Source organism: Streptomyces sp. AA1529 (assembly GCF_000280905.1).
Lineage (GTDB): Bacteria > Actinomycetota > Actinomycetes > Streptomycetales > Streptomycetaceae > Streptomyces.
Window position 1 is genome coordinate 1 of record NZ_ALAP01000077.1, and the last position, 52,682, is coordinate 52,682.

A 52,682-nucleotide genomic window follows, 5' to 3' on the forward strand; every position below is an offset into this window, starting at 1 on the left:
CCGGCGGGGCACCGAGTCGGCCGCCGCGCGGTGCTCTCCCGGCTCCGGCCGCGGGCCGTCGGTGGACAGCGGCCGGAGCCCGGAGGCGGCGCCGATGCCGTGTGCGCGGCCCTCGGCCGGGGCGGTGGTGATGAGGCTCTGCGGCACGGTCAGCACCGCGCGGACGCCCCCGTAGGCGGAGGGCGGCAGCGAGACCTGGAAGTCGTAGGCCTGCGCCAGCCGGCCGACCACGGCCAGGCCCAGTCGCGGCGACTCGCCCAGGTCGTTCAGGTCGATGCCGGCCCGAGCTTCCTTCAGCATCCGCTCGGCGCGGGCGCGGGCCTCCTCGCTCAGGCCGACCCCGCCGTCCTCGATCTCGACCGCGATGCCCATGTGCACCTCGACGGCGGTGAGATGGACGCGGGTCTTGGGGGGAGAGTAGCGGGTGGCGTTGTCGAGCAGTTCGGCCAGCGCGTGGATGAGCGGCTCGACGGCCGGGCCGACGACGGCCACCTCGGCGACGGAGTGCAGTTCCACCCGCTGGTACTCCAGGATCCGGGACATCGCGCCGCGCAGCACGCTGTACAGCGGGACGGCCCGGTTCCACTGGCGGCCGGGCCGGGCCCCGCCGAGGACGGCGATGCTGTCGGCGAGGCGGCCGATGAGGGCGGTGCCGTGGTCCAGCCGGAGAAGGTCGGTGAAGAACTTGGGCTCGTTGCCGTGCCGGTCCTCCATGGTGCGCAGGTCGGTCGCCTGCTGGTGCACGATGGCCTGGACCCGGCGGGCGACGTTGACGACGCCGCGCTGCGCCGAGTCGCGCATGGTCTCCTCGGACTGCACGGCTTCCACGACGGAGCGCAGCAGGGCCTCGTGGGCCGCCCGGAACCGGGGGCCGAGACCGCCGTCGACGGGGTAGGAGCGCAGTACGTCCTGGGAGAACTCGCCCTCCTCCAGCCTCGCCACCGCGCGCGGCAGCACCTCCTCGGCCAGCCGTACGGTGGCGGCCTCCTGCTCCTCCAGGTGCCTGCGCAGATCCGCCTCGCGCGCTGCGGCCTCGGCGCGGAAACGTTCCGACTCGGCCCCGCGGCGCACGAGTTCAGCCGTGACACCCGCGAGGACGGCGGCTGCCACGGCGCCGCACACCAGGACCGCGACGCGGGAGGCGGGCGGGACGAGTGCCGCGGCGAGCACGGTGGCCAGGACCACGAGGACGGTGGGGACCCACCACACCGTTCTGGAAGCGGGCCTTCGACTTCCGGACGACACTTCGCGACGGACCATCAGCACCCTCTCAACAGCATAAGATCGACATCCCGACCAGCGATGCGTGGCACCAGGCGGCACGACTGCCGACCCGCCGTACGCGGAACCCCGTTGCGGGGAAAGGACTCTGGCCGCGGCCTGGTCGTTGTGGCGTCAACTCGCAGGACCGGTCGCAGGATAGCCCTTTCCGATCTTCGTACGCACATGCCGTTCGCATAGTCGGACGAACGTCTCTCCGTTTCGCTGTCCGGAGCGCGCTCCCCCCTCCGGCGGTGGACCGGCGGGCCCGGGCCCGCCGCGGCCCGGCGCCGCCCCCGGTCCGGCGTTCCGCGCGCTTGGCCGGTCGGGAGTGCCTCGCAGGTGTTGCGGTGCGCACGACCGGGTTGCGCATCCGCGCAATTCGTGGCAAAGGGCGGTAGACCATGCTGCATGACTCACAAGCGTCCTGGCGGCGGCGAGCGGGGTTCCCGGCTCGTGGTGCGGAGTGTTGCCGGGCAGGTTTTCGTACTGCAACTGACCATCGTGCTGCTGCTGGTGCTCGCCGCCGCCGCGGGTCTGGCCTGGCAGGCCCGGCTGGCCGACGTCCGTAGTGCCCGCGAGCGCTCCCGGGCGTGTGCGGCCACGCTGGCTCTCTCCCCCTCGACGGCCGCCGCCCTGCGCTCGTCCCGTCCGACCGGGAAGCTGCAGCCGGTGAGCGTGCGGGCCGGCCGGGAATGCGGGATCGACTTCGTCGCGGTCCTCGACCGGGCGGGCGTCCGGCTCAGCGACCCCCTCCCGAAACTGATCGGCAAGCGGGCCTCGGGTGACTTCGGCCGGGCGCTGGCCGGCCGGTCCTACACCGAGCAGTTCGAGGGCCGGCCCAAGGACTCGGTCCGCGCGGTCGCACCCGTGCAGGACCCGGACGGCACGGTGATCGGGCTGGTCACGGCGGGCGTCGACCTGACGACCGTGTCGGCCAGGCTGGACCGCGAACTGCCGTGGGTGGGAGCCGGCGCTGCGGGCGCACTCCTGCTGGCGACCCTGGGCGCCGGTCTGGTCAGCAGGCGGCTCAACCGCCAGACCCGCGGCCTGGGCCCGGCGGAGGTGACCCGCATGTACGAGCACCACGACGCCGTGCTGCACGCCGTACGGGAGGGTGTGCTCGTGCTGGACGGCGGCGGGCGGCTGGTGCTCGCCAACGACGAGGCGCACCGGCTCCTGCGACTGCCGGACCACGCACAGGGGCAGCAGATCGGCGACCTGCGGCTGGAACCGGGCATCGCGGGGCTGCTGACCTCCGGGCGCTCCGCCAGCGACGAGGTGTATGCCGTCGGCGACCGGATGCTCGCGGTCAACCAGCGCCCCACCGGGTCCGACGGCGGTCCGGCCGGGAGCGTGGCCACCCTGCGGGACACCACCGAACTGCAGGAGGTCGCCGGACAGGCCCAGGTCGCCGCGCAGCGCCTGGAACTGCTCTACACCGCGGGCCTGCGGATCGGGACCACGCTCGATGTGGTGCGCACCGCCGAGGAACTGACCGAGGTCGCGGTCCCCCGGTTCGCGGACGCGGCCACCGTCGATGTGCTCGAACCGGTCATCGGCGGGCAGGAGCCGCTGCCCGGTCCGTCCGCCCCAGCCGTCCGCCGGGTCGCGCTGCGCTTCGAGGGCGGCGCCGTCCCGCCGCTGCAACCGGTGGACAGCAGCCCCTCGGGCCCGCCCCTCCCGCTACCGCAAGCGGCCGGCGGACGCGGTGCGGGCGACGGGGACGGCGGGGACGCCGGCGACGGTGGTGGCGGCAGGGGCGCCGGAGCCGCGGAAGACCTGGCCGAGTCGGTCCTGGAACCGGACCTGGCCGCCGCCACCGACTGGCGCGCCGCCGATCCCGAGCGCGCCGAGCGCATGCTCCGCGAGGGCTTCCACTCGTTGATCATGGTGCCGCTGCGGGCCCGCGGCACCGTGCTGGGCCGGGCCTGCTTCTGGCGCCGGGGCCGGCGCGCCTTCCAGGCCGAGGACCTGGCCTCGGCCGAGGAACTGGTCACCCGTACCGCGGTCTGCGTCGACAACGCCCGGCGCTACGCACGCGAGCACGGTCTCGCCGTCACACTCCAGCGCAGCCTGCTGCCCGGCGGACTGCCCGAGCAGAACGCCGTCTCCGCCGCCTACCGCTATCTGCCGGCGCGGGCCGGGGTGGGCGGGGACTGGTTCGACGTCATCCCGCTGCCGGGTGCGCGGGTCGCGCTGGTGGTGGGGGACGTGGTGGGCCACGGGCTGCACGCGGCCGCCACCATGGGGCGGCTGCGCACCGCGGTGCACAACTTCTCCTCCCTGGATCTCCCCCCGGAAGAACTGCTCGCCCATCTGGACGAGTTGGTCACGCGCATCGACCAGGACCCCACGCTCGGCCCGGACACCGCGGCGGTCACCGGAGCGACCGTGCTGTACGCCGTCTACGATCCCGCCTCCGGCCGCTGCCAGTTCTCGGGGGCGGGCCATCCGCCACCCGCGCTGGCCTACCCGGACGGCACCACCGCCGTCCTGGAAGCCCCCGAGAACCTGCCGCTCGGCCTGGGCACCTCGCCGTTCGAGACCCGCACCCTGACACTGCCCGAGGGCAGCCGACTGGTGCTGTACACCAACGGACTGGTCCAGGTCCGCAGCCGCGATCTCGACGAGCGGCTGGAGATGCTGCGCGCCGCGCTCTCCGGCACCGGCCAGGGACCCGAGGAGACCTGCGGTGCCGTGCTGGAGGCCATGCTGCCGGACCGGACCGGCGAGGACCGCGACGACATCGCGCTGCTCGTCGCCGAGACCCGGCTGCTGCCGTCCTCCCGCATCGCCCGCTGGGAGGTCCCCAGCGACCCGGAGGCCGTCGCCCCGGTGCGCGCCGACTGCGCGGCCCGGCTGGTCGAGTGGGGCCTGGAGGAGACGGCCTTCACCGCGGAGCTCATCCTCAGCGAGCTGATCACCAACGCCATCCGCTACGGCGCGCCTCCCGTCACCGTGCGGCTCCTCTGCGACCGCTATCTGACCTGCGAGGTCTCGGACAGCAGCAGTACCGCACCACACCTTCGGCGCGCCACCACCGTGGACGAGGGCGGCCGGGGACTGTTCCTGATCGCGCAGCTCGCCCAGCACTGGGGGACCCGCTACACCGCGGAGGGGAAGACCATCTGGGCCGAACTGTCCCTGGACGGCGCGCCGTCGGAGGTGCCGCTGGTGTGACGCCGCGGCAGGCGGCGGCTACTTGCCGCCGCCCAGCTCGAAGAGGAGGAACAGGAACCCCGCCAGCAGATGACCGGCCACCACGTACACGAACAGCCGCAGCGCCAGACCGCGCGGGAAGCGGCCGTCGCCGCGCTCCTCGCCCGGTTCGTAGCGGCGCTCGCGCCGGGGAGGGGGCTGCCGGGAGGCCGGCGTGGACGAGGGGGACTGCGGTTCCGGTGCCTGCTGGTGGGAGGTCATGGCGGGCCCTTCTGTGCGCACGCGGGGAAAGGGGGGGCTGCGGTGGGACGGGGTGGCCGGCGCGCCGGCGCCATCGGTGGCGCCGGCGCACGGTCCGCGGCTCAGTGCCGCGGGGTGCCGCCGGGCGCGGCGGCACCGGCTGAGCCGGTCACGCACAGTTCGGCGGTGGGGGACTGCAGGAGAGTGTGGACGAAGAGCAGGTCCGCGCCGTCCGCCGAGACGGCCTCCAGCCGGTGCGGAGTGAGCGAGTCGAAGTGCGCCGAGTCCCCGGCCGCCAGCGTCTCGGTGACCTGGCCGAGCGTCAGCCGCAGTGCGCCGCGGCGTACATGGATCCACTCCTCGCCCGGATGGACGCGGACGAGGTCCCGCTGCGGGCCGCGCGGCACGTGGACCTGGAGGGCCTGCATCGCGCGTCCGGCCTGTCCCGCCTGCCGGTAGTGCCATCCCCCGGCGTCGACGGTCGGTATCTCGTCGCCCCGGACGATCGCGTCGGCGGCCGTGGTCGTCTCGCCCAGCAGCTCACCGACGGTCGTGCCGTAGACGCGGGCGAGGGTGAGCAGGAGCGGCAGCGACGGTTGCCGCTTGCCGGTCTCCAGCCGGGAGAGGTGCGCGGGGGAGAGGCCCGCCCTGCGCGCCGATGCCTCCAGGCTCAGCCCGCTGCGCCGCCTCAGCAGGCGCATACGGGGCGCGAACGCGGGCGCTTCTCCCGCCTCCGGCCCGGGTGCCCCATCATGGGGAGGGTTCGGACTCATACCCTGATTAAAGACACCCTTCGCCTGTGGGGCAAAAGTTTTGCCCCACAGGCAAAGTCCCGTCCGGCTCCGCCGTGAACCGGGCTCCCGCTCCTCCCGTGATGACCTGTGAGGACGTCACATCCGCTCGGCACGCCGGGTGGTGACCGCCGCACGCCTGTGGAGCGACCGGTTTCCACGAGCCCTTGACGAAGGTCCATACCTTCGGCACCGTTCTCTGCCGTGACGTGAGAGCGCTCACCCACCCCCACACTGAAGGAGCGCATCATGAGTCCGTCGATCACGCCTGTGCGGAACCGCTCCGCACGAAGCAGCCGTCGGCGAAACCCCTCTCCCGCCGGCGCCCCGGCCGCGCCGACGAGTGCCGCGCACGGCGCCGCACCGCTGGCCGACAACGATGTCGGTCTCCCCGTTCCCCCCACCGCCGCCGTCAACGGAGGTTCTGTCCGATGAGTCCCGTCAGCCGCCGCGCGCTGTTCCGCGGCGCCGCAGCCGCCGCCGTCACCGTCCCCGCCGCCGGACTCGTCGCACAGCAGGCGACCGCGGGCAGCCTCTTCCGGCCGACCGCCGCCGCCGGACTGTCGTTGAAGATCGTCAACAACAGCGGCGCCTACGACAACGGGTCGATCCACCTCTACATCGTGGGCAACGACGGCACGAACCAGTGCCACGTCACCCCCGAAGGCGAACTCAAGCCGGTGCAACTGTCCGACAACGGCCCGGACGGCTACACCGACTACGCCATCCCCCTCACCGGCACCGAGACCACGGTCTCGCTGCCCGAGATGTCCGGCCGCATCTACGTCGCCTGCGGCGAGAAACTCAAGTTCAAGGCCGTCGAGGCCGACACCGGCGCCGCCCTCGCCTACCCCGCCGCCTGGGTCGAGTCCGACCCCAACTACCCGGTCGTGCACGACTGTGCGGAATTCACGTACAAGGGCGGCGCGATGTACTGCAACACCACCATGGTCGACATGTTCAGCGTGCCGCTGGCCATCGGGCTCAAGGGCGCCAAGCAGCAGACCACCGGCACGCTCAAGCCCGGTGCCCGCGACCGGATCTTCGACTCGGTGCGTTCCGTCGAGGCGTTCTCGCAGCTCGTCGTCGACGACAAGCGCGTCATAGCCCCGGGCCACGGACTGGGTGCCGGCCGCTTCGCGGAGGACTACTTCGCGCCGTACATCGACCAGGTCTGGGCCGCGTACCAGAGCAAGGACCTGAAGGTCACCACCAACGCCGGAACCTTCACCGGCCGGGTCGCCGGCGACCGGCTGTCCTTCTCCGGCCCGGCCGAGGTGTCCTTCGGCAAGCCCTCCACCAAGGACGTCCTCTTCTGCGACGGTGCGCTCGCCGCGCCCAACGACGGCACCACCGGGCCCGTCGCGGCCATCCTCGGTGCCGCCTTCAACCGCACCACCCTGCTCTCCGCCGCCGACCAGCCCACCACCGACCCCGCCGCCTTCTATCAGGGCGACCTCACGCACCACTACGCCAAGGCCATGCACGCCGCCACGGAGGACGGCAAGGCGTACGGCTTCGCCTTCGACGACGTGGGCGGCTTCGCCTCGTACATCGAGGACGGCGCCGCGAGCGAGCTGACGCTCACGCTGACGCCCTTCGGGTGACGCCCTTCGGGTGACGGCCGCGGTGGCCGCCCGTCGTCCGCCGCCGGTCCGGGGACGGGCGACGGATCCGGGGCCGGCGCGGATCGTCTGACCGTCCGGGGCACCCGCCCGATCCGGGCGGCGCCGAGGCGCGGGAGAGCCGCGCCTCGGCGCGGTGCTCCGCCGCCGTCCGCACCGGGAATGCCGGACGGTGGCGGCGGCCCGTTCTGGACGGGTGCCGGTGAGCTCGCCGTCACCAGCCGCAAACGGTGGTGACCTTCGTCATCGGGACCCGCAGCCGATGCCGCGTACTCGACCGGCCGCCGGCTCCGGAACGGCGGGAGCCGGACCTCATCAGCGATCAGATCGAAGCCTCGTCGGTCAGCGACGGCGCGGCGCACGGGCGCAGGATCATGAGCGAGTCCTCCAAGGTCGCCACCATGGCAAAGGGGAACCGGTCGAGCTCGAGACAGAGCGCGACGTCATCAGGATGGACTCCTGCACGCACACCCTCCGCCAGCTCGGCGGCGGCTCGCGATCCGGCGGCGCGGCGGAGGAATTCGGCTGCGTGCGTCGCAGTCCCGGCTGCCCTCCGAGCGATGTATTGAGCGCACGCCAGATCTTCATCGGCCCACCCGCCCTCGCCGGTGACCACGAACGTGACACTGTCACTCTTGCGCGTCCGCAGGAGCCGGGCCGTCGCCTCCGCCACCACGAAGCCGGCGCACAGCACCAGCGACGCCTCCTTGACCGCAAGGGCGCCGACCGTCCCCGCTGTGGTCTTCTGCACGACGGTCCGTCCGCCGAGGTCGATGGACCGCAACAGGCCCGGCGAGTTGACGGTGTCGACCCCGGGTGTCGGTGGACCGTCTTTGAGCGCCACCCAATCCGGGTGGCGGGCCTTGAGGGCCAGGGCTTCGTCCGCCGACCCGGCGAGAACGATCTTTTCCGCCCCCTGCTCAAAGGCCCGGGCAGCCACCGTGAAAGCACGCATGACGTCGACTACGACGGCTACGGACGGGACTTCGACCAGCTCGGCGATGCCGAGGAAACGAGCGTCCATCCGGTCATGATCGCCTATGCCCGGCCCGAAGCATTCGGACGGTGATGCGCAGCACATCGATGGTCCCGGTGCGACACCTCCGGCTGCCTGCGTCGCGAAAGCAGTGCGCAACCGACGCGACCCCACCGCACGTCACCGGACGTGACCCTCGCCGTCTGCGGCCGGTGACAGCGCTCCTGCGGGCACCCTGGATGCGCCGCCGGCCCCGCCGGGCCTCCCGGTCGGGCACACCTGGCGCTGCACCTGGCGTTTCGGAACGCCGACTTGCGGAACCGCGGGCTCAGCGCCGCTCGGCGCAGACGAGGAAGATCCTGCGGACGCCGGGGACGCCCCGCGGGGACACCGGGTCCCGCCAGCGGCCGTAGTGGGCGCTCTCGTCACCGGGCTGGACGACCTCGGCGGTGAAGCGGTGCCGCTCGAAGAGGGCCTCCGGATCGTCGGTGCCGAACCGCCAGGGGCAGCCCCACCGGGCGAAGACTTCCAGCTGGCCGCGCGCGTGGGCCGAGGTCAGCGCCTCGGCGTTGACCAGGTCCCCCGCGACCAGACTGCCGGTGGCGGTGACGGTGCGGAGGCGTTGCAGCAGCCGGTGCACCTCGTTCTCGTGCAGGTAGGGAAGCACGCCCTCGAGGAGCCACACGGAGGGCGCCGTCGCGTCGTATCCGGCCTCTTCCAGACGGCGCTCCCAGCCGGGAGCGGTCAGATCGGCCGCGATCATCCGATGCGCCACCCGGGGGCGCGCTCCGGCGAGCCGGCGCCGCTTGTGGTCCAGCACGGAGGGGCGGTCGATCTCGAAGTAGCGCACCGTCCGTGCCCACTCCAGCCGGTAGGGGCGGGAGTCGACCCCGGATGCGGCGGACACGATCTGGGTGTGCCGGCCTTGGGAGACGCGTTGCAGGAGGTCGTCGAAGAAGCGGGTGCGGATGGCGTTGACGTCGAGGCTGTCGGGCATCGCGCGCCGCCGGTGCGGTGGGAAGGTCGCGCCCCACACCTCGTCCAGCAGCTTCGGCCCCTCGTCGCCGCACAGTTCCTGCGCGTACGGGTCCGTGTAGAGCCGGTCCGGCCGTTGGCTCTCCAGCGCACGCATGGCGGCGGTCAGCAGCGCTGTGCGTCCCACCGCGTCCATCGTCTCGGTCATGACGTCCTTTCCGGCGGCCGCCCCTCGGCTGCTGACTTCCGGTGTCGGTCGGCCGACGGCCCGGTCAACAGCCGTCGGCCACGGCCTCGATGATCGACGCGTGCGCGGAGAGGGTGTCCACCCGGCGCACGGTCAGTCCTGCCCGCGCCAGGAGCTGCTCGTACTCCCGGCGCGTGCGCCCCTTCCCGTTGAGTACGGTCATCATCAGCATGTCGTGGGTCTTGCCGGGATGCGGCTCGTTCCCTTCCGGGATCAGACCGTTGACGACCAGCAGCCGGCCGCCGGCCGGAGCCGCGCGGCCGCATGCGCGCAGGATCCGCACGCATTCCTCGTCCGGCCAGCTGGCCAGCACGTGCTTCAGCAGATAGACGTCGGCGCCGGGCGGGACCGCGGCGAAGAAGTCGCCGGCCTCCGCCTGCCACCGCCCGGCCAGTTCGGGGATGTCGAGCACGTGCGAGGCGATGACCGGCTCCCGGTCGAACAGGACACCCGTCACCGCGGGGTGGCGCAGCAGGATCGCCCTCAGCAGCCCGCCGCTGCCGCCGCCCACGTCGACCACGCGCCGCACGGAGGAGAAGTCGAAGGCGCCCGCGACATCGTCGCTCAGCGTCTGCGAGAACGCCGCCATGCCGGCGTGGAAGGCCGCCCCCACCTCGGGGTGCGCGGCGAGGTGGTCGTAGAAGGGGAGGCCGTAGACCTGCTCGAAGCCGGTGCCACCGGTGCGTACCGCGTCCGGCAGCCGGGCCGCCGGGAGCCAGAAGATGTCGTCTCCGCGCATCATGACGTAGTCGCGCAGCGACCCGTCCACGCCGGTGCGCAGCGGTTCGGCGAGCGGGGTGAGATGGAAGCGGCCGGTCCCGTCCTGGCGGAAGACGCCCTTCGTCGCGAGGAAACGCAACAGCCGCCCCAGGTGCGGGCCGTGCGCCTGTGCCGCCTGCGCGAGCTGCTCCGCGGTGCGCGGGCCGTCGGCCAGGTGGTCGGCGATGCCCAGGCGGGCCGCCGTGTGGAGGGCGGCCGAGTAGAGGTAGCCGAAGGACAGCTCCAGCAACTGGCCGGCCGGGTCCGCCGGGGCCGCCGGGGCGTGCTGGGGATCCGGGCGGGCGGCACTGGTCATCAGCGGGGTCCTCTCTCGCCGCGCGGCTCGCGCGGCGGCTCGTGCCCGCGCGATGCCGGCTCGGCGGCTCGCCCTCCCGGGAGTGCCGCGACCGCTGTACGCGGAGTGGCCGTACGCCGGGTGCTGCCCTGCCGTGGTGCGGCGTGCGGGATGCGACGTGGCGTGCGGTGCCTCGGATGTGGTGCGGCCGGTTGGCGCACGGTTCGGGCCAGTGTGCGGAGGGTGGGTCGTGCGGTGGTCGAGGGGCGCAGGAAGGCGGGCGTGGCGGAGCGGGCGTGAGCGCCGTCGACTGCTCGTCATGCCTGCGTCAAGCGGCGGCCGAGTCCGTTCGCGGACGATCGGCCGCTCCGTACCCGCACCACCCCCCACCGGTTCCGCAAGGAGGCATTCCATGGCCGACGCATCCGCCCGTACCGCGGCACAGGGCTTCGCCGACGCGGCCGCGCAGCGCCGCGCCAATCGCGCCACGGTCGAGAAGTATCTGGAACACACCAAGGGCCGGAAGCGGCTGCGCCGCCACGAACTGTTCGCCGAGGAAGGCAGCGGGGGACTGTGGACCAACGACACCGGCGCCCCCATCGAGATCACCGGGCGTGCCCGCCTGGCCGAGCACGCCGTCTGGTCGCTGAAGTGCTTCCCGGACTGGGAGTGGTACAACATCCAGGTCTTCGAGACGCAGGACCCGCGCTTCTTCTGGGTCGAGTGCGACGGGCACGGGAAGATCAACTTTCCGGGCTATCCGGAGGGGTACTACGAGAACCACTTCCTCCACTCGTTCCGCTTCGACGACCGGGGGCAGATCCTGCAGAACCGGGAGTTCATGAACCCGTTCGAGCAACTGCGCGCGCTCGGCATCCCGGTGCCGACGGTGCGGCGGGACGGCATCCCCACCTGACCTCCCGCCCGCTGCCGACCCCGTGGACCCGCCGGGAGCCCCCCCCGCGGCGCCTCCGCCCGTACCGACGGCCCGCGCGCACCCCCACCCCGCACCCCCGGCGCCGCCCGAGCGGCACAGCGCACCGAGGGCACCGCCGTCCGGCGCCCCGGCCCGGCAGCCGCGCGGAGTTCCACCGCACGACAGAAAGGCACCGCTCCCATGCCAGGCATCCCGCCCATCGCGTCCTACCCGCTTCCCTCCGCCCACGAGCTGCCGGCCAACACGGCCGACTGGAGCGTGGACCCGGACCGGGCAGTGCTGCTCGTCCACGACATGCAGCGGTACTTCCTGGCGCCGTTCCCCGGCACCGTGCGCGCGGAACTCCTCGGCAACGCCGGGCGGTTACGCACCAGCTGCGCGGCCCGCGGCGTGCCCGTCGCCTACTCCACCCAACCCGGCGCGATGAGCCCCCGGGACCGCGGTCTGCTGAAGGACTTCTGGGGCCCTGGGATGCGCGCCTCGGCCGACGACCGTCAGGTGGCCGAGGAACTGGCCCCCGCCGCGGGCGACTGGGTGCTCACCAAGTGGCGCTACAGCGCGTTCTTCCGCTCGCCTCTGCTGCGGCGGATGCGCGCGGCCGGGCGCGATCAGCTCATCCTGTGCGGCGTGTACGCGCACGTGGGCGTGCTGGCGACCGCGCTGGACGCCTACGCGAACGACATCCGGACGTTCCTGGTCGGCGATGCCGTCGCCGACTTCTCGCAGGACCGGCACCGGATGGCCCTCACCTACGCGGCGGAGCGCTGCGCCATGGTCGTCCCGGGCGATCGGCTGCTCGCGCAGGTCGCGCCATGAGCGGCGTGCTGTTCGAGCGGGTGCTCGACGACCCGTCCGCACCGTTCGCTCTCCTCCACCGCCCCCACAGCGTGCCCGGGCACGGCGCAGACCGCCTGGAGGTCCTCGTCGGTCCGGTCTCCACGCCCCCGACGCTGGCGCGGATACCACTGCCGGAGCACCCGCTCCAGGAGCGCCCCGACAGCACGGGGCGGTCCGCCGACACCGCGGCCGGCACGGCTCCCGGGGACGGCGGACACCGCCACGAGACGCTCGTGCTCATCCCGTACCGCCAGCTGACCGAACGCGGCTACGCCTGCGTCGACGACGCCACCCCGCTCGTCGCGCTGACCGTCACCGGCCAGGAGTCGCTTCCCCTCGCCGAGGCGCTGCCCCGGCTGCCGCGCACGGCGACGACCCTGGTCGACCAGCGCTTCGTGCCCGGAGACCCGGAGTACGCGGAGACCGTGCGCCGCGTCGTCACCGAGGTGATCGGGCGGGGAGCAGGGGCCAACTTCGTCATCAGGCGCGACTTCGTCGCCGACCTCACCGACTACTCCGTCGAACTCGCCCTGGCCTCCTTCCGCCGGCTCCTGGAGAGCGAGTCGGGTGCCTACTGGACCTTCCTGGTGCACACCGGGGAGCGCACGCTGGTGGGGTCGAGTCCGGAGCGGCACATCAGCCTGCGCGACGGCACCGCCGTGATGAACCCGATCAGCGGCACCTACCGCTATCCGCCCGGCGGCCCGGAACTCTCCGGAGTCCTGGACTTCCTCGCCGACCGCAAGGAGGCCGAGGAACTGTACATGGTCGTCGACGAAGAGCTGAAGATGATGGCGCGGGTCTGCGAAGGGGGCGGTCGCCTCGCCGGACCGTACCTGAAGGAGATGGCCCGGCTGGCTCATACCGAGTACTTCATCGAGGGCCGCACGGCGCGGGGCGTGCGCGAGATCCTGCGCGAGACGCTGTTCGCGCCGACCGTGACCGGGAGTCCCCTGGAGAGCGCGGCCCGGGTCATCTCCCAGTACGAGCGGCAGGGCCGCGGCTACTACAGCGGCGTCGCGGCCCTGATCGGCCGGGACGCGCACGGCGGCAGGACGCTGGACTCCGCGATCCTCATCCGGACCGCCGACATCGACGCCACCGGGGAGGTCCGCATCGGCGTCGGTGCCACGCTCGTCCGCCACTCGGATCCGGCGTCCGAGGCGGCCGAGACCCGAGCCAAGGCGGCAGGACTCATCGCGGCCCTGGAGCCGGGCTCCTCCCGCTCCTTCGCGGCCCATCCGAGCGTGCACGGTGCCCTGGCCCGGCGGAACGAGCCGCTCGCGGACTTCTGGCTGGACCGGACCGCAGCCGGCCGGACACCGGCGCCCGGGCCGCACCCGCCGGGGCCGGGCGACCCTCCCCCCGCGGGCGTTCCCGGATCGCCCGGGTTCCCCGGAGCCGCCGGCCTCGCCGACGCCCACGGCTTCGACGGTGCTGCCGACCTGGCCGGCCGCAGCGTCCTGGTCGTCGACATGGAGGACACCTTCACGGCGATGATCGCCCTTCAGCTGCGGGCTCTCGGCCTGCGGGTGCGGGTGCGCCGCTACGACGAGGAGATCGCGTTCGACGCCTGCGACCTGGTGGTGATGGGACCGGGCCCCGGCGACCCGCGGGATCTCGCGTGCCCCAGGATGGCCCGGCTGCATGCGGCGATCGGCGGCCTGCTCGAGCGGCAGCGTCCGTTCGTCGCCGTCTGCCTCAGCCACCAGGCCCTCTGCCGCCGGCTCGGCTTCCCGCTCCTCCGCCGGGACGTCCCCGACCAGGGGGTGCAGCGGGAGATCGACCTGTTCGGGGTCCGCGAACGGGTCGGCTTCTACAACACGTTCGCCGCCCACGCCCGGCACGACAAGACCGAAGTCGAGGGGATGGGTGTGGTGGAGGCGGCGCGGGATCCCCGGACGCAGGAGATCCACGCGCTGCGCGGGCCGCGGTTCGCGTCGATGCAGTTCCACGCCGAGTCGGTGCTCACCCGGAACGGCCCGCGCATCGTGGGCCGTGCCCTCCAGGCCGCACTCGGGCGGTGATCCGGCACCACGGCGCCCGGCCGGGATCCGGCACTCGGCCGCCGGCCACCCCGGAGCCGGGGCGACGCGGCCGGCTCCGCTCCTCTTCGCCCACCACTCGGAGGCCCCCGATGCACACCTACGTCGTCGTGGACGCGTTCGCCCGCCGGCCGCTGTTCGGCAACCCCGTGGCCGTCTTCTTCGGCAGCGACGATCTCTCCCCCCGCACGATGCAGCGCATCGCGCGGGAGATGAACCTGTCGGAGACCACCTTCGTGCTCCGGCCCCGGCACGGCGGTGACGCCCGGATCCGGATCTTCACCCCGGTCAACGAGCTGCCGTTCGCCGGGCACCCGCTGCTGGGCACGGCCATCGCCCTGGGCACCCGCAATCCGGGTGACCGGCTGCGGCTGGAGACGGCCATGGGCATCGTCCCGTTCGACCTCACACGGGAGCGGGGCAGGGTGGTCGCCGCCCGGATGCGGCAACCGGTTCCCACCTGGCGCCCCTTCGCGCGGGCCGGGGAACTGCTGACCGCGCTCGGCGTGGAGAAGTCCACACTGCCCGTGGAGATCTACCACAACGGGCCCCGGCACGTCTTCGTCGGCCTGGCGAGCGTCGCCGCGCTGTCCGCCCTCCGCCCCGACCACCGCGCCCTGGCCGGGTTCGAGGATCTGGCCGCCAACTGCTTCGCCCCCGGCCCGGACGCGGAGGAAGGACACCCGGCGCCGGGCGAGGAGGGCGCGAGCTGCTGGCGCACCCGGATGTTCTCGCCCGCCTACGGCGTCACCGAGGACGCCGCCACCGGCTCCGCCGCCGGCCCGTTGGCCGTCCATCTGGCCCGGCACGGCATGGCCCCGTACGGCCGGACGATCCGGATCACCCAGGGCGTCGAGATGGGCCGCCCCTCGCTGATGCTGGCCCGGGCCGAGGGGACCGCGGAGTCCGGCTCCCCCGAGTCGGTGGAAGTGGGCGGCTCCGGGGTGCTGGTGGCGGAGGGCCGCCTCCATGTCTGACCGCGACGCGGAGCCGGCCCGCCCCGATGACATCCGCGCGACGACCGCGCGGCGGACACGGAAGCGGGACCGCATGGACACCGACAGGTCGGAGACCCTGACCGCGGGGATCGACGTCACCTTTCCCGAGTATCTCTCGCCGCCCGCCGAGCCGCTGGGGCTCCTGCGCGGCTGGCTGGAGTCCGCGGAGGCGCGCGGCGTACGCGAACCGCGCGCCCTCGCGCTGGCCACCGCCGACGCCCGGGGCCGCTCCTCGCTGCGGACCGTCGTCCTGAACCGGGTGACCGCCACCGGCATCGTCTTCGCCACTCACGACGGCAGCCGCAAGGGCCGCGAACTCCGGGCCAACCCCTGGGCATCCGGGCTGCTGTACTGGCGCGAGACCGGTCAGCAGATCAGCCTGGCGGGCCCCGTCCGCAGGCTCCCCGACTCCGAGTGCGACGCCCTGTGGGCCGCCCGCCCCGTGTTCACCCACGCCATGACCGTCTCCTCCCGGCAGAGCGAGCCGCTCGGTGACCCGGCGGACGTGGCCCGGCTGCGGGCCCGCGCCGAGACGGTCGGCAGCCAGGGCCCCCAACCGCGCCCCGCCGCCTACGTCGGGTTCGAGATCGCCTGCGAGTCCGTCGAGTTCTGGGCCGACGGCACCCGGCGCCTGCACGAACGGCTGCGCTACGACCGCACCGCGGAAGGCTGGAGCGCGGTCCGCCTACAGCCGTGACGGCGCGGGGCCGCGCCGGGGACGGTGCGCGGCCCCCGGCGGCGTCCCGCGGGGGCAGCCGAGGGCCGCGCCACCCGGCGCGAGTCCGGAGGCGTACGCCGGCGGCCAGGGCGGCGGCAGCGGCCGCCACCCGTGTGCGGCCGGCCGGGTGCCGGGGCAGTCGCCGTCGAACAGCACGCGCGTGGCGTCGGTCACCCGCACCCCCGCGAGGTTCACGCCCCGGCCGCCGGAGACCCCGGTGGTGGTGTAACGCCAACGCAGTCGCAGGCCCGCCGGGTACGGACCGGCCGGCAGCCGGGCGCGCACCCGCTGCCAGCGGCGCCCGTGGTACCCGGACCGTGCCGTGCCCGGTACGGCGCGCCAGGTCCGGCCGCCGTCCGTGCTGTACTCCATGCCGAACCGGTCGGTTCGGTCGAGGTCCACGAAGGCGTCGTACCGGACGCGCAGCGGGCCGCGCCTGCCGTGCGGCCGGGCGCCCCGGTGCGCGGGAGGGAGCCGCAGCGGACCGGTCGTCAGGGTGCTGTCCGTCTCCGGGAAGCCGCTCCGGTCACCGGCCTCCCGGCCGCCGAGTCGCAGGCCGTCCGGGGGCCCGGCGAACCACGAGGGGCCGCCGCCCGGTGCCCGTACCGGAATCGACCGGGCCAGCGCCCTGGCGAGGGCCCGGCGCGCCGGGTTGGTCGACGGGCTCTCGTCGCGAGGGTGCACCCGGTTGGTGAGCAGAATCGCGAAGGAGCGCGAGACGGGGTCGATCACCAGCGACGTGCCGGTGAACCCGGTGTGCCCCAGCGTCCGCGGCGAGGACAGGGCGCCCATGTACCACGTCTGGTCGAGTTCGAAGCCCAGGCCGTGGGCGTCCCCGGGGAAGCGGCTCGTGTAGTTCCTGCCCAGCAGTGTGACGGCGGACGGGGCGAGGATCCGCCGCCCCCGGTACGTCCCGCCGTTGAGCAGCGTCTGGGCGAGCACCGCCAGATCGTCGACGGTGGAGAAGATTCCGGCGTGCCCGGCCACGCCTCCCATGGCCCAGGCGTTGTCGTCGTGCACCGACCCGCGCAGCAGTCCCCGGGCCGGCCGGGTCTTGACCGAGGTGGCGGCGATCCGCGCCTGCCGGGCCGCGGGCGGGCGGTAGGCGGTGTCGTGCAGACGCAGCGGCCCGGTGATGCCCCGCCGCACGAGAGCGTCCAGCGGCCGCCCGGTCACGCGTTCCAGAACCAGTTGCAGGCTGATCATGTTGATGTCGGAGTACCGATAGGCGGCTCCGGGCCGGGCGAACGGCCGGGTCCGCAGGATCGAGTGCCGGCGCGCCCGTTGTCCGCCGTCGACCGTCCACAGCGGGGGCCGCGGCTCGGCCGGCAGCCCGGAGGTGTGGGTGAGCAGCTGCCGGACGGTGATGCCGCCCTTTCCCCGGGCTGCGAACGCGGGCAGGTAGCGGGCCACGGGTGCCTCCAGCCGCAGCCGGCCGGCGTCGACCTGCTGCAGGGCGACGATCGAGGTGAACAGCTTCGTGAGGGAGGCGACGTCGTAGACGGTGCCGGTGCGGGCCGGTACCCGCCGGCGCGGCGGCAGCTCCCCCCGCGCGGTGTAGCGGACGGCGTCGCCGCTCGCGCGCCGGGCGACGACCGTGCCGTCGTGCGCCAGCAGTGCCGTGGCCCCCGGGAAGAGATACTCCGCGCCGCTCGCGGGGTCGGTCCAGTGCGGCAGCCGGCGCAGGAAGGCGTCGACGGGGCCGGGATCGAGTCCCACCCGCGCGGGGGCCGCGCGCCGGAGCACGGTCCCGGCGGGCGCGAACCCCCGCGCGGGCCGGTCGAACCCCCTGATGACACCAGGCCGGGGAGGCGGATCCGCATCCCCGGCCTCACCCGCGGCCGAGGGCGGTACGGCCACGAGCAGTCCGGCCAGTACGACGAGCACACTCGCCGGAAGGACGGCGTAGGCAGCAGCCCGCATGCAGCACCCCTCGGCCTCGCAGCTTTCAGAGACGGTTCCGCGCCGACGAACTTACGCGCGTCGCGCTCCCTCGCCGGGCAACGGCGGACCTCCCGGGTGTGGCCGACCGCACTGATGGGCGGTCAACCCAGGTGGCCGTGCCGCACGTACGGACGGGGACCGACCGCGGACACTCCCTAGGACGGTGCCGAGTCCGACGGTCCCGGGCCCGGCGGGCGATCGCTCCGCCGGGCCGATGACGGAGCCGAGACCGGGGCGGGGGCAGGCCGGAGCGGTGTGCCCGCCAGCGGGCACTCGTACGGGCAGGGCTCCGCCGGGCCGGGCGGGCGCTCCTCGGCGGCCCGCTCCGGCACGGAGGCGGGAGCCAGGACGTCGCGCCGGATCGTCGCGAAGGCGAGAAGTCCGCCGGCCACCGCCAGGCCCGCCGTGATGAGCATGGCGGTCCGGAAGCCGGCCGCGAGAGCGCGCGGGTCCTGGAAGTCGCTGCCGCCGATCCCGGCGAGCACGGGCAGCGCGGCGACGGCCGCGAGCTGGGCGACGCGGGAGACGGCGTTGTTGACGCCCGACGCCACGCCCGAGTGTTCCGCGGGCGCCGCCGCCAGGGCGGTCGCGGTCACCGGTGCGACCGTGGTGGCCAGGCCCAGTCCGAAGACCAGCACGGCGGGCAGCACCGCGGCGGAGTAGCCGCCCACGCCGCTCTCGCCCACCTCGATCCGCAGCATCAGCAGCATGCCGGCCGCCAGCAGCATCGGACCGACCGTCAGCGGGATGCGCGGGCCGATGCGCTGGGCCAGTGCACCGGCCCGCGAGGAGAGGGCGAGCATCAGCAGGGTCACCGGCAGGGACGCCGCACCCGCGTACAGCGGTGTGTAGCCGAGGGAGGTCTGCAGGAAGACGACGAGCAGGAAGAAGACGCCGCCCAGCGCGGAGTACACCACGAAGGTGACGGCGTTCGCGCTGAGGAACTGGGGGGCCGTGAAGACGCCCGGGGGCAGCATGGGGCTGGGCGCACGGCGCTCGGTGCGGGCGAACCCGGCCAGGGCGGCGAGACCGAGGACGAGAGCGGCGCCGGTGAGCCAGCCGGGCGCCGCGCCGCGCGGCCCCTCGATCAGTGCGTAGGTGACTCCGCCCAGCCCCAGGGTCGCCAGCCCCGCGCCGGACACGTCCAGTCGTCCCGTCGCGGCGGGGTCGCGGCTCTCCGGGACCCGGCGGGCGGTGACCGCGACGACCACGAGCCCGATCGGGACGTTGATGAGGAAGATCCACCGCCAGGAGAAGGCGTCGATGAGGTAGCCGCCGACGATCGGACCGAGCGCCGAGGCCACCCCGGTGAGCGCGGACCAGGCGCCGATCGCCGCGGGACGGTCGGCGGAGCGGTAGGTCGACTGGATGATGGCCAGACTGCCGGGGGTGAGCAGCGCGGCGCCGACGCCCTGCAAGGCTCTGGCCAGGATGAGGATCCCGGCGGTCGGCGCCAGCGCGCACAGCACGGAGGGGATCATGAAGCAGACGACCCCGAGGGTGAACACCCGCCTGCGCCCGTAGCGGTCGGCGAGCGAGCCGCCGAGCAGGATCAGCGCGGCGAGCGTGAGCAGGTAACTGTCGAGCACCCACTGCAGATCCGACACACCGGCACCGATGTCCCGCCCGATCACGGGCAGCGCCACGTTGACGACGGTCGCGTCGAGGAAGCCCATGGCCGAGCCCAGGACGGTCGCCACCAGCACCCACCGGCCGGTGGCCGACCGGAAGGGGACGGCGCCGGGTGCGGTGTCCTGGTGCGCCTCCATGGTCCCTCTCCCGACTCCCGTACCCGCCTGCCGTCCCGGCGATCGTACGGCGGTCGGCGGCGGTTCCCGGTCAGGCGCCCCGGCGCCGGCCGGCCGCGCCCGGGGTGCCCGGCGGGGCGGCCGCGGACAACCGGCCGCATGTCGTGGTTCCGTCACAGCAGGGCCGGTGAACGGTCACCGCTCCCGAGGCGCCCTTCCGCCGCTCCGCACGCTCGACCATGATGTGCGCGGACACCGACACGGACCGACGGGGGGATTCGTACATGGACAGGCGGGGATTTCTCAGGGGCGCGGCCGTGCTGCCGGCGGCCGGGGTGCTGGCCTCCGCGGCCGGCGGCGTCGCCGTGGCGCAGAGCGGAGCCCGGGCGCGCACCCCGCGGCGGGCCGGCCCGCAGGACTGGATGGCGCCGCTGCCGTCCGCCACCCCGCTGCGCTCGCTGACCATCCCCGGCAGCCACGATTCGGGGGCGCGGCACGGCGGCGCCTGGGTGGAGTGCCAGGACACGCCGATCGGCGAGCAGTTGGCGGCCGGCATCCGGTTCCTGGACGTGCGCTGCCGGGCCATCGACGGGGTGTTCGCCATCCACCACGGCGCGTTCTACCAGCATCTGATGTTCGGTGACGTGCTCATCGCCTGCCGGGACTTCCTCGCCGAGCATCCCGGCGAGACGGTCCTGATGCGGGTGAAGCAGGAGTACTCGTCGGTGGGCGACGAGGAGTTCCGCCGGATCTTCGACGTGTACCTGGACGAGAAGGGATGGCGCTCCCTCCTGCGGCTCGGCGGCACGCCGCCCACCCTGGGCGAGGCGCGCGGCAAGGTCGTGGTCCTCGCCGACAACGGCGGTCTGCCCGGCGTCCGGTGGGCCGATCCGGAGCTCTTCGACGTCCAGGACGACTACCAGGCCGAGCCGTTCGCCAAGTGGGACAGGATCACCGAGCAGTTCCGCCAGGCGGCGGACGAACCCGGCCCCTGGTACGTCAACTTCACGAGCACCGCCGCCGGGCTGCCGCCCGCCTGGAACGCGGACCGGCTCAACCCGCAGGTGCGGAAGTTCCTCGACGGCTCCGGAATGGCCGGGCGTACCGGTCTCGGCATCATCCCGATGGACTTTCCGCAGTCCGAGCCGGGGCTCCTCGAAGCCGTCCTCGCGCACAATCCGACGAGCTGAGTCCGCCCCCGCGGGGAGCGGCGGCCGCAGGCCGGCGCTCCCCGCGGACGGGGCCACCACAAGGGTGCGGGTCACTCCGGCGGCAGCTCCCCCGAGCGGGCCACCCGCGCGTACCAGGCGGCGCTGGACCTGGGGGTGCGGCGCTGCGTCGGGTAGTCGACGTGCACCAGCCCGAAGCGCTTGTCGTAGCCCCAGGCCCACTCGAAGTTGTCCAGCAGCGACCAGGTGAAGTAGCCCCGCACATCGGCGCCCTCCTCGACGGCCCGGTGCACGGCCCGCAGATGGCGCTGGAGGTAGCTGACCCGCTCCGGGTCGTGGAACCGGCCCTCGGCGTCCGGCGCGTCGGGGTAGCAGGCCCCGTTCTCGGTCACGTACAGCGGCGTCCCGGGCGCCTCCCGGTGGAAGCGGAGCAGCAGTTCGGTCAGACCGCCGGGGTCGATGCTCCAGCCCATCGCCGTCCGGCTGCCCGGCGGCTGATGGAAGGCGACCCGGTCGGCGCCCGGCCAGGGGGAGTGCGCGCTGCCGCCGTGCCCGTCGTTGCGCTCGGGTTCGGTGCCGGCCGGGGCGGCGGAGACGACGGTCGGCGTGTAGTAGTTCACGCAGATCCCGTCGAGCGGCTGGTGGGCGAGGGCCGGGTCGCCGTCCCGGACGAAGGACCAGTCGGTGAGCTGCGCCGTGTCCTCCAACAGGTCCGTGTCGTACCTGCCGTGCAGCATCGGCCCGGTGAAGACCCGGGTGGCCAGCGCGTCGATGCGGCGGGCGGCGTCGCGGTCGGCCGGGGTGCCGGTGCGCGGGCGCACCGCCGCCGGGTTCAGGCTCACACTGATCTGCGCGGAGTCGGGGAGGGCCGCGCGCAGCGCCTGCACGGCGAGCCCGTGCCCGAGGTTGAGGTGGTGCGCCGCCCGCAGCGCCTCGACCGGGTCGGTGCGGCCGGGCGCGTGCACCCCGGACCCGTAGCCGAGGAACGCGCTGCACCACGGCTCGTTGAGCGTGGTCCACATCTGCACCCGGTCGCCGAGCGCCTCGGCGACCAGGCCCGCGTACTCCGCGAAACGCTGGGCGGTCTCCCGCGCCGGCCAGCCGCCCTCGTCCTCCACCTCCTGCGGCAGATCCCAGTGGTAGAGGGTGAGGAGCGGGGTGATGCCCGCGCCGAGGAGCTCGTCGACCAGCGCCCGGTAGAAGTCGAGCCCGCGCTGCGCCGCGGGGCCGCGTCCGGTGGGCTGGACCCGCGGCCAGGAGACGGAGAACCGGTAGGCGCCCAGGCCCAGTTCGCTCATCAGCGCCACGTCCTCCCGGTAGCGGTGGTAGTGGTCGCAGGCCACGTCCCCGGTGTCGCCGCCGGCCACCCGGCCGGGGGTGTGTGCGTAGGTGTCCCAGATGGACGGGGTCCGTCCGCCCTCCCGTACGGCGCCTTCGATCTGGTACGCGGAGGTGGCGGCGCCCCACAGGAAGCCGCTCGGGAAATGGAGCGGGGCGGTGGTGTCCGTCGCCGAACCGGCCTGTACGGATGTCATAGGTGCGCTCCCGGGGTTGCGGGCACGGCTGTGCCCTGACTCGTGGTGAGGCGGGGTGGTGAAGGCGGGCGGAGGGTGGTGGAGCCGTGCGGGAGGCCGCCCCACACGGCCTCTCGCACGGCTCCGGTCCGTGCGGCCGGGTCCCACGGCCCGTCCCGCACGGTCTCGGGTCAGCCTTTGACGGCTCCCTGCATGACGCCGCCGACGATCTGCTTGCCGAACACGGTGAAGGCGAGCAGCAGCGGCAGGGTCCCCAGCAGGGCGCCGGCCATGATGACCGACTCGTCGGGGATGTATCCGCGCCCCAGGCCGGTCAGGGCGACCTGCACGGTGGGGTTGTCCTGGGTCAGCGCGATGATCGGCCAGAAGAACTCGTTCCAGGCCAGTACGAAGGTCAGCATCCCCAGTACGGCCATCGCGGGCCGGGCCACGGGGAAGACCACGTGCCAGACGACGCGCAGGCTGTGCGCACCGTCCACGCGCGCGGCCTCGATCAGCTCCGTCGGCAGCGCGTTGACCAGGTACTGGCGCATGAAGAAGACGCCGAAGGCGTTGACCATCATCGGCAGGATCACCGCCTGGAGCTGGTTGGTCCACTCCAGTTCGGCGATCGCCATGAACAGCGGCACCACGCTGAGCTGCGGCGGCACCATCATCGTGCCGATCACCGTCATCAGCAGCGCGTTCTTCGCGCGGAAGCGGAGCTTGGCGAAGGCGTAGCCGGCCAGCGTGGCGAACACGACGGTGCTCAGGGCGATGCTGCCGGCCACGAAGGTGGTGTTCAGCAGTGCCTTGCCCATGTTCGCGTCCTGCCACGCCGTGGCCATGTTGCTGAACAGGTTGCCGCCGAACCAGAACGGCGGCGGCGTCTCGGCCAGCCGCTGGTTGTTCCGGGAGGCGGCGATCGCCGTCCAGATCAGCGGGAAGAGCGAACCGGCGGTGAAGAGCAGCAGGATGGCGTAGGTCAGCCGTCCCGCGTGCAGGTGCCGTCCGGCACTGCCTGCCCTGCGGGGGGCCGCCCCGGTGCCCGCTCCGCGGGCGCGGCGCCGGGCCGTCGTCGGCAGCATGTCCATCCCTTCACTTGCCGGTGCTGTTGAGGCGTCGCGCGATCAGCCAGTTGACCAGGCCGATCACGATGAGGAGCAGGAACATCGTCCAGGCGATGGCGGAGGCCCGGCCGAGCTGGAAGTCGAACCAGCCCTGCTCGTAGAGGTAGAGCCCCAGCGTCTGGTACTGGTGCGAACCGCCGCCGGTCTGCGAGCCGCCGAACAGCAGCGGTTCCCCGAACAGCTGGGTGGCGCCGATGGTGGAGACGACCACCGTGAACAGGATCGTCGGTCGCAGGGCGGGGATCGTGACGTGCAGGAACTGCTGCCACCGGTTGGCCCCGTCCAGTGCCGCGGACTCGTAGAGGTCGTCCGGGACGGCCTGCATGGCGGCCAGGTAGATCAGCGCGTTGTAGCCCGTCCACCGCCACACGACGATGGAGGAGACGGCCAGTTGGGAGGTCCAGGTGCCGTTCTCCCAGTCGATGTGCTCGATGCCGAGCAGTCCGAGACCCCAGTTGATCATCCCGTAGTCGCGGCCGAAGAGCATCGTGAACACCAGCGTCGCGGCGGCCACCGAGGTGGCGTAGGGCGTGAGCATCGCGACGCGGAAGAAGGTGGACCCGCGCAGCCGGTAGTTGAGCAGGTGCGCCAGGCCCAGGGCCATCAGGAGCTGCGGCACGGTGGACAGGACGCCGATGGTCAGGGTGTTGCGCAGCGCGTTCCAGAAGAAGTCGTCCTCCAGCAGTCTGGAGAAGTTGTGCAGCCCGACCCACTCCATCCGGGTCGGGTCGTGCAGCGAGACCTTGTGCAGCGAGGCCCAGCCCGTGTACAGCAGCGGGAAGAGGCCGAACGCCGCGAAGAACACGAAGAACGGCGCGACGAACGCGTAGGGGCTGAACCGGGCGTCCCACCGGTGGCGCCGCCGGCCGCGGCGCTCCGGGGAGCGCTCGCGGCCGCCGTCCGCCGGGACGGGGCGCCCGGCCTCCCGCACGCGGGGGAGCGGCTCAGTCCTCGACGACGTCATCGATCTTCTTCACCGCGGCGTCCCAGCCCTCCTGGGGCTTTTTGCCCTGCTGCTCCACCTGGAGGATGCCGATGTCGGAGATCGTCGTCTTGATCACCTGGTCCTTCGGCCCGAGCGGGGTGGTGGGGATGCCCTCGGCGGCCTCGGAGAAGATGCTCCCGATGGGCGCGTCGTCGAAGTACGGGTGCTTCGCTTCCTTGACCTCGGGCAGTGCGTAGGCCGCCTGCGAGCTGGGGAAGCTGGCCTGCTTCTCGAACAGCTTGGCCTGCTGCTCGGGTGCGGTCAGCCACTTGGCCAGCTCGACGGCCTCCTCGCGGTGCTTGCCGCCCTTGGGGACGGTCAGGAACGAGCCGCCCCAGTTCGCGGGCCTGGGCGCCGCGGCCACGTCCCACTTGCCCGCGCCCTTGTCCCCGGCCTTCTCCTTGATGTAGCCGAGCATCCAGGGCGGGCAGACCACACTGGCGAAGTCCCCGTTGGCGTAGCCCTGGTCCCACTCCTTGTCGAACTGCTTGAGCTTGCCGGTCATGTCGCCCTCGATCGCGCGCATGGCCAGGTCCCAGGACTCCCGGACGCCCTCGCTCTTCTTGTAGACCAGCTTGCCGTCGGCGCTGTAGTACTTGACCGGATAGCTGGAGACCGCGCCGTTGTAGAGGCCGGCTGCGCCGTCCATGAAGGCGGTGCCCTCGGGTGCGGACTTCATGTACTCGGCGCCGGCGTCGACATACTTCGACCAGTCGCCCTGCCACAGCTTGCCGACCTTCTTGCGGTCGGTGGGCAGTCCCGCCTTCGCGAACAGGTCCTTGCGGTAGCAGACGCCCATCGGGCCGATGTCCGTGCCGAGGCCCACGACCTGGCCGCTGTCGGCCTTGGCCTGGTTCCACTTCCACCCGAGCCAGTCGGACTTGCGTATCCCCTCGACCTTCGCCATGTCGACGAGCTTGTCCGCGTGCAGCCCGGCGACCTCGTTGATGTTGTCGACCTCGACGGCCTGGATGTCGCTCAGTCCGCTGTTGGCGGACAGGTGGTTGAGCAGGGCCGGGTAGTAGTCCTCGTTCCGTTCGGTGGAGTTCTCCTTGATCCGGATGTCCGGGTGGAGCTTCTCGTACTCGTCGTAGAGGCCGGCCTGCTTGTAGCCGAAGACCCCGAACACCCCGACCGAGAGGGTGGTCCTGCCGTCCTCGCCGCCGGAGCCGCCGCTGTCCTGGGCGCACCCGGTCAGCGCGCCCGCCCCCAGTACGGCCGCCAGGCCGCAGGCGAGGGGCCCGCTGCGCAGCGGTCGCCCCGTGGTTCTCTTCCTGGTCGTACGCATGGCTGTGCCGTCCCTCCCGGACCTGCGAAAGCGGGAAGCGCTGGAATGGGAGCGCTCCCATCGATGCGTTGCAGCATGTGCGAGGAACAGAGCCGCGTCAAGGGATCTGACAAGGGAGCGCTCCCGGAGCCCGGGAGCGGGCGGATGTAGTTGAATGGGCCCGACACGTGGGGCCCGCTCCCACGGGTGGCAGCCCGTCGCACGGCGGCGCGGCGGCCGCCCGGCAGGTGGTGGAACGGGCACCCGCAGGGCCCGGGAACAAGGAGGACGCGTCCATGCCAGCAGCCCGCGCGGACGGCGCCGGGAAATCCGGGCCGACCCTGGAACAGGTCGCCGCGCGTGCGGGCGTGGGGCGGGGAACCGCCTCCCGGGTCATCAACGGCTCCCCCCGGGTCAGCGAACGCACCCGCAGCGCGGTCCAGGCCGCCGTGGCGGAACTGGGCTACGTCCCCAACCGTGCCGCGCGGGCACTGGCGGCCGGAAGCATGGACGCCATCGCGCTCGTCGTCCCGGAGCAGGAGAACCGCCTGTTCGCCGAGCCCTACTTCTCCGAGATCCTGCGCGGGGTCAGCGCCGAACTCGGGGACACGGACATGCAGCTCCTGCTCACCCTCATCCGCGACCAGCGCGGACGCGAGCGCTTCGCCCAGTACGCGGCGGCGCACCGGGTGGACGGCGTCCTGCTGGTGTCCGTGCACGGCGACGATCCGCTGCCCGACCAGCTGCGGGAAGTCGGCATGCCCGCGGTGCTCGGCGGCCGCCGCTCCCATGCCGAGCAGCTGCCCTACGTGGACTCCGACAACCTCCTCGGCGCCCAGCTCGCCGTCGAGCACCTGATCGGCCGCGGACGGCGGAAGGTCGCCACCATCACCGGGCCGCCGGACATCTACGGGGCCCGCTGCCGGCTGGCGGGCTACCACGCGGCGCTCCGCGCGGCCGGACGGGAGGGCGCCCCGCCGCCGCACGTGGCGGACGGCAACCGCTGCGCGGACGGCCCCCTGGTCGCGCAGGGCGACTTCACGGAGGAGGGCGGGCACCGTGCCATGCGGGAACTGCTGGCCCGCGACCCGGAGGTGGACGCGGTCTTCTGCGCCTCGGACGTGATGGCCGCCGGAGCGCGGCTGGCGCTGCGCGAAGCCGGGCGGGACGTTCCCGAGGACGTGGCCCTGGTCGGGTTCGACGACTCGGCCGTGGCACGGCACATGGACCCGCCGCTGACCACCGTGCGGCAGCCCATCGAGGAGATGGGGCGCGCCATGGTCCGGATGCTGCTGGAGCTGATGGCGCGCGCCCAGCAGGATCCGCCGCGCACCGCGCCCGCCGCCGGGCGGCAGCCCCACCTGGTGCTCCCCACCGAGCTGATCCGGCGCCGCTCCTCCTGAACCCCGCCGCGGGGCCGTTCCCCGGTCACCCCGACCCGCCCCGTCACCGAGCAGGCACCCGGTGTGGCGTGCCGACGGCCCGCGCGGCGCCGTCCGGTCCCCGAGTTGTGGGCCCGCCGGAGCGGACCCACCATCGGTGGGGAACGCCGAATCCGGCGAGGAGGTGGCGATGACAGAGCTGACGACGTCGCACAGCCGTGGCGCCTGGCCCCGGCTCCGGGTGGCGGACTGGACCGGGACGCGGGACACCCTCCACATGTGGACCCAGATCATCGGCAAGATCCGGCTGGCCCACGCGCCCCTGGTCAACCACTGGTGGCAGGTGACGCTCTACGTCACCCCCAGCGGGCTCACGACCTCCACGATTCCGCACGGCACCGGGGCGTTCGACATCGAATTCGACTTCGTCGACCACTCCCTGCGGATCCGCACCAGCGACGGAGCCGCCCGCCGGGTGCGTCTGGAGGCGAAACCGGTCGCGCAGTTCTACGAGGAGACGATGCGGGCCCTGCACGAGGTGGGAGTCCGCACCCCGATCCAGCCCCGGCCCAACGAGGTGGAGCAGGCGATCCCGTTCCCCGAGGACACTGTGCACGCCTCCTACGACCCGGAGGCCGCCCAGCTCTTCTGGCGCCAGCTCCTGCAGGCGCAGCGCGTCCTGGGGCAGTTCCGCTCGCGCTTCGTGGGCAAGGTCAGCCCCGTGCACTTCTTCTGGGGAGCCATGGATCTGGCCTGCACCCGGTTCTCGGGCCGCTCGGCCCCGCCCCACCCGGGCGGCGCACCGCACTGCGGGGACTGGGTGATGCTGGAGGGCTACTCAAGGGAGTTGAGCAGCTGCGGCTTCTGGCCGGGCGGCGGTGCGGAAGGGGCGTTCTACGCCTACGCCTACCCGGAGCCGGACGGCTTCCGGGAACATCCGGTGCTTCCCGGCGATGCCTTCTACAGCGAGCAGAACGGCCAGTTCCTGCTCCCGTACGAGGCGGTCCGCACCGACCCCGAGCCCGACCGGGTGCTGACCGACTTCCTGCAGACCACCTACGAGGCGGCGGCCGTGCACGGCGACTGGAACCGCGCCGAACTCGAGGACGATCCGCACCGCTGGGACGCGCAGGAGCGGTCGCTGTCCGTGGAGGCGCGGTCCGGCTGACCGCCGTCCGGTTCGCAGCTCCCGTCCGGCGCGGAGGAACCGCCAGGTGCCCCCGCGCCGGACGGGTTCCATCCGCGCCGTGAGCCCGCCGCTGCCCCGACGGCCCGCCGTCCGCCTCCGCGGCACCCCGCTCCGGTGCGGACCGCGTCCGGTGCCGGCTGCGGGCGCGCACCCGGTCACGGGCAGCGCCGCCCACAACCGGGGCCGGGTCCTGTTCGGTTCAGGCCGCTGCGGCAGCAGCGTCCGAGCAGCACATACGGCGGGCCCGGGTCCGGGGAGGCGAGTCCTCAGCCTGCGAGCGGGGGCTCCCCGCCCGAATCCGCGTCGGACGACTGCTGCGCGTCGGTTCCGTGGAACTCCGGGTCGATGGCGTTGGCCGCGCCGAGCGCGGTGAGGATCCAGGCGTCTTCCCGCGTCCGGAGCCGTGCCGCCTCTCGGTGCGCCAGTGCGGCCTCCAGCTCGTCCAGCGCGGTGTCCAGCCTGGCGCTGTCCTTGCCTACCGACGCGTCGCGCACGCGCTGCCGAGCTTCCTGCACACCCGCGTCGGCGTCCGCATAGAGGGTGTCGAGCTCGGATTGTTTCGGGTCAGACATATGTCCAGCGTACGCGCCGCCGTTCGGGTCCGACGCACGGCCATGGCGCACGCCGCCCGCACCGCCGCTCTTCGCCCGATCGCCGTCGGGCCGGAGGCGCTGCCCGGCGGCACCGGGGCGCGTCAACCGGCGACGCCGCCGTAGGGGCGGACCTCGGCCGGCGAACGGAGCTGTCGGCTGCCACGCCCGCCGGCGTCGGAACTCCGGGGCCCCGACGCCGGGTCGTGCGGGAGCGGGCGCTCAGGCAGCTTGCGGCGTCCTCTCGTCCTTGAGCATCCCGCGCACCTCTTCGCGCAGTTCCGGGGTGTCGGTGTGGCCGTGGACGGAGGCCGCGTGCTCGGCCGCTGCCCGGACCACCTCGTCCTCCTCACCGGCGATGGTGAGGGTGCAGTTCGATTCGCTCGGGTAATCCCTGCAGTCCGCGACCTTGCGCATCGCAGGCACCTTCCTTCGATCCGGGAGCCGGATACCTCTCGTCTCCAGGGTCGCGCGGCGGACCGGGGCAGGCAAACCTCTCCGGCACCGAGTGCGCGGGGGCGAGTGGTGCGTCACGGCTGCGGAGTGCGGGCCACGTAGACGGTGTTGGCCGAGGTGCCGCCCAGCACCGGATTGTCGAACCGGACGGTGTGCGCCTCGGCGTCCTGGAAGACCTCGCCGAGGGCGGAGAGGAAGCGCTCGTCCGGCGGATCGTCGGACCACAGCGCGAACACTCCGCCGGGGTGCAGATGGCGGGCCAGCCGGCGCAGTCCGGCGGGCTCGTACAGCGCCGCGTTGCCCGGCCGCAGGACATGCCGCGGGGAGTGGTCGATGTCCAGCAGGACGGCGTGGAAGAGCCGGTGTGCGGAGTCGGGGTCGAAGCCCTGCGGGCTCTCCGCGAGCGCGAAGAAGTCGCCGTGCACCAGGCGGCACCGGGTGTCCGGGGCCAGCCGGGCGCCCGCCGGTACCAGCTCCCGCTCGTGCCACCCGATCACCGCCTCGAGCGCCTCGACCACCAGGAGTGAGCGCACCCGCGGGTCCCGGGAGGCGGCCTCGGCCGTCCAGCCCAGGCCGAGCCCGCCCACGACGACGTCCAGCTCGTGCCCGGGCGCCGCGGCGAGGCCGAGCCGGGCGAGTGCGACCTCTCCCTCGGTGAAGAGGCTGGACATGAGGAAGTCGTCATCGAGCTTGACCTCGTACACGTCCGTCCCGGAGGACGGGTCGCGGCGCCGCCGCAGACTGATCTCCCCCAGGTCCGTCGGCTGCCAGTCGAGCTCTTCGAATCGCGCGCTCATCGGGCCAACCTATCCCGCGCGGGGAGCGGATCGAGATCACCCGGCGCACTGGGACAGGAGGTACGGGCGCGCGGAACGCCGCCGCGGAGCCCCGGGACCGGGCCGAGTACGCCGGCTACGGCACGTAGGCCACCGTCACCGGACTGAACGAGCAGCGCCGACCTGCACGTGCGCCTCGCCGGGCAGCTCGCCGAGGCCCACTGAACTGCGCCGGGCGCCCCGCGGGGGTCCGGCGACCCCCCCGCGGGTGCGCGCACCCATCCGCCCTGATGAAATGCATATCGTGACAGGTGCGGCAGGAAAGTGGTCATCGGATACGGCACCCTCTATCACCTCCTACGCGGCGATCGGGGACAGTTTCACCGAAGGGGTCGGCGACCCGGGGAGCGACGGAGTCTTCGTCGGCTGGGCCGACCGGCTCGCCGTGCTCCTGGCCGAACGGGACCCGGGCGCCTTCCGTTACGCCAACCTGGCCGTGCGCGGCCGGCTGCTCGGCCGGATCGTCGCCGAGCAGGTGCCCCGGGCCGTGGAACTCGCCCCCGACCTGGTGACGTTCTGCGCGGGAGGGAACGACGTCCTGCGCCCCGGCTCCGATCCCGACGCCCTCGCCGCCCGGTACGAGTCCGCGCTGGCCGACCTCCTCCCGTCCGTCGGCACCGTGGTGGTCTGCACGGGCTTCGACACCCGCGAGTTCCCGCTGCTGCGCCATCTGCGCGGCAGGATCGCGACGTACAACGGCCACCTGCGCGCGATCGCCGACCGGCATGGCTGTCCGGTGCTCGACCTGTGGTCGCTGCGGGCGGTCCAGGACCGCAGGGCGTGGGACGAGGACCGGCTGCATCTGTCCCCCGAGGGGCACCGGCGGGTCGCCGCGCGGTGTGCCGAAGTGCTGGGCCGCAGCCCCGCCGTCCGCTCCGACGCGCCCTGGCCGGAGGCCGCCGACCTGCCCGGTTCGCGGCGGGGCGACGACCTCCACTGGGCCCGCCAGTACCTGCTGCCGTGGATCGGGCGCCGGCTGCGCGGCGAGTCCTCCGGTGATCATGTTCAGGCCAAGCGGCCCGACCTTCTCCCGCTGCACACCTCCCAGCGGTAGCCCGCGCCCGGCCGCGGTGGGGGAGCGGTGGGTGTGCGGATCAGCGCGCCGGGTCAGAAGTGGAGTACGGGACACCGGGGTACTCCTGTGATCCGGTACGCACCCGTACCCACCGGGAACGAGCGAAAGGGAGCGGTGACCATGACCAACGGCGACTCCGACGCCGAGACGATGCATGCGATGACCTACGACCGGTTCGGCGGTCCGGAGGTGCTGTCCGCGACCCGGCAGCCGCTGCCCAAGGTCGGGCCGGGGGAGGTGCTGGTCCGGGTGCGCTGCGCGGCGGTCAACCCCGTGGACTGGAAGATCATGGGGGGCGGTCTCCAGGGCATGATGGACACCGTCTTCCCCGTCGTGCCGGGCTGGGACGTCGCGGGTGTCGTCGAGCGGGTCGGCATCGACGTGCCCGAGTTCTCCGCGGGCGACGAGGTGATGGCCTACGCGCGCAAGGACTACGTGCACGGCGGCACCTTCGCCGAGTTCGTCACCGTTCCGGTGCGGTGCCTGGCCCGCCGCCCGAGCACGCTGTCCTGGCAGCAGGCGGCGGGACTGCCGCTGGCCGGGCTCACGGCGTACCAGGCACTCACCCGGCTCGGCACCCGCGAGGGCGAGACGGTGCTGATCCACAACGCGGCCGGGGGAGTGGGTTCGCTCGGGGTGCAGATCGCCCTCGCGCTCGGCGCCCGCGTCATCGGCACGGCCTCTCCCGCCAACCACGACCGGCTGCGCGCGCTCGGCGCCGAGCCGGTCGCCTACGGCGACGGACTCACCGAGCGGATCAGGGCCGTCGCGCCGGAAGGCGCCGACGTGGTCGCCGACTTCGTCGGCGGCGTCCTGGACACCACGCTGGAAGTCCTGGCCGACGGCGGCAGGCACGCCTCCATCGCGGACAACACGGTGCTGGAGAAGGGCGGCCAGTGGATGTGGGTACGCCCCAGCGGCGACGACCTGACGGTCCTGGCCGGATGGGCCGACGAGGGCCGGCTGTCCGTACGGGTGGCGGACGTGTTCCCCCTCGCCCGGCTGGCCGACGCGTTCGAGCTCAGTCAGTCGGGCCATGTGCACGGGAAGATCATCGTGACCCCGTGACCCCGTGACCCCGTGACCCCGTGACCCCGTGACCCCGTGACCCCGTGACGCCGCGGACGGCGTCCCTCTTCCGGGACGCGGCCGGGTGGCAGGCGTCTCCGTCGGGTCGCCTGTCACCCGGGGCCGCCGGTGTTCCCGGCGACCCCGGCGGGGCTCGGCCACGACAGGGACACCGGCGCCGGCCGCGGCCTCGTCTCCGACATGCTCGGCGACGTCCACCGCCACCCGGGCGGGAACCACGCGCGGAGGGTGGCCCGCGGTCGTTCCGGGGCGGGGCACGCGCACCGGCCGGGGCCTGTCTCCCGCACCTGCTCCCCGTGATCAATTGCGCGGCGCTCGCACCTGGTCGGGGACGGTAGGACGGCAATAGCCGCAATCGGTTCCGTGTGCCACGGTGGCCCTCATGGAGGGGCGAGAGCACGACCGCGCGCACGAACACCACCACGGACACGGACCCGGCGGACATCACCACCGGCACGGGCCCGGCTCCCGCGGGCACGGCCACGGAGACCACGCCGGACCCGGCGCCGGATCCCGCCACCCACCGGCCGCCTCCCACGCGGTCCGGCTGCGCCGCCGCTGGACCCATCTGCTCACCCCGCACAGCCACGAAGCGGCGGACAAGGTCGACGCGGCGCTGGAGACCTCCCGGGACGGGATGCGCGCCCTGTGGATCTCCCTCGCCGTGCTCGGGGCGACCGCCGTCGCCCAGGCGGTGATCGTGGTCCTGTCCGGGTCGGTGGCGCTGCTCGGCGACACACTCCACAACGCCGCCGACGCGCTGACCGCGGTGCCGCTCGGGATCGCCTTCGTCCTGGGGCGGCGGGCGGCCAACCGGCGCTATACCTACGGCTACGGCCGCGCGGAGGACCTCGCGGGCGTCGCCATCGTCCTCACGATCGCGGCGTCGGCCGTGCTGGCGGCGTGGACGGCGGTGGACCGGCTGCTCGACCCCCGCGAGGTCAGCCATCTGTGGGCGGTGGCCGCGGCGGCGCTGGTGGGCTGCGTCGGAAACGAGTGGGTCGCCCGCTACCGCATCCGCACCGGACGCCGGATCGGTTCGGCCGCTCTGGTCGCGGACGGACTGCACGCCCGCGCCGACGGCCTGACCTCGCTGGCCGTACTGCTGGGCGCGGGGGGTGCCGCCGTCGGATGGCAGGCGGCCGATCCCCTGGTCGGCCTGCTGATCACGGTCGGCATCCTGGTCGTGCTGCGGGACGCCGCCCGCGAGGTCTACCGGCGGCTGATGGACTCCGTCGACCCCGCGCAGGTCGCCGCGGCCGAGGCGGCGCTGCGCGCGGTGCCCGGGGTCCGCGACGCGGGGCGGGTGCGGATGCGCTGGATCGGTCATGTGCTGCGTGCCGAGGCCGATATCGTCGTCGACGCGGATCTGACGATCGTGTGCGCACACCGCCTTGCGGTGCGGGCCGAGCATGCCCTGATCCACGCGGTGCCCCGGCTCACGGCGGCCACGGTGCACATCGACCACACCCCGCTCGGCGACGATCCGCACGCCGAACTCGCCCATCACACCCACCGCCGGGCCCCGGCGGGGAAGGAATCGGCACGTGCCTGAGGATTCGAAGCCCCCGAGGCCGCGGAACGCCGGCCGCGGCGCCCCGGTTCTCGCACAGTTCACCGCCCGGGAGCAGGTCGGCCCCGCGACGCGCGAAGCGCTCGCCGGATGCTGGACGGACGTCACCAACGCCGGGGGAGCCGCGGGCTTCCCCTTCCCGCCGGTCGACCGTTCCGAGACCGGGCCGGCACTGGAGCGGATCGTCGACGCGCTGGCCCCGGACAGCTGCCGGCTGCTGGCCGCCGTCCGGGACGGCGAGCTGGTGGGGTGGCTCAATCTGCGGCGTGACCAGTTCGAACTGATCGCGCACTGGGGGACGCTGCACCATGTGCAGACCCATCCGAAGGTGCAGGGGCAGGGCTACGGCACGGCGCTGGTGCAGGAGGCACGCCGGGTCGCCCGCGAGGAGATGGGGCTGGAGCAGCTCCGGCTCGCCGCCCGCGCCGGGGTGGGACTGGAGGACTTCTACGGACGCCTCGGGTGGCGGGAGATCGGCCGCTGGCCGGGCGCCCTCCGGCTTGCCCCCGGGGACGACCGGGACGAGATCCTGATGCATCTCTCCCCGCTGTAGCCCCTGCGGCCCCGCCGTGGGCCCGGCCGTACTCCGCTGCGGGATCCCGGACCCGCTACCGGTCCGCCGTGTACCGCCAGAACGCGGGGACGGCGACGGCCAGGACCACGGTGGCGGCCACCACGGACAGGCCCCCGGCGACGACGGTGGGGCGGGTCCCGGCCGCCGCCCCCGCGGTGCCGTGCAGCAGATCGGCGAGGCGCGGCCCGCCGGCGACCACCACCGTGAAGACGCCCTGCATCCGTCCCCGCATCTCGTCGGTCGCCGCGGACTGCAGGATGGCGCCTCGGAAGACCATGGACACCATGTCGGCCGCGCCCGCGACGGCGAGTGCCGCTCCGGCCAGCCACAGCGGGCCGGACAGTCCGAACCCGGTGATCGACAGCCCCCACACCGCGACCGCGAGGACGACCATCACACCGTGCCGGTTCACCCGCGAGTAGAGCCCCGACAGCAGGCCGCACAGCAGCGCTCCCACCGGGATGGCCGCGTACAGCACCCCGAGCGCGGTGCCGCCTCCCTCCGCGCCGCCGAAGTCGAGTTGCGCCATCTGCGGGAAGAGCGCGCGGGGCATGCCCAGCACCATGGCGATGACGTCCGCCAGGAACGAGACGAGCAGCAGCCGCATCCGCACCAGGTACCGGAAGCCGTCGACGATGTCGGCGAGTCCGGCCCGCCGGGCCGCGGCCTTGAGCGGCGGCAGCGGAGGGAGTCGCCAGACCGCCCACAGTGCCACCAGGAGGGCCAGCGAGTCGCACAGGTACAGCGTCGGCAGACCCAGCACCGGCACCAGCGCACCGGCCAGCAGCGGCCCCACGATCTGCCCGAACTGGGCCACGGTGGAGGTGAGGGCGGTCGCGGCGGGGAGCTGTCCGGCGGGCACCAGGCGGGCGACCGAGGCGGTCCGGGTCGGCTGGTTGATCCCGAACAGCGCCTGCTGCACGGCCAGCAGCACCAGCAGCACGGTGACCGACCGTATCCCGGCGGCGGCCTGGGCCCAGAACAGCAGTGAGGTCACCGCGATACCGGCGTTGCTCAGCAGCAACAGCCTGCGGCGGTCCATCAGGTCGGCCACCGCACCGCCCCACAGGGCGAAGACGATCAGCGGCACGAGTGCGGCTCCGCCCGCCAGTCCGACGAGCGCCGAGGAGCCGGTGTCGTCGTAGATCTGCAAGGGCACGGCGACCGCCGTGAGCTGGCTGCCGATCGCGGTGACCACCGTCGAGGACCAGAGGCGCCGGAAGGGAGTCGTGCGCAGCGGCGTCGTGTCGACTGCGAACCGGCGCAGCCGGTGCAGCCGGCTGCCGCGTTCCGGTTCCGCTTCGGGGACGGGTTCCGGCGCGGGCGGCCCGCCCGGGTCCGTGGGCCCGGTACGCGGGTCGTCCTGACGCGGTGGTTCGGTGGGCACCGGCCGTTCTCCGTTCTCGGCAGGTGAGCCCCGTCCGGCGTACGCCGTCGCGCCACCTCGGCCGTTCGAGCAGGCAGAAGAGACGCGTTGGTTGACGTTAACGCTTACGGTCGCGGCTCGGACACCCGTGCGGGGCCGGGCCGCATGCGCGGAGCACGCTATGCGGCACCCCGTGCCGCGGTCAACCGGGGGTGACGGGGGCGACCGGGCGCGGCGGCTTCGGCGGCTCCCGGTGCCCCGTCGCCGTGCCCGGAAGCCGCCCACCGCTGCGGCGCCTCCGATGGCCGAGATGAGCCGTGACCGGCATCACACACTGGTTGCCTGTGGCTACCACCTTGTAGCGTCGCGCGCAGGCGCACACCGATGCGGCTGTGCGAACAGGCAGACCGAAGAGCTCTCCCGGGCGTAGGAGGTACCTCCGTGACGGCGGATCAGCAGTGGGACATCGTCTCCGGCGTGGGCGTGACGGCCCTGGCGGTCGCTGCCGGGCGGGCGGTCGAGACCGCCCGCACCGACGCGCTGATCGCCGATCCCTACGCGGCCGCCTTCGTGCGGGCCGCGCCCTCCACCGTGCCGTTTCCGCTCACCCCCGAGGAACTGCGGGAGCGGTCGGGGCCCGAGGAGCTGTGGGCGCTGATGAACGCCTATCTGGGGGTGCGCTCCCGGGTCTTCGACGATTTCCTCCTCGCCGCGGCGCGCGAGGGCGTACACCAGGTCGTCATCCTCGCCTCCGGCCTCGACACCCGGCCCTACCGGCTGGAGTGGCCCGAGGGCACCCGCTGCTTCGAACTCGACCAGCCCCTGGTGCTCGACTTCAAACAGGCCGTCCTGGCGCAGGAGGGTGTGCCGGCGGGCTGCCGGCACACCCCGGTGCCGGTCGACCTGCGCGAGGACTGGGCCACCGCACTGGACGGTGCGGGGTTCCAGGCGTCCCGGCCCACCGCATGGCTGGCCGAAGGACTGCTGCCGTATCTGCCGCCCGACGCCGAGGAGCGGCTGTTCAAGGAGATCGACCGGCTCTCCGCCCCCGGCAGCCGCCTCGCCGTCGAGTACATCCTCGATGTGGGTGCCGAGCTGAGCGACGAGCTGCTGCGCGACGGCGGCTCCGAACTGGGCGTCGACCTGCCCGCGTTGCTGCCCGAAGGGGAACGGCGCGGTCTGGCGGAGCAACTCTCCTCGCTCGGCTGGGAGCACGAGAGCCGCTCGGCGCACGAGTCCGCCCGCCGGCACGGCCGTCCGCTGGACCCCGCCCCGCCGTCGGCGGAGAAGATACGGCACGTCTTCGCCCACCGTCCCTGAACGCGCCGCCGCCCCGGAATCGGGCGCCGCCCCGGACGAGGGTGCCCGGCGCCGGAACAGGACCGGCCTGCGGGCGCCACTCCACCGGGTGCGCGGTGACCGCGGATCCCCGGTACCGCGTTGCGGGCCGGGGATCTTCTTGGTTAAGCTCCGGATTTCTGTGTGCGCACACAGAAAAAGCCCTCCGTGGAGGGCTGTCGACCAAGAATGAGATTACCGGGCAGGGAGCCGTTTTGTCAAACCGGGGAAGTGCGGAACTGCAGCACGAGCAGCAATACCTCGACCGCCTTTACACGCGGGTCGACGCACTGCGCGGGCGGACCGCCTCGGCCGTCCGGGAGGCGCAGCAGCCCGAGGGCAGCACCCAGCAGGCGCGCGTCGAGCGGGACGTGCGGGTCGCGGAGCGCTCCGGGCTGCTGGCCGCGCTCGACGCCGTGGACGGCTCCCTGTGCTTCGGCCGGATCGACCGCACCGACGGAGCGTCCCACCACATCGGCCGCATCGGCATCCGCGAGGACGACACCGAACGCACCCCGGTCCTCATCGACTGGCGCGCCCCGGTGGCCCGCCCCTTCTACCTCGCCACCGGCCACACCACCATGGGCCTGCGCAGGCGGCGGCACCTCACCACCCGGGGCCGCACCGTCACCGAGATCCACGACGAACTGCTCGACCTCGGGGACGAGGAGCGCACCGGCCACGAGGACCCGACCGGCGACGCCGTCCTGCTCGCCTCGCTCGACGCGGCCCGCACCGGCCGGATGAACGACATCGTGCGCACCATCCAGGCCGAGCAGGACCGCATCATCCGGGCACCGCACCGCGGCGTGCTCGTCGTCGAGGGCGGCCCCGGCACCGGCAAGACCGCCGTCGCGCTGCACCGGGCCGCGTTCCTGCTCTACGAGCACCGCGAGTCGCTCGCCAGGCGGGCCGTGCTGATCGTCGGCCCCAACCCGGCGTTCCTCGCCTACATCGGCGAGGTGCTGCCCTCGCTCGGCGAGACCGGCGTGCTGCTGTCCACCCTCGGTGAGCTCTACCCCGGCCTGACCGCGCACGGCACCGACACCCCCCGCGCCGCCGTGGTCAAGGGCCGCGAGGAGATGGCGGAGGCCCTGCGGCTCGCCGTCCGCGACCGGCAGCAGGTGCCCGAACCGGGCGAGCCGCTCGTCGTCCCGCACGACGACGGCGACCTGGTCATCGACTGGCACCTGGCCGACGAGGCCCGGGAGGCCGCCCGCGCCACCCGGCTCCAGCACAACCTGGCCCGCCCGCACTTCGCCTTCCGGGTGCTGGACGCGCTCACCGCGCAACTCGTCGAACGCATCGGCACCGACCCCTACGGCGGCCCCAACCTGCTGGGCGCCGACGACGTCGCGCAGCTCGGCAAGGCGATCGCCGCCAACCCGGGCGTGCACGCGGCGATCGGCGACCTGTGGCCCGAGCTGGCCCCCGAGGAGTTCGTCGCCGACTACCTGGCCGACCCCGTGCACCTGGAGGAGCACGAGGCCGAGGCGATCCGCCGCCCGGTCACCGAGCCCGCGGACTGGACCGAAGCGGACGTGCCGCTGCTGGACGAGGCCGCCGAGCTGCTGGGCGTGGACGACAGCGCGCAGCGGGCGGCGGCCGAGGCCGAACGCCAGGAGCGCATCGCCTACGCGGAGGGGGTGCTGGAGGTCGCCCGCGGCTCGGAGTCGTACGAGTTCGAGGACGCCGAGTCGGAGATCCTCGGCGCGCACGACATCGTCGACGCCGAGCGGATGGCCGAGCGCCACGAGGAGGCCGACCACCGCACGGCCGCCGAGCGCGCCGCCGCCGACCGCACCTGGGCCTTCGGGCACATCGTCGTGGACGAGGCGCAGGAGCTCTCGCCGATGGCCTGGCGGCTGCTGATGCGCCGCTGCCCGACCCGCTCCATGACCCTGGTCGGCGACCCGGTGCAGACCGGGGAGGAGGCCGGTGTCGGCTCCTGGGACGAAATCCTCCGCCCCTGGCTCGGGGACCGCTGGGAGCACACCCGGCTCGGAGTCAACTACCGCACCCCGGCCGAGATCATGGAGCTCGCGGCCGCCGTCGTACGCGAGCGGCGCCCCGGTTTCGCGCCGCCTTCCTCCGTCCGTTCCACGGGCACCCGTCCCTGGGCCCGGCAGGTGCGGGACGAGGACCTGCCCGCGGCGGTCGCCGAGTCGGCGGCAGCGCGGATCCCCGAGGAGGGGCGCCTCGCGGTGATCGCCCCCCGCCGCCTGCACGAGGCGCTCGCCGCCCGGCTGCCCGGGGTCGTCGCGGGCGGTGAGCCCGACCTCACCCGGCATCTGGTGCTGCTCGCCCCCCGGCAGGCCAAGGGTCTGGAATTCGACCGGGTGCTGGTGGTCGAGCCCGGCGAGTTCGGCACCAGCGACCTGTACGTCGCGCTGACCCGGGCGACGCAGAGCCTCGGCCTGCTGCACGCGGCACCCCTGCCCGCGCCGCTGGCCGAGGTGCTGGACGGCGACGAAGCGGCGGGCCCGGCCTGACCCCGGAGCCGGTCACCCGCGGGGTGAGCCCCTCACCCCCGGGCGCGGAGCGCGAGCAGCTCCGGCGCGAGAAGGACGAGGACACTGCCCCGGATCTCGACCAGCCCGTCCCGCCTCAGGCGGGCCAGCGCACGGTTCACGGTGACGCGGGTCACGCCCAGCAGGTCGGCCAGTGCCTGCTGGCCGCCGGGCAGCGGTACGCGCGTACCCGGCGCGGTGGCGGCCTGCTCCAGCAGCCAGGCCGCCACCCGGGCCTCCGCGGGCAGCGTGGCCGCCGCGATCAGCCGCTGCTGCTGCCGCCTGGCGTCGTCGGCGAGCACGCGCAGCACATGGGTGCGCATCTGCGCCGTGCCGTCGACCAGTTCGAGGAACCGCGTCCGCGGCAGGTGCCGCAGGGCACAGGGGGCGAGCGCGGTGAAGGTGGCGGTGTGCCCCGCTCCGTCGATGACGGCCACCTTGTCCAGTGCGCAGGGCGCCGCCCACTCCCCGAAGCGGACCACGCGGCCCGTCCGCGTCGTCGTGGCGGCGGCGACCCGTCCCCGGAGCAGCAGCAGGAGATGGGCGGCGGGGTCGCCGGCCCGGCGCAGAGCCGTTCCGGCGGCTGCCGTGTGCGGACGCGCCTCGCGCCACAGCCGCCGCAGGGTGTCGTCCGGAAGGGAGGCCAGCAGCGGCACCTGCGCCAGCGAACGCCACTGCCCGGCTGCAGCAGTTGATACAGACTCGGTCACGCCTGCGACCGTACCGTCCGCGGCATGTTGATTCTCGAACTCGCCTTCACCGATGCCCCCGAGCGCCTCGCGGCCCGTCCGGCGCACCGGAAGCAGCTCGCCGACCTGCACGCACGGGGCAAGCTCGTGGCCGCCGGCCCCTGGACGGACGACAGCGGCGCGGCGCTGATCCTCGATGTGTCCCGCCGCGAACTGGACGTCCTCCTGTCCGCCGATCCGTACTACCGCACGCCGGGAGTCCGGGTGGTGAGCGTCCGCGCATGGGCGCCGGTCGTCGGGCCGGCCGCGCCGGGAGCGGGGGGCGGGTCCGTGGAGTGAGGCCCTCGTCGTGACGGTGCGTGCACGTGGCGCGGCACCTCGCACCCGCCGGCCGCCCCGGACGCGCACCCCGCCGCGTGACCCGGCTCTCGCCGGTGCTCGAATACCGCTGTGCCGCGGGGTGCGCAAGCCCTCCGACACGGGGTGTGAGGCAGGGCACACCGTTGAGCGCTGCGGGCCGTCCGGGGTGACAAGTACGCTACGGAAGATTTTTACGGAACTTGTCCCCCCCCGGTCGGCGCCCCGTGCGCCGACCGTGATCTTCCCGAGGACGCCGCGTGGATTCGCTCAACTCCCTCATCCTCGACGTCAACGACGTCTTCTGGACCTATCTCCTCATTCCCCTGGTGGTAGGTGCCGCGCTGTACTTCACGCTCCGTTCCCGGGGGGTGCAGCTGCGGCTGCTGCCCGAGATGGTGCGGGTGCTCGGCGACAAGGCGCAGCCGGGGCCCGACGGCCGCAAGCAGGTGTCGTCGTTCGGGGCCTTCACCATCTCCGCCGCGGCCCGGGTGGGCACCGGCAACGTCGCGGGTGTGGCCGCGGCGATCACCGCGGGCGGGGCCGGCGCGGTCTTCTGGATGTGGGTGATGGCGCTGCTGGGCGCCTCGTCCGCGTTCGTGGAGGCGTCTCTCGCGCAGCTGTACAAGGTGCGCAACCGGGACAAGGACGGCAACGCGTCCGGCACCTACCGGGGCGGCCCCGCCTACTACATGCAGCGCGGCCTCAACAAGCGTTGGCTGGGCGTGGTCTTCGCGGTCGTCATCACGCTGACCTTCAGCTTCGTCTTCAACACCGTGCAGTCCAACACCATCGCCTCGGTCACCAAGGGCTCCTTCGGCGACGACTTCCCCGCGGCCGGCGCGGGCATCGCCGTCATGGTGCTGCTGGGCCTGGTGATCTTCGGCGGCGTCCGGCGGATCGCGACGGTGACCCAGCTCGTCGTCCCCGTGATGGCCGTGATCTATCTGCTGCTGGGCCTCGCGGTGGTGATCCTCAACATCTCCGACGTGCCGCGGGTCTTCGCGGACATCGTGGGCGGTGCCTTCGGCTTCCGCGAGGTGGCCGGCGGCGCGGTCGGTGCGGCGATCCAGCAGGGCATCCGCCGCGGCATGTTCTCCAACGAGGCCGGCCTGGGCTCGGCGCCCAACGCCGCCGCGACGGCCGAGGTCTCGCACCCGGTCAAGCAGGGCCTGGTGCAGACCCTCGGGGTCTTCTTCGACACGCTGCTGATCTGCTCGATGACCGCCTTCGTCATCCTCACCACCAATCCTTCGCTCTCCGAGCGCGGCGGTGCGGACCTGACGCAGTCCGCTCTGGAGGACTCCCTCGGCGGCTGGGCCGGGCACGTGCTGACGCTGGTCGTCTTCCTGCTCGCCTTCTCCACCCTGATCGGCAACTACTACTACGGCGAGTCCAACCTCCAGTTCATGACGGGTGCCAAGGGCCGCCGCTGGGTGCTGCCCGGCTTCCGCATCCTGGTGCTGGGCTCCGTGTTCGCGGGCGCGCTCGGCTCGGTGGACGTGGTCTGGAACCTCGCGGACGTCTTCATGGGCAGCATGGCGCTGGTCAACCTGGTGGCGATCCTGCCGCTGTCGGCCATCGCGTGGAAGCTGCTGGACGACTACCGCGCCCAGCGCCGCCAGGGCCTGGACCCGACCTTCGTCCGGGACCGGCTGCCGGAGCTCCCCGGCGAGATCGAGTGCTGGGAAGGCGAGCGGGCCGCGTCGGCGGAGACCGCCAAGGCTTCCGCCGAGGAGCGCTGAGCCGCACCGGCGCCGTCCGGGGCCCCGCGGAGGGACGACCCTTCGCGGCCCCGCCGCGTTCAGGTCAGCTCGTCCGCGACGACCGAGGCCGCGTCGGCCACCAGCCTGTCGTCGTACTCGGCGTCCCGCTCCGTGCGCCTGGACATCACGGTGACCACGAGCGGCGCTCCGCCGGGCGGGCGGACGACGGCGATGTCGGAGCGGGTGGCGTGGCGCCCGCCCCCGCTCTTGTCGGACACGGTCCACTTCTCGGGGACCCCGGCCCGGATCAGGGTCTTCCCGGTGGGACTGTTCCGCATCCAGTCGTCGAGCTGGGCCTGCTCCTTCCGGTTCAGGCCGTCACCGAGTGCGACGGCGCGCAGGTCGGCGGTCCATGCCCGCGGTGTGGTGGTGTCCCGGTCGTCGCCGGGTGCCGCCTCGTTCAGCTCCGGTTCGTAGCGGTTCACGTTGGTCACGTCGTCGCCGAGTTTCTCGAGGAAGGCGTCCAGCGCCTTGGGCCCGCCCAGTTCGCGCAGCAGCAGGTTGTCCGCGGCGTTGTCGCTCTGCCGCAGGGCCGCCGCGCACAGCGCCCGCAGCGTCATCCCCTCCTCGACGTGCTCGCGGGTGACGGGGGAGTGGGGGAGCAGGTCCTCCTTCCGGTAGGTGATCACCTTGTCGAGGCCGCTCAGCGACCGCTTGTCCAGGATGGCGGCGGCGGTGAACGCCTTGTGCGTCGAGGCGTAGGCGAACCGCTCGCCCGCGTGGAAGGAGATCTCGCGGCCGGTGCCGGTGTCCACGGCGTGTACGCCGAGCCGGGCGTCGTACTTGCGCTCCAGCTTCCGGAACGCGGCGGCGGTCTCGTGCCGCGCGGACCGGGACGCCGCGGGCTCGGCGGAGGACTCCGCGCGGTCGTCGGTGCCGCAGGCCGGCAGCGGCAGGACGAGCGCGAGCGGACCGAGGACGCTGAGAGTGCCGCGCCGGGCTGAGGTCGTGCGCATGGGTGGTCGATACCTCCGACTGTCCGGAACCTGATTCCCCGGGCCGGTGAGGGCCCGGGTACGGCGGGCCACGTGTGCGCCGCCGCGGCAGGCAGCCTGCCGCCCCGCCGGTCATGCGGTCCAAGACCGGATCGCGCCGTTCGATGCAGAATCCGCATAGCTCCGGCAGCCGCATAGAGTGGCATGCGTGGATCTTGTAGGCGCCTGCCGTGCGTTCGTGCACGTCAGCGAGCGGGGCAGTTTTACGGTGGGCGCGGCGGCGGCGCGCATGTCGCAGTCGGTCGCCAGCCGCCGCGTCGCCGCGCTGGAGCGGCACTTCGACGAGCTGCTCTTCGAACGCGGCGCGCGCCGGACACGCCTGACCCCCTTCGGACGGGAACTGCTCCCCGCGGCCCGGCGGCTGGTGCTCGCGGCCGAGGAACTCCAGCACGAGGCGGCGACGGCGCGGCGCCGGCCCGTCCGTCTCGCCGTCCCCGACACCTGCCCGGCACCCGCCCTCGCCCGTCTCGCGGCGGCAGCCCGCGGCCACCGCATCGCCCTGGAGCTCCGCACCGCCGCCCCGGAGGCGCGCCCGCACCTCGTCCGCTCCCAGCAGGTGCGGGCCGCGCTCGTCGCGGTGCCGCCGGACCAGGCGCGCTGGCGCGTGCCGCTCGGGCTCGCCGGCCTCGACCGGCCGCGTGCCCGGCGCCGTTACCTGGAGACGCTGCGGCCTCGGCGCACCGACTCGGCGCCGCCCCGCCGCGTCTGGCTCCAGCCCGAGGACGACGTACCGCACATCCGGGACCCGATCGTCCGGCTGCGCGACGCGGTCGGACTGCGCCCCGCGCAGCTCTCCGTGGCCGCCACGCTCACCCAGGCGGCGGCCGAGGTGTTCGCCTCGCAGGATCTGCTGCTGTGCTCGCCGCCGCAGGCCCGGGAGTTCGGACTGCACTGGCGGCCGCTCGGCGAACTCGCGCTGGAGCGGACCTTCGGCCTCCTCGCCGCCGAGGAGGGCGACGCCGAACGGCTCGGCGCCCGCCTGGACGAGCAGATCGCACACTGCCTGGGCGCGGACGTGCGGACGGACAGGGACGACGACGGGGACGACGGGGACGACGACGAGGAGAGCGGAGCATGACGGACGGCCATCTGCTGCGGGAGCTGCGCCAGGCCCTGCGCGACGGCGGACTGACCGGCTCGTTCCTCGTGCGCGACCTGCGGACGGGGCGGGAGGCGGGCATCGACCCGGACATCGAGCTGCCCGTCGCCTCCCTCGTCAAGCTGCCGCTCGCCCTCGCGACCCTGGAGCGCATCCGGTGCGGTGAACTCGACGGCGCCCAGCAGCTCGACGTGCAGCCGGGCCGCGCCACCCGGCCCGGCCCCACCGGGCTCACCCGGTTCCGGCACCCGGCCCGCGTCGCCCTCGACGACCTGCTCTACCTCAGCACCTCCCTGAGCGACAACGCCGCCGCCAACGCACTGTTCGGCCTCACCCCGCCCGGCGACGTGGACGCCCGGGTGCGCGCGCTGGGGGTGCGGGGCCTCGCGATCCGACACGCCCTCGGCGAGCTGACCGACACGCCGGTGGAGCACCTTCCGGCGCGGAACGCGCACCTGGCGCACTCCCTCGCCGTCGGCGCCGGCACCGGCGGGCACGGCCACCGGCTCCCACAGCTCGATGTGACCCGGGCCAACTCCGGGACGGCCCGGGCCTTCGCCGACCTGCTGGAGGCCTTCTGGACCCCCTCGGCCGTCGACCCGCACGTCGCGGCGCGGATCCGCGCCCTGATGGCCGACAACGTGCTGCGCCAGCGGCTCGCCCCGGACTTCAGCTCCGACGCGGCCGCCTGGGCGTCCAAGACGGGCACCCTCCTCAACCTCCGGCACGAGGTGGGGGTGGTCGAGCACGACGACGGCGACGTCTTCGCCGTCGCGGCCCTGACCGAGTCCCGGGTACCCGCGGCCGCCCAGCCCGGCGCCGAGGCCCTGATGGCCCAGGTCGCCCGCGAACTGCGGGACCATCTGCGGCACGGCTGAGCCCCTCGCAGCCGCGCGCGGGCGGGCCGCGTCGGCGGCGCACTGCGTGAAGATGCGTGTACGGGCGCTGTTTCGCGCAACTTCGAGCTCTTGACACCGGGTGGCGAGGGTCGGTTTACTCCGTTGCACGTCGGAGGAGAGAAAACGACGTCAGAGGTACGCCCAGCCGGTATGCGGTGCGCCGCGAGCCCGGACTGAGTCGCCAGGACCCGGTGTGTCCGAGGCGGGGACGTGCCCTCCACCTCCTGGAGTTCGACGATGCGGCACGACCGTCGACGTCCGTACCGGGCCCTCGCCGCCGCCGCGGCCGCGGCGGCCCTGCTGCTGGCGGCAGCGCAGGCGAACAGCACCCCGGCCGCCGCCGGTACCGGACCCGCCTCCCCGGCCGGGGACGTCACACTTCCCCCGGCACACGCCGGATTCGACTACCAGATCGGCGGCCCCTACGCGCCGCCCGAAGGCGTCGGTGTGGTCAGCCGGGACCACTCGGCGCAGCCCGCCGAGGGGCTCTACAACATCTGCTACGTCAACGCCTTCCAGACCCAGCCCGGCGCTGCGGAGAGCTGGGACTCCGACCTGCTGCTGCGCGACGCCTCCGGTGAGGTCGTGTACGACGCCGCGTGGGAGGGCGAGGCATTCCTCGACCTCCGGACGGCCGGAAAACGCGAGCGGATCGCCGAGCGGGTCGGCGCCTGGATCGACTCCTGCGCCGCCAAGGGCTTCCAGGCCGTCGAGCCGGACAACTTCGACAGCTACCAGCGCTCCGCGGGTCTGCTGACGGCGGCGCAGGCACAGGACCTCGTCCACAGGCTCTCCGACCGCGCCCACGCCCGGGGCCTGGCCATCGGCCAGAAGAACACCGCCGAACTGGCCGGAGCCCGCGAGGCGAACGGCCTGGACTTCGCCGTCGCCGAGGAGTGCGGCGAGTGGGACGAGTGCGACAGCTATCTGCGCGCCTTCGGCGACCGGGTGTTCGTGATCGAGTACACCGCCGACGGGCTGGCGGACGCGTGCGCGGGCTGGGGCGACCGGCTCAGCATCGTCCGCCGCGACCTGGACGTCCGCACCCCGGCCGAGGACGGCTACGTCCGGGAGACCTGCTGACGGGCCACCCGCAGCAGGTCTCCCGGGGCGGCGTGCCGCCCGGTGCGGGCCCGCCATGCACCCGTGCCCCCGCCGTTCCTCCGGCCGGTCGCCCGCGCCGCGAACCGTCCCGGTACCCCGAGAGCGGGCTCCGCCTCCGTACCCGGTACCCGCAGCATCCCGATTCCCGTCCCCGCGGCTCCGCCGCCCGCACCTTCCCGGAGGCACCGATGGCCGTACCCCGAAGCGTCAACGCCCCGTCGCCCCCGCGCCGCCGGGTCCTGCGCCGAGGCGGCGCGCTGGCGCTCACCGCGCTGGCCGGGGCCGTCTCCTCCGGTTGCGGTACCGGCCCGGGGGACGGAGCCGGAGCCGACGGACGGGTCACCATCGAACTCTGGCACGGCCAGACCGACACCGCGCGGGCCGCACTGCGCAGGCTGGTCGCCGACTTCCACCGCAGCCACCCGCACATCCGGGTGGACATGGGAGGCGGGGTGCTCGCCGACTCGATGCTGCAGAAGATCACCGCTGCCCTGGCCTCGGGCGCCTACCCCGACATCGCCTACGTCTTCGGCTCCGACCTGGCCAACGTCGCCCGCAGCCCGCAGGTCGTCGACCTCGGCGGCACCGTCGGCTCCGCAGGCACCCCGTGGAAGAACTACTGGGCCCCCGCCCGCGCGGCCGTCACCCTCAACGGTCGGGTCCGCGCCGCCCCGGCGCTGCTGGACGCGCTCGCCGTCGTCTGCAACAAGAAGCTCTTCGCACAGGCGGGCGTCCCGCTGCCGCAGGCCGGCTGGCGGTGGCGCGACTTCGTCTCCGCGGCACGCAGGCTCACCGACCGCGGCGGCGGCCGGTTCGGCACCGGCTGGCCGGGCGCCGGCGACGAGGACACCGTCTGGCGGCTGTGGCCCATGATCTGGGATCTGGGCGGTGACGTCATCGGGGACGACGGGCGCAGCATCGGCTTCGCGCGGCAGGGGGTGCGCGCGCTGGAGGTCGTCGAGGACCTCGTCCGGGACCGGAGCGTCTACGTCGACCCCAAGCCCGGCGGCGAGCAGATGTACCAGGTGTTCCAGGGCGGCCGGATGGCCATGGCGGTCACCGGTCCCTGGCAGCTCCCGGACATCCGGCAGGCCGGAATCGACTACCACGTGGTCCCGCTGCCCAGTTTCTCCGGACGCCCGGTCACCATCTCCGGCCCCGACACCTGGACCGTCTTCGACAACGGCGCCGCGCGGGTGCGCGCGGCCCGGACCTTCGTGGACTGGCTGATGCGGCCCGCGCAGGACGTGCGGTGGGGCGCGGAGGCGGGCAGCCTGCCGCTGAGCAGAGACGCGCGGGCGCTGCCGCGCTGGCAGCGCGAAGCCCGCCGCACCGAGGGCCTGGCCACCTTCACCGAGGCGCTGGAAGGCGCCCGTGTCCGGCCCACGCACCCGGCCTACCCCCAGGTCTCCCAGGCGCTGGGACAGGCCCTCGTCTCGGTGCTGCTCGGCCGCAGCAGCCCCGCGGCCGCCATGCGCGCCTGCGCCGACGAAGCCGACGCCGCTCTGCTGATCCCCCGCTGAGGAGTCCAGATGCCACATCATCCGCCGCCGCTGACGGTCGGGGACCCGCCCGCCGGCAGCACCGGGACCACCGGACCGGGACCGGCCGGGACCCGGCGCCGAGGACTGCCGCGCCGCCGCCCGGACGCGCGCCGCCGGGAGACCGCCACCGCCTGGACCTTCGTCGCCCCCGCCGTGCTGATCATCCTGGGGCTCAGCGTGCTGCCCGTGGTCTGGTCGCTGCTGCTCTCCTTCCAGGCCAACGACCTGGTCACGCCGAGCCGCTGGGTGGGCCTGGACAACTACCGGGCGCTGAGCGCCGACCCGCACTTCAGCCAGGCGGTCCGCAACACCCTGCTGTACACCGTGCTGTTCGTGCCGCTGAGCCTGGCCGGCGGGCTGGGGCTCGCCCTGGCGCTGAACCGCCGCATCCGCCTGGTCGGTCTCTACCGCACGCTGGTCTTCGTGCCGTTCGTGGTCTCCGCGACCGCCCAGGGAGTGCTCTTCTCCTTCATCCTCGACCCCGAGTTCGGGGTCGCCAACTCGGTGCTCTCGCGCCTGGGACTGTCGCCGCAGGGCTTCCTCACCGACCCCGGGCAGGCGCTCGCCGTCCTGGTCGTCATCACGCTGTGGAGCGGCACCGGATTCTGCGTCGTGGTCTACCTCGCCGCACTCCAGGACGTCCCCGCGTCGCTGATCGAGGCGGCACGGCTGGACGGTGCCGGACGCCGGCACGTGCTGCGGCACGTCACCCTGCCCGCACTCGCGCCGGTCACCGTCTTCCTCGTGCTGTGGCAGACCATCCAGTCCCTGCAGGTGTTCGACCTGGTGTACGTCACGACCAAGGGCGGTCCGCTCGGCTCCACCACGGTGATCGTCTACTTCATCTGGGAGCAGGCGTTCAAGAGCTTCACCGCCGGATACGGAGCCGCGGCCGCCTATGTGCTGGCGGTGGCGCTGGCCCTGGCCGGCGCCGTGCTGCGGATCGTCCGCGGCCGCGCGGACCGCCCGGCCGGCACCGGAAGCGGCGGCCCGGCCGGTGCGCCCCGCCCCGCGACGGCCGACACGTCCGGCCTGCGCACGGAAGGAACCGCACGATGACCCTCACCACCGCACCGCGGGCCGGCACCCCGCCCCGGAGCACGGCCTCCCTCACCGGGCCCGCGCCGGGTGCGCGCCGGCCGCGGCTGCCCTTCAGCGCCTGGCATCTGCTGCTGGCCCCGCTGGCCCTGCTGTTCGCGCTGCCACTGGTGTGGCTGCTGCTCAGCTCCGTGATGAGCGACGCCGAGATCAACCGCTTCCCGCCGGCCCTGCTGCCCTCGGGCATCGACCCGGACGGATACCGCTACGTACTGGGCAACGCGCTGTTCCCACGCTGGTTCGGCAACTCGCTCCTCGTCTCGGCCGTGGCCGTCGCCGCCAATCTGCTGTTCGGATCGCTGGGCGGCTACGCCTTCGCCCGGATGCGGTTCGCCGGCTCCAAGGTGCTGCTGGTGCTGATGCTGGCCACGATGGCCGTGCCGTTCCAGCTCACCATGATCCCCACCTTCCTGGTGATGAAGCGCCTCGGCCTCATCGACACACTCGGTGCGCTGATCGTGCCGTCGCTGGTCACGCCGTTCGCCGTGTTCCTGCTCCGGCAGTTCTTCCTCTCCCTGCCCCGCGAGTTGGAGGAGGCCGCCTGGCTCGACGGCTGTTCACGGCTGCGGGTGCTCTTCACCCTCGTCCTGCCGCTGTCCCGGCCCGCGTTGAGCACCGTCGCCGTCCTGACGTTCCTGACCACCTGGAACGACCTGACCTGGCCGCTGATCGCCATCAACCACGACACCCAGTACACGCTGCAGCTGGGCCTCACCACCTTCCAGGGCCGGCATCACACCAAGTGGTCGGCCGTCATGGCCGGCAACGTGCTGACCGTGCTGCCGGTGCTGCTGGCCTTCCTCGGTGCGCAGAAGTCGTTCATCCGCTCCCTGACCTCGACCGGTCTCAAGGGATGAGCACCGCACCCGCCCCCGCGCCCCGGTCCTGACCTGCGGCCGCCGGTGCCGTGCTCATCAGGCACCGCTCGTGCCGCCCGCCGCGACCGCCGCCCGCGCGGTGTGTCCCGCACTCCTGGAAGGAACCATGCCCCACAGCTTCGATCTGGTCGTGCTCGGCGACGCCAACCCCGATGTGGTCGTCGGACCGCTGTCGGGCCCGCTCGCCTTCGGACAGCGGGAGCAACTCGTCGGCTCCGGCACCCTCACCCTCGGCGGCTCGGCCGCGATCACGGCCTGCGGCGCGGCCCGGCTGGGGCTGTCGGTCGCACTCGCCGGACGCGTCGGCGACGACGCGGCAGGCCGGTTCGTCCGCGAGGCGCTCACCGAGCGCGGGGTCGACACCTCGGCGCTCCGCACCGACCCGGAACTCCCCACCCCGCTGACCGTGGCCGTCACCGGGAGCGGCGACTCCGGGGCCGACCGGGCCATCCTCACCAGCCCGGGAGTTCTCGCGGCCACCGGCAGCCGGGACATACCGCCCGGACTGCTGACCGCCGCCCGGCACGTCCACGCCGCCTCCTACTTCCTGCTGCCGCAGCTGGCGCCCGCGCTGCCCGCACTGCTGCGCACCGCCCGCCGCCACGGAGCCACCACCTCGCTGGACACCAACGACGACCCGGCCGGCCGCTGGGACCCCGAGGGGCTGGCCGCACTGCTCCCCGTCACGGACTTCCTGCTGCCCAACGCGGCGGAGGCCGTCGCGCTCGCCGGACCGGGCAGCGGCGGCTCGCCCGCTGCCGCAGCCGCGCTGCTGGCCGCGCGGGGGCCGGTGACCGTCGTCAAGAACGGCGCCGAGGGCGCCCTCGCCCACGACGGGCACACCCCGGTGCAGGTCCGCGGCGTCCCCGTCACCCCGCGCGACACCGTCGGCGCGGGCGACAGCTTCGACGCCGGGTTCATCGCCGCCCACCTCGCCGGGCTGCCGCTCGCCGCCGCGCTGGAACTGGCCGCCGCCTGCGGCGCCCTGTCGACCCGGGCCCACGGCGGCACCCCGTCCCAACCCACCTGGCAGGAAGCCGCCGACCACGCGGCCGCTCCCGCCGCCACGACCGACTGAGAGAGCAACATGACCACCAGCACCGCCCCCGCTGTCACCTTCGTCGGCGCCGGAAGCGTCGTCTTCACCCAAGGGCTGCTCAGCGACCTGTTCGCGTTCCCCGAACTGCGGCACGCCCGTATCGCCCTGCACGACATCGACCCCGAACGGCTGGCGACGGCCGAGGCCGCCGCCCGGCAGATCGCGGCGGCACACGGCGCCACCCCGCACATCACCGCGCACACCGACCGGCGTGCCGCGCTCACCGGCGCCGACTTCGTCATCAACAGCGTCCAGGTGGGCATGGGCGAGGCCACCCGTACCGACTTCGAGGTGCCCGCCCGGTTCGGCGTACGCCAGACCATCGGCGACACGCTCGGCATCGGCGGCATCTTCCGGGGGTTGCGCACCTTCCCCCTGCTCAGGTCGCTGGGCGCGGACATCGCCGAGATCTGCCCCGACGCATGGCTGCTGAACTACACCAATCCGATGGCCATGAACGTGCAGTACCTCGCCCAGGCCACCGGCCTCACGCGGGTGGTGGGGCTGTGCCACTCGGTCCACTGGACCATGCACGGACTCGCCGAACTCGTCGGTGTGCCCTACGAGGACGTCACCTACCGCGCCGCCGGTGTCAACCATCAGGCGTGGGTGCTGGAGTTCCGGCACGGCGGCACGGATCTGTACCCCCGGCTCGACGCGCTGATCGAGCGCGACCCGCAGTTGCGCCGCCGTACCCGCGTCGACATGTACCGCAGACTGGGCTACTACCCGACCGAGACCAGCGAGCACTCGGCCGAGTACGTGCCCTGGTACCTGCACCACGACAGCGAGATCGCCCGCTTGCGGCTGCCGATCGGCGCCTATCTGGACATCGTCGCGGAGAACGTCGCCGAATACGAGAGCACCCGGGACGCGCTGGCCGCCGGGCGTGCCCTGGAGGCCGAGGGGACGATGGAGTACGCGCCGCAGATCATCCACAGCATCGTCACCGGCACGCCCCGTACCGTCTACGGAAACGTCCCCAACCGCGGGCTGATCGGCAATCTGCCGTCCGAGGGCGTGGTGGAAGTGCCCTGCCTGGTGGACGGATCCGGTGTCCGCCCCACCCGGAACGGCCCACTGCCCGCCCAGCTGGCCGCTCTCAACCGCACCTATCTCAGCACCACCGACCTGGTGGTGCGTGCGGCGCTGGAGGACGCGCCGGTCCGTGTCCGCCAGGCGGCCATGACCGACCCGGCCACGGCCGCGGCGCTGCCGCCGGAGCGGATCTGGGAACTGTGCGACGCCATGGTGGAAGCGCACGGCGACCGCCTCCAGCCGGGGCTGCGGAAGCCGCTGGGAAGCTGACCGCCCTCCGGGGGCCGGACCGGCACGTTCTTCCGGGACGGGGCGCCCGCTCCCGGCACCCCCGGCCCGTCCGGGTGTCGCCGGGCGGCGCGTACGCCGTCCGGATCAGCGCTGCCCGTACCGCTGGGCCGCTTCCCCCAGGGTGCGCAGCTGCTGCTCGGGCTGGGAGATGAGGGTGCCGAGCCCGAGCTCGCCCGCACCGCCGGCGGCCGGGGCCGGGGCGGCGCGCGCGCGCGTCGCGTCGCG

44 protein-coding genes are annotated in these 52,682 nt (G+C 73.6%); 26 read left to right on the plus strand and 18 right to left on the minus strand.

The features are described from left to right. The coding region (locus A949_RS0122025; protein WP_026004911.1) for a sensor histidine kinase at window positions 1-1,260 on the minus strand (1,260 nt) is incomplete at its 3' end. A gap of 411 nt (window positions 1,261-1,671) precedes the next feature. Here A949_RS0122025 and A949_RS0122030 point away from each other — a divergent pair. Beyond that, on the plus strand, window positions 1,672-4,443 hold the full coding sequence (locus A949_RS0122030; RefSeq protein ID WP_026004912.1) for a SpoIIE family protein phosphatase: 2,772 nt from the start codon (window positions 1,672-1,674) through the stop codon (window positions 4,441-4,443). An 18-nt stretch (window positions 4,444-4,461) separates the two neighbouring features. On the opposite strand, the gene A949_RS0122035 is transcribed toward A949_RS0122030, so the two are convergent. Both A949_RS0122035 and A949_RS0122040 read right to left on the minus strand, forming a co-directional pair. After that, window positions 4,462-4,683, minus strand: a complete 222-nt coding sequence (locus A949_RS0122035; protein ID WP_019358199.1) for a DUF6126 family protein — start codon at window positions 4,681-4,683, stop codon at window positions 4,462-4,464. A 101-nt stretch (window positions 4,684-4,784) separates the two neighbouring features. Next, window positions 4,785-5,435, minus strand: a complete 651-nt coding sequence (locus A949_RS0122040; protein WP_051019585.1) for a helix-turn-helix domain-containing protein — start codon at window positions 5,433-5,435, stop codon at window positions 4,785-4,787. Between the two features lie 449 nt (window positions 5,436-5,884). Here A949_RS0122040 and A949_RS0122045 point away from each other — a divergent pair, with 449 nt between their 5' ends. Beyond that, window positions 5,885-7,060, plus strand: a complete 1,176-nt coding sequence (locus A949_RS0122045) for a beta-1,3-glucanase family protein (RefSeq protein WP_019358201.1) — start codon at window positions 5,885-5,887, stop codon at window positions 7,058-7,060. Between the two features lie 340 nt (window positions 7,061-7,400). Here the strand turns inward: A949_RS0122045 and A949_RS0122050 are convergent, their stop codons facing one another. From A949_RS0122050 to A949_RS0122060, 3 genes are all read right to left on the minus strand, one after another. Then, window positions 7,401-8,102 (minus strand): 2-phosphosulfolactate phosphatase, encoded by a 702-nt coding sequence (locus tag A949_RS0122050; RefSeq protein ID WP_019358202.1) that lies wholly within the window; start codon window positions 8,100-8,102, stop codon window positions 7,401-7,403. A 280-nt stretch (window positions 8,103-8,382) separates the two neighbouring features. After that, a complete protein-coding gene (locus A949_RS0122055; protein ID WP_019358203.1) occupies window positions 8,383-9,237 on the minus strand; it encodes a class I SAM-dependent methyltransferase in 855 nt (284 codons plus the stop codon). A 64-nt stretch (window positions 9,238-9,301) separates the two neighbouring features. Then, a complete protein-coding gene (locus tag A949_RS0122060) occupies window positions 9,302-10,351 on the minus strand; it encodes a methyltransferase (protein ID WP_019358204.1) in 1,050 nt (349 codons plus the stop codon). 391 nt (window positions 10,352-10,742) lie between these two features. Between A949_RS0122060 and A949_RS0122065 the strand changes: the two genes are divergently transcribed. From A949_RS0122065 to phzG, 5 genes are all read left to right on the plus strand, one after another. Beyond that, window positions 10,743-11,246 carry a PhzA/PhzB family protein gene (locus A949_RS0122065; protein WP_019358205.1) on the plus strand — a complete coding sequence of 168 codons (504 nt, stop codon included), beginning with the start codon at window positions 10,743-10,745 and terminating at the stop codon, window positions 11,244-11,246. Between the two features lie 201 nt (window positions 11,247-11,447). Continuing rightward, on the plus strand, window positions 11,448-12,083 hold the full coding sequence (locus tag A949_RS0122070) for an isochorismatase family protein (RefSeq protein ID WP_019358206.1): 636 nt from the start codon (window positions 11,448-11,450) through the stop codon (window positions 12,081-12,083). Further along, window positions 12,080-14,131 carry a phenazine-specific anthranilate synthase component I gene (locus A949_RS0122075; protein ID WP_019358207.1) on the plus strand — a complete coding sequence of 684 codons (2,052 nt, stop codon included), beginning with the start codon at window positions 12,080-12,082 and terminating at the stop codon, window positions 14,129-14,131. Before A949_RS0122070 ends, A949_RS0122075 begins: the two co-directional genes overlap by 4 nt. A 110-nt stretch (window positions 14,132-14,241) precedes the next feature. Beyond that, window positions 14,242-15,126, plus strand: coding sequence for a PhzF family phenazine biosynthesis protein (locus A949_RS0122080; protein WP_019358208.1), 885 nt, complete (start codon window positions 14,242-14,244; stop codon window positions 15,124-15,126). Between the two features lie 73 nt (window positions 15,127-15,199). Continuing rightward, window positions 15,200-15,844 (plus strand): phenazine biosynthesis FMN-dependent oxidase PhzG, encoded by a 645-nt coding sequence (gene phzG, locus A949_RS0122085; protein ID WP_026004914.1) that lies wholly within the window; start codon window positions 15,200-15,202, stop codon window positions 15,842-15,844. Here phzG and A949_RS0122090 read toward each other — a convergent pair. Continuing rightward, window positions 15,833-17,788 carry a serine hydrolase gene (locus tag A949_RS0122090; RefSeq protein WP_019358210.1) on the minus strand — a complete coding sequence of 652 codons (1,956 nt, stop codon included), beginning with the start codon at window positions 17,786-17,788 and terminating at the stop codon, window positions 15,833-15,835. The genes phzG and A949_RS0122090 overlap by 12 nt on opposite strands. Window positions 17,789-17,964: 176 nt before the next feature. Next, complete coding sequence (locus A949_RS0122095) at window positions 17,965-19,578, minus strand: MFS transporter (protein WP_019358211.1); 1,614 nt, start codon at window positions 19,576-19,578, stop codon at window positions 17,965-17,967. 263 nt (window positions 19,579-19,841) lie between these two features. Here A949_RS0122095 and A949_RS0122100 point away from each other — a divergent pair, with 263 nt between their 5' ends. Further along, the gene (locus A949_RS0122100) at window positions 19,842-20,747 is read left to right on the plus strand and encodes a phosphatidylinositol-specific phospholipase C (protein WP_037707236.1); all 906 of its coding nucleotides are present in this window, start codon (window positions 19,842-19,844) and stop codon (window positions 20,745-20,747) included. Between the two features lie 71 nt (window positions 20,748-20,818). On the opposite strand, the gene A949_RS0122105 is transcribed toward A949_RS0122100, so the two are convergent. From A949_RS0122105 to A949_RS0122120, 4 genes are all read right to left on the minus strand, one after another. Beyond that, a complete protein-coding gene (locus A949_RS0122105; RefSeq protein ID WP_019358213.1) occupies window positions 20,819-22,261 on the minus strand; it encodes a GH1 family beta-glucosidase in 1,443 nt (480 codons plus the stop codon). Between the two features lie 170 nt (window positions 22,262-22,431). Further along, entirely contained in the window at window positions 22,432-23,328 is an 897-nt protein-coding gene (locus A949_RS0122110; RefSeq protein ID WP_037707245.1) for a carbohydrate ABC transporter permease, read from the minus strand. A gap of 10 nt (window positions 23,329-23,338) precedes the next feature. Next, the gene (locus A949_RS0122115; protein ID WP_078534818.1) at window positions 23,339-24,334 is read right to left on the minus strand and encodes a carbohydrate ABC transporter permease; all 996 of its coding nucleotides are present in this window, start codon (window positions 24,332-24,334) and stop codon (window positions 23,339-23,341) included. Continuing rightward, window positions 24,315-25,643 carry an ABC transporter substrate-binding protein gene (locus A949_RS0122120; RefSeq protein ID WP_019358216.1) on the minus strand — a complete coding sequence of 443 codons (1,329 nt, stop codon included), beginning with the start codon at window positions 25,641-25,643 and terminating at the stop codon, window positions 24,315-24,317. Before A949_RS0122120 ends, A949_RS0122115 begins: the two co-directional genes overlap by 20 nt. A 275-nt stretch (window positions 25,644-25,918) precedes the next feature. Between A949_RS0122120 and A949_RS0122125 the strand changes: the two genes are divergently transcribed. Together A949_RS0122125 and A949_RS0122130 are read left to right on the plus strand one after the other, a co-directional pair. Then, window positions 25,919-27,025, plus strand: a complete 1,107-nt coding sequence (locus A949_RS0122125) for a LacI family DNA-binding transcriptional regulator (protein WP_019358217.1) — start codon at window positions 25,919-25,921, stop codon at window positions 27,023-27,025. A 169-nt stretch (window positions 27,026-27,194) separates the two neighbouring features. Further along, window positions 27,195-28,172, plus strand: coding sequence for a DUF5996 family protein (locus A949_RS0122130; protein WP_037707247.1), 978 nt, complete (start codon window positions 27,195-27,197; stop codon window positions 28,170-28,172). A 287-nt stretch (window positions 28,173-28,459) separates the two neighbouring features. Here A949_RS0122130 and A949_RS0122135 read toward each other — a convergent pair whose 3' ends face one another. The 3 genes from A949_RS0122135 to A949_RS0122145 all read right to left on the minus strand — a co-directional run bounded on the left by A949_RS0122135 (window position 28,460) and on the right by A949_RS0122145 (window position 30,036). Continuing rightward, window positions 28,460-28,765: a hypothetical protein gene (locus tag A949_RS0122135; RefSeq protein ID WP_063826275.1), complete on the minus strand. Its 306-nt coding sequence runs from the start codon at window positions 28,763-28,765 to the stop codon at window positions 28,460-28,462. A gap of 240 nt (window positions 28,766-29,005) precedes the next feature. Continuing rightward, entirely contained in the window at window positions 29,006-29,200 is a 195-nt protein-coding gene (locus A949_RS0122140) for a DUF1059 domain-containing protein (protein ID WP_019358220.1), read from the minus strand. 113 nt (window positions 29,201-29,313) lie between these two features. After that, window positions 29,314-30,036: a hypothetical protein gene (locus A949_RS0122145; RefSeq protein WP_019358221.1), complete on the minus strand. Its 723-nt coding sequence runs from the start codon at window positions 30,034-30,036 to the stop codon at window positions 29,314-29,316. A 274-nt stretch (window positions 30,037-30,310) separates the two neighbouring features. Between A949_RS0122145 and A949_RS0122150 the strand changes: the two genes are divergently transcribed. The 4 genes from A949_RS0122150 (at window position 30,311) to A949_RS0122165 (ending at window position 34,365) form a co-directional block, all read left to right on the plus strand. Beyond that, window positions 30,311-31,129: an SGNH/GDSL hydrolase family protein gene (locus A949_RS0122150; protein ID WP_051019586.1), complete on the plus strand. Its 819-nt coding sequence runs from the start codon at window positions 30,311-30,313 to the stop codon at window positions 31,127-31,129. A 171-nt stretch (window positions 31,130-31,300) separates the two neighbouring features. Then, window positions 31,301-32,218: an NADP-dependent oxidoreductase gene (locus tag A949_RS0122155; protein ID WP_026004915.1), complete on the plus strand. Its 918-nt coding sequence runs from the start codon at window positions 31,301-31,303 to the stop codon at window positions 32,216-32,218. A gap of 403 nt (window positions 32,219-32,621) precedes the next feature. Continuing rightward, window positions 32,622-33,794, plus strand: a complete 1,173-nt coding sequence (locus A949_RS0122160; RefSeq protein ID WP_019358224.1) for a cation diffusion facilitator family transporter — start codon at window positions 32,622-32,624, stop codon at window positions 33,792-33,794. Beyond that, complete coding sequence (locus A949_RS0122165) at window positions 33,787-34,365, plus strand: GNAT family N-acetyltransferase (RefSeq protein ID WP_019358225.1); 579 nt, start codon at window positions 33,787-33,789, stop codon at window positions 34,363-34,365. Before A949_RS0122160 ends, A949_RS0122165 begins: the two co-directional genes overlap by 8 nt. 55 nt (window positions 34,366-34,420) lie before the next feature. Here the strand turns inward: A949_RS0122165 and A949_RS0122170 are convergent, their stop codons facing one another. Then, window positions 34,421-35,773, minus strand: a complete 1,353-nt coding sequence (locus tag A949_RS0122170; RefSeq protein WP_019358226.1) for an MFS transporter — start codon at window positions 35,771-35,773, stop codon at window positions 34,421-34,423. A 420-nt stretch (window positions 35,774-36,193) separates the two neighbouring features. On the opposite strand from A949_RS0122170, the gene A949_RS0122175 reads away from it, so the two are divergent. Next, window positions 36,194-37,072 carry an SAM-dependent methyltransferase gene (locus tag A949_RS0122175; RefSeq protein WP_019358227.1) on the plus strand — a complete coding sequence of 293 codons (879 nt, stop codon included), beginning with the start codon at window positions 36,194-36,196 and terminating at the stop codon, window positions 37,070-37,072. 257 nt (window positions 37,073-37,329) lie between these two features. Beyond that, the gene (locus tag A949_RS34190) at window positions 37,330-39,582 is read left to right on the plus strand and encodes a HelD family protein (RefSeq protein ID WP_051019588.1); all 2,253 of its coding nucleotides are present in this window, start codon (window positions 37,330-37,332) and stop codon (window positions 39,580-39,582) included. A gap of 32 nt (window positions 39,583-39,614) precedes the next feature. On the opposite strand, the gene A949_RS0122185 is transcribed toward A949_RS34190, so the two are convergent. After that, the gene (locus A949_RS0122185) at window positions 39,615-40,310 is read right to left on the minus strand and encodes a Crp/Fnr family transcriptional regulator (protein WP_237735879.1); all 696 of its coding nucleotides are present in this window, start codon (window positions 40,308-40,310) and stop codon (window positions 39,615-39,617) included. Between the two features lie 24 nt (window positions 40,311-40,334). On the opposite strand from A949_RS0122185, the gene A949_RS0122190 reads away from it, so the two are divergent. Then, a complete protein-coding gene (locus A949_RS0122190; RefSeq protein ID WP_019358230.1) occupies window positions 40,335-40,628 on the plus strand; it encodes a YciI family protein in 294 nt (97 codons plus the stop codon). A 278-nt stretch (window positions 40,629-40,906) separates the two neighbouring features. Beyond that, on the plus strand, window positions 40,907-42,391 hold the full coding sequence (locus A949_RS0122195) for an alanine/glycine:cation symporter family protein (protein ID WP_019358231.1): 1,485 nt from the start codon (window positions 40,907-40,909) through the stop codon (window positions 42,389-42,391). Window positions 42,392-42,450: 59 nt separating this feature from the next. Here the strand turns inward: A949_RS0122195 and bla are convergent, their stop codons facing one another. Continuing rightward, complete coding sequence (gene bla, locus A949_RS0122200) at window positions 42,451-43,368, minus strand: class A beta-lactamase (RefSeq protein WP_019358232.1); 918 nt, start codon at window positions 43,366-43,368, stop codon at window positions 42,451-42,453. Window positions 43,369-43,555: 187 nt separating this feature from the next. Here bla and A949_RS34195 point away from each other — a divergent pair, with 187 nt between their 5' ends. The 8 genes from A949_RS34195 (at window position 43,556) to A949_RS0122245 (ending at window position 52,436) form a co-directional block, all read left to right on the plus strand. Further along, complete coding sequence (locus A949_RS34195) at window positions 43,556-44,485, plus strand: LysR family transcriptional regulator (RefSeq protein WP_051019587.1); 930 nt, start codon at window positions 43,556-43,558, stop codon at window positions 44,483-44,485. Next, the gene (locus tag A949_RS0122210; protein ID WP_019358234.1) at window positions 44,482-45,384 is read left to right on the plus strand and encodes a serine hydrolase; all 903 of its coding nucleotides are present in this window, start codon (window positions 44,482-44,484) and stop codon (window positions 45,382-45,384) included. Before A949_RS34195 ends, A949_RS0122210 begins: the two co-directional genes overlap by 4 nt. Before the next feature lie 258 nt (window positions 45,385-45,642). Continuing rightward, window positions 45,643-46,488: an endo alpha-1,4 polygalactosaminidase gene (locus tag A949_RS0122215; RefSeq protein WP_019358235.1), complete on the plus strand. Its 846-nt coding sequence runs from the start codon at window positions 45,643-45,645 to the stop codon at window positions 46,486-46,488. Between the two features lie 209 nt (window positions 46,489-46,697). Then, window positions 46,698-48,032 (plus strand): ABC transporter substrate-binding protein, encoded by a 1,335-nt coding sequence (locus tag A949_RS0122225; RefSeq protein ID WP_019358237.1) that lies wholly within the window; start codon window positions 46,698-46,700, stop codon window positions 48,030-48,032. A gap of 9 nt (window positions 48,033-48,041) precedes the next feature. Continuing rightward, window positions 48,042-49,112: a carbohydrate ABC transporter permease gene (locus A949_RS0122230; protein WP_019358238.1), complete on the plus strand. Its 1,071-nt coding sequence runs from the start codon at window positions 48,042-48,044 to the stop codon at window positions 49,110-49,112. Beyond that, window positions 49,109-50,008 carry a carbohydrate ABC transporter permease gene (locus A949_RS0122235; protein WP_019358239.1) on the plus strand — a complete coding sequence of 300 codons (900 nt, stop codon included), beginning with the start codon at window positions 49,109-49,111 and terminating at the stop codon, window positions 50,006-50,008. The genes A949_RS0122230 and A949_RS0122235 overlap by 4 nt, the downstream gene beginning before the upstream one ends. A 127-nt stretch (window positions 50,009-50,135) precedes the next feature. Then, window positions 50,136-51,107: a carbohydrate kinase family protein gene (locus A949_RS0122240; RefSeq protein ID WP_019358240.1), complete on the plus strand. Its 972-nt coding sequence runs from the start codon at window positions 50,136-50,138 to the stop codon at window positions 51,105-51,107. Between the two features lie 9 nt (window positions 51,108-51,116). Further along, on the plus strand, window positions 51,117-52,436 hold the full coding sequence (locus A949_RS0122245; protein WP_019358241.1) for an alpha-glucosidase/alpha-galactosidase: 1,320 nt from the start codon (window positions 51,117-51,119) through the stop codon (window positions 52,434-52,436). Window positions 52,437-52,682 lie beyond the last annotated feature (246 nt).

Bases quoted from the DNA above. Each gene is read 5' to 3' on its own strand.
- A949_RS0122030 (WP_026004912.1), top strand. From the start codon at position 1,672: ATGACTCACAAGCGTCCTGGCGGCGGCGAGCGGGGTTCCCGGCTCGTG.
- A949_RS0122035 (WP_019358199.1), bottom strand. From the start codon at position 4,683: ATGACCTCCCACCAGCAGGCACCGGAACCGCAGTCCCCCTCGTCCACG.
- A949_RS0122040 (WP_051019585.1), bottom strand. From the start codon at position 5,435: ATGAGTCCGAACCCTCCCCATGATGGGGCACCCGGGCCGGAGGCGGGA.
- A949_RS0122045 (WP_019358201.1), top strand. From the start codon at position 5,885: ATGAGTCCCGTCAGCCGCCGCGCGCTGTTCCGCGGCGCCGCAGCCGCC.
- A949_RS0122050 (WP_019358202.1), bottom strand. From the start codon at position 8,102: ATGGACGCTCGTTTCCTCGGCATCGCCGAGCTGGTCGAAGTCCCGTCC.
- A949_RS0122055 (WP_019358203.1), bottom strand. From the start codon at position 9,237: ATGACCGAGACGATGGACGCGGTGGGACGCACAGCGCTGCTGACCGCC.
- A949_RS0122060 (WP_019358204.1), bottom strand. From the start codon at position 10,351: ATGACCAGTGCCGCCCGCCCGGATCCCCAGCACGCCCCGGCGGCCCCG.
- A949_RS0122065 (WP_019358205.1), top strand. From the start codon at position 10,743: ATGGCCGACGCATCCGCCCGTACCGCGGCACAGGGCTTCGCCGACGCG.
- A949_RS0122070 (WP_019358206.1), top strand. From the start codon at position 11,448: ATGCCAGGCATCCCGCCCATCGCGTCCTACCCGCTTCCCTCCGCCCAC.
- A949_RS0122075 (WP_019358207.1), top strand. From the start codon at position 12,080: ATGAGCGGCGTGCTGTTCGAGCGGGTGCTCGACGACCCGTCCGCACCG.
- A949_RS0122080 (WP_019358208.1), top strand. From the start codon at position 14,242: ATGCACACCTACGTCGTCGTGGACGCGTTCGCCCGCCGGCCGCTGTTC.
- phzG (WP_026004914.1), top strand. From the start codon at position 15,200: ATGGACACCGACAGGTCGGAGACCCTGACCGCGGGGATCGACGTCACC.
- A949_RS0122090 (WP_019358210.1), bottom strand. From the start codon at position 17,788: ATGCGGGCTGCTGCCTACGCCGTCCTTCCGGCGAGTGTGCTCGTCGTA.
- A949_RS0122095 (WP_019358211.1), bottom strand. From the start codon at position 19,578: ATGGAGGCGCACCAGGACACCGCACCCGGCGCCGTCCCCTTCCGGTCG.
- A949_RS0122100 (WP_037707236.1), top strand. From the start codon at position 19,842: ATGGACAGGCGGGGATTTCTCAGGGGCGCGGCCGTGCTGCCGGCGGCC.
- A949_RS0122105 (WP_019358213.1), bottom strand. From the start codon at position 22,261: ATGACATCCGTACAGGCCGGTTCGGCGACGGACACCACCGCCCCGCTC.
- A949_RS0122110 (WP_037707245.1), bottom strand. From the start codon at position 23,328: ATGCTGCCGACGACGGCCCGGCGCCGCGCCCGCGGAGCGGGCACCGGG.
- A949_RS0122115 (WP_078534818.1), bottom strand. From the start codon at position 24,334: ATGACGTCGTCGAGGACTGAGCCGCTCCCCCGCGTGCGGGAGGCCGGG.
- A949_RS0122120 (WP_019358216.1), bottom strand. From the start codon at position 25,643: ATGCGTACGACCAGGAAGAGAACCACGGGGCGACCGCTGCGCAGCGGG.
- A949_RS0122125 (WP_019358217.1), top strand. From the start codon at position 25,919: ATGCCAGCAGCCCGCGCGGACGGCGCCGGGAAATCCGGGCCGACCCTG.
- A949_RS0122130 (WP_037707247.1), top strand. From the start codon at position 27,195: ATGACAGAGCTGACGACGTCGCACAGCCGTGGCGCCTGGCCCCGGCTC.
- A949_RS0122135 (WP_063826275.1), bottom strand. From the start codon at position 28,765: ATGTCTGACCCGAAACAATCCGAGCTCGACACCCTCTATGCGGACGCC.
- A949_RS0122140 (WP_019358220.1), bottom strand. From the start codon at position 29,200: ATGCGCAAGGTCGCGGACTGCAGGGATTACCCGAGCGAATCGAACTGC.
- A949_RS0122145 (WP_019358221.1), bottom strand. From the start codon at position 30,036: ATGAGCGCGCGATTCGAAGAGCTCGACTGGCAGCCGACGGACCTGGGG.
- A949_RS0122150 (WP_051019586.1), top strand. From the start codon at position 30,311: ATGCATATCGTGACAGGTGCGGCAGGAAAGTGGTCATCGGATACGGCA.
- A949_RS0122155 (WP_026004915.1), top strand. From the start codon at position 31,301: ATGCATGCGATGACCTACGACCGGTTCGGCGGTCCGGAGGTGCTGTCC.
- A949_RS0122160 (WP_019358224.1), top strand. From the start codon at position 32,622: ATGGAGGGGCGAGAGCACGACCGCGCGCACGAACACCACCACGGACAC.
- A949_RS0122190 (WP_019358230.1), top strand. From the start codon at position 40,335: ATGTTGATTCTCGAACTCGCCTTCACCGATGCCCCCGAGCGCCTCGCG.
- bla (WP_019358232.1), bottom strand. From the start codon at position 43,368: ATGCGCACGACCTCAGCCCGGCGCGGCACTCTCAGCGTCCTCGGTCCG.
- A949_RS0122210 (WP_019358234.1), top strand. From the start codon at position 44,482: ATGACGGACGGCCATCTGCTGCGGGAGCTGCGCCAGGCCCTGCGCGAC.
- A949_RS0122215 (WP_019358235.1), top strand. From the start codon at position 45,643: ATGCGGCACGACCGTCGACGTCCGTACCGGGCCCTCGCCGCCGCCGCG.
- A949_RS0122225 (WP_019358237.1), top strand. From the start codon at position 46,698: ATGGCCGTACCCCGAAGCGTCAACGCCCCGTCGCCCCCGCGCCGCCGG.
- A949_RS0122230 (WP_019358238.1), top strand. From the start codon at position 48,042: ATGCCACATCATCCGCCGCCGCTGACGGTCGGGGACCCGCCCGCCGGC.
- A949_RS0122235 (WP_019358239.1), top strand. From the start codon at position 49,109: ATGACCCTCACCACCGCACCGCGGGCCGGCACCCCGCCCCGGAGCACG.
- A949_RS0122240 (WP_019358240.1), top strand. From the start codon at position 50,136: ATGCCCCACAGCTTCGATCTGGTCGTGCTCGGCGACGCCAACCCCGAT.
- A949_RS0122245 (WP_019358241.1), top strand. From the start codon at position 51,117: ATGACCACCAGCACCGCCCCCGCTGTCACCTTCGTCGGCGCCGGAAGC.